This window comes from Winogradskyella immobilis, assembly GCF_021887715.1.
Lineage (GTDB): Bacteria > Bacteroidota > Bacteroidia > Flavobacteriales > Flavobacteriaceae > Winogradskyella > Winogradskyella immobilis.
Genome location: NZ_JAIQXX010000006.1, coordinates 1 through 57,671, shown reverse-complemented (window position 1 = coordinate 57,671; position 57,671 = coordinate 1). Strand labels below are relative to the sequence as shown.

Below are 57,671 nucleotides of genomic sequence, written 5' to 3'. Positions count from 1 at the left end.
TCCACCAGTTTTTCCACTTCTATCAATAGAATATGTTTTTGCTAATGTTTCAAATTGATGTTCGCCAGTTTTGTATGCTTTTATAATTAGATTGCGTTGCGCATTAATTTGTGAAAGTTCTTTTTTACTGTCAAAACGAATAATGCTAACGCGGTAATGTGGGCTTTGCGATTTGTCAAGTACTTTGTAATGTGTTTTATTACGTTCTGTTTTATAAGTTTTCTTGCCTCCAATAGCTAACCCGAATAATTCGTTAGCTAATTTTGTTTTATGTTTTTCTTTATTAAACGTAACCAGCTTGCCTTTTACACTTTTGTTAACCTTAATAAAAGCCTTTGCGTCATTATAATCTGAAATAGAATCTAACTCTTGTTCAATAGACATTTGGGCACTTAATAGAGTAGGGAAAGCAATTAAGAAAAGAAATAATAAACGCATTTTTATATAGATTTGGTACTTTATTGTGTTACAAATTTAGACAATGAAATTAAAGCTGGCAAGATTAACTATGTTCTTGTTTTGATATCTGCCAGACAGTAAATGATTTATAAAATATTTATTATATTTAAAACAAATAATTTAAAACAATATAAACATGGGAAAGTTTGAAATTAAAACGGACAAATCTGGTCAATTTAGATTTAACCTTAAAGCAGGTAATGGTCAAGTTATTTTAAGTAGCGAAGCTTATAGGACTAAAGCTTCTTGTAATAACGGAATAGCTTCTGTGAGTAAAAATTGTATGGATGACAAATGTTTTGAGCGTAAAACAGCAAAAAACGGAAGTCCTTACTTTAATCTTAAATCAACAAATGGTCAGGTTATAGGAAAAAGCGAGATGTATTCAAGTACTTCTGCTATGGAAAATGGTATAGCATCTGTAAAGAAAAATGCACCAAATGCATCTATAAATGATATAAGTTAATTGCTTACTTAAATCTATATTTTTAATCTAGCGGTTGCCATAACATCAAAATCCGAAAAATCGTTATTACGGTATTTTAAATAGCCAACTATAGCAATCATAGCAGCATTATCTGTAGTATATTCAAATTTAGGAATATAGGTCGTCCATCCAAATTTAGACTCGGCATCTTTTAATGCTTTTCTAATACCGGAGTTAGCGGAAACACCACCGCCAATGGCTATATGGGTAATGCCTGTTTCTTTAGTGGCGCGTTTAAGTTTATCCATTAAAATACCAATGATAGTATATTGAATAGAGGCACAAATATCATTAAGGTGTTCTTTAATAAAATTAGGATTTGCTTTAGTTTCTCTTTGTATAAAGTACAAGATTGCTGTTTTTAACCCTGAAAAGCTAAAATTTAAGCCTTCAACTTTTGGTTTTGTAAATTGAAAAGCTTTAGGGTTTCCTAGCTGTGCTAGTTTATCTATTTGCGGACCTGCAGGATAACCTAAGCCTAGTAGCTTGCCACTTTTATCGTAAGCTTCGCCAACGGCATCATCAATAGTTTCGCCAATTACCTCCATATCAAAGTAATTATTTACTTTAACGATTTGCGTATGCCCACCAGAAATGGTCATAGCTAAAAATGGAAAAGGAGGTTTGTTATGGCCTTCTTCATCTATGTAATGTGCTAAAATATGCCCTTGCATATGATTTACATCAATGAGAGGAATATTTAAACCAAGTGCTAATGATTTTGCAAATGAAGTTCCAACAAGTAATGATCCCATTAAACCAGGACCTCTTGTAAAGGCAATACCATTGAGTTGTTCTTTAGTTATGCCTGCTTTTTTAATAGCTTGGTCTACAACAGGTACTATATTAGATTGATGTGCTCTAGAAGCTAGTTCAGGAACCACACCACCATACTCAGCATGTATTGTTTGGTTGGCGACAACATTACTTAAAATTCTATCGTTATGTAGTACAGCGGCAGATGTGTCATCACAAGAAGATTCAATACCTAGAATATATATATTTTCTTTACCCATAGTTATGATTAGGCATAATAATTGTTAATTTTGAAAACAATAGTCTAAAACCACTATCTTAATCGTATTATATACGCAAAGATAAGCGAAATACGAATAATTATAAGTCATCAGTACTATCAAAAAACGTCTCAAAATATTAGGTAAAATTTTAGGAGTAGTCTTACTTCTGTTTATTATTCTAGTATTGATACTTTCTATTCCTTCAGTACAAACAAGACTTGGTAAATATGCTACAGAACGCTTAAATAAAGATTACAAAACAAATATTGCAATAGGAAAAGTAGGCCTTCAATTTAATGGTGACGTTGAGCTAAAAGAAATTTTAATCAAGGACTATAAATTAGATACACTCATTAGTATTAAAGAACTTAATACATCGATTATAAGCATCAACAATCTTTACAATGGAAAATTAAATTTTGGTGATGTAGATATTGAAGACTTAGTATTTAATTTAAAAACATATAAAGGAGAAAAAAACACAAACCTAGATGTCTTTGTAGCAAAGTTTGAAGATGATAACCCAAGGCAAGGCCCAAGTAGTTTTTTATTATCATCTAGTGATATAACTATAGAAAACGGTATTTTTAGATTAACAGATCAGAATATTGAAAATCAAAATATTTTAGAGTTTACTGAACTTTTTGCAAATACAACAGACTTTGTAATTAGCGGACCAGAAGTTCGTACACGGATTAATAAACTTAGATTTATAGATAGTAGAGCTATTAGAGTAAAAAATCTAATGTCTAATTTTGATTATACTCTAGATCATATGAGTTTTAATCAATTACAGATTGAAACGGAAGCTTCTGTTTTAAAAGGAGATTTACAATTTAAATACGATAGAAAAGATCTTGCAAAATTTACGGATAAGGTGCAGATAGTAGCTAGCTTTAAAGATTCTGAAGTAGAAATGAGTGAGCTTAATCTTTTTTATAATGAATTTGGTAGAAATCAACGTGCTAAATTTAATGCCGATTTTTCAGGAACTTTAAATGATTTAACCGCAAATAATTTAAATATTAGTACAAGTAGAAATACACGTATTAGAGGTAATATTAACTTTAAAAATATATTTAACGGAAAAGATAAAGCATTTGTTTTAGATGGTCGCTATAGTAATTTATCTTCTAATTATAATGATCTAGTTACATTAATGCCTAATGTGCTTGGCCGTTCTATTCCTTCAATTTTTTCAAAAGTTGGTAATTTTAAAATTACAGGAAATTCAACAATTACTACCACTGACATTAATACGGATTTAGATATTACGACAGACATTGGTTTTGCCAAATCAAGATTAACTATTACAGATATTGATGATATTGATAAAGCCGATTATATAGGAAATTTAATTCTCGAAGATTTTAATATAGGCGAATTACTTAACGATCCTTTGGTTAAAAACACATCACTTAATCTCGATGTCGATGGAAAAAGTTTTGATTTAGAGAATATTGAAACAAATGTAAAAGGAGATATCACCTATTTAGAATACAACAATTATAAGTACACTAAGATTAATGTGTCTGGAGATATTGGAAAAAATATATTTAATGGATTATTACAATCTAATGACCCTAATTTAATATTAGATTTTAATGGTTTAGCGGATATGTCTAGTGCAATTCGAAAATTCGATTTTAAAGCAGATGTTGATTATGTTAATTTAAGAGCATTAAACTTTGTAACTAGAGATACAATTTCTGAGTTTAGTGGATTGGTAGAAATGACAGTTAATGGTTCTACATTAGATAATACTTATGGTAAAATTAATGTAAAGAAGACAACCTATAAGAATCAAGATAATAGTTATGGTTTCGATGATTTTTCAATAGTATCTAGTTTTAAAAATAATGAGCGCACCATAACTATTGATTCTCCAGATATTATTGAAGGAGAAGTTGTAGGTCAATTTAAGATTAGAGATGTTTTTAAATTGGTAGAAAACTCTATTGGTAGTATTTATGCAAATTATAGTCCTTATAAGTTAGATGCTGGTCAATACTTAGATTTTAAATTTAATATTTATAATCAAATAGCTACGATCTTTTATAAAGATTTACAGCTTGGCCCTAATACAGTAGTGGATGGCAGAATTGAAAGTGATGCTAATCGCTTCGATTTAAAATTTAATTCCCCTAAAATTTCATTCAAAGATTATTATGCCGATAATATTAAAATTGAAGTAGATAACAGTAATCCTGTATATAATACTTATATGGAATTAGATAAGATTGATGCTGGCTTTTACAAGGTTTCAGATTTCTCCCTTATTAACGTTACTAAGCGTGATACTTTACTTGTTAAAACCGATTTTAAAGGAGGAGTAGATAATACCGATGATTTTAAATTAAACTTATTTTATACTATTGATGATGATAATAATTCGGTAGCAGGTTTTAATAAATCGGATATACATTTTAAAGGATTTGATTGGTTGGTTAACTCTGATAAAGACAATCAAAACAAGATGGTTTTTAATAAAGATCTTAGTAAGGTTAAGATTAATGACATACGCATTAATCAAAATAATGAAGAAATGCTTTTATCTGGTGAGTTAAGAGATTCTACATATAAAGATTTAAGGCTAAACTTTACTAATGTGCAACTAGAGAAGATTACTCCACGTATAGATAGTTTGGCTCTTGACGGACGTGTTAATGGAAAGTTGGCTTTGCTTCAAAATGAAGGTGTGTATTTACCTAAGTCAGATATAGAAATAGAAGATTTTACGCTTAATAAATTTGACCTTGGAGATTTAAAGGCTATTGTTCAGGGAGATAATTCATTAACCAAATATAATGTAGATATTAAATTACAAAACGATGATATAAAGTCTTTAGATGTTAATGGTTATGTCGATGTTAAAAAGCAAAATCCCAATATTAATATAGATGTAGCTTTTAGAGATTTTTTACTAGATCCTTTAAATCCTTTAGGCGAAGGAGTCATTAGCAATATTAGAGGTTTAGTATCGGGTGATGCTGTTGTTTCTGGTAGCTTAAATAAACCTAGTATAGATGGTGAATTGTTTTTAGATAAAGCAGGATTATCCATACCATATTTAAATGTTGATTATAGTTTTGATTTTGATTCTCAAGTAATTTTAAAAGAGCAGCAATTTGTGTTTAACAATGTCGCTATGACGGATTCAAAATACTTTTCTAGAGGTTTTCTTAATGGATTTATTGAACATAATAATTTTAGTGATTGGGAGCTTGGCCTAAAGCTTAATACAGATCGACTGTTAGTATTAAACACAGAAGAAACAGAAGAATCCTTGTATTATGGAACAGGTTTCATTTCAGGTAGAGCAGAAATATCTGGACCTACAGATCAATTATTTATAGAAGTTATCGAAGGAAAGACCGAAGAAGGAACAGTTTTTAATATTCCTTTAAATGATTTAGAAAGTTTTGGTGATAATTCTTATATAAAGTTTTTAAGCCCAGAAGACAGATTGGCAAAGGCTAATGGAGAAGTCTTGACTCAAACAACAATTTCAGGATTACAATTAAAGTTTGAATTGTTTGTAGATCAGAATGCAGAAATAGAAATTGTTATCGATAAAGAATCTGGGAGTACTATTAAAGGAAAGGGAGAAGGTAATTTAGAGTTTTTGATAGATACTAATGGAAAGTTTGATATGTGGGGAGATTTCTCTGTATTTGAAGGAGAATATAATTTTAGATATAGAGGTTTAGCAGAAAAAAAGTTTACAGTAGAGCCAGGCGGAAGTATAGTTTGGGAAGGAGACCCGCTTAATGCAGAGCTTAATATAAAGGCATTGTATAATATTTCAACAAATCCTTCAGTATTACTAGATACGCCTACAAACCGTAATATAGATGTAAACCTTGGTATTGATTTAACAGGAACATTAGATAACCTTACACCAGATTTTACTTTTGATTTTCCTAATGTAGATTCAACAATAAAATCTGAGTTAGAATACAGATTGTCTTCTAAGGAAGAACGTAACAACCAAGCATTACTCTTACTCGTAGGTGGTAGTTTTGTCAATGGAGTTTCAGATTTAAATCTTAATGGTACTATTTCTGAGCGATTAAGTGGAATTATAGGTGGTTTATTTGGGACTCAGAATGACAATTTTCAAGTTGGTGTAGATTTAGATTTAGCGACAAACAACCCTGAATTTCAAACAGACAATAGATTTGGGCTAACACTACAAACAAAACTATCTGAGAAAATACTAATTAACGGTAAAGTTGGTGTGCCATTTGGTAGTGCAACACAAACTGTTGTAGCTGGCGATTTGCAAATAGAATTGTTGTTAAATGATGAAGGTACGTTGAGAGCTACAGTGTTTAATAGAGAAAATAGTATTCGTAATTTTGGGGAAGAAATTGGTTATACTCAAGGTATTGGTCTTTCTTATAATGTAGAGTTTGATACGTTTAAAGAATTGCTTCAAATTATTTTCTCAGGAAAAAACAGAAAGGATAAGAAAAAGGAAGAAGCAAAAGACGATGAATTTACCGAAGCCGATAAAGAACTTCCTGATTTTATTACCATTAAGAAAAAAGATACAAAAAAGAAGAACTAAACTTCTTATAAACTTAATCTATTAAAATACTTATTAACGAAAACGTTTGAATTTACTTACCGGTAATTATTTTATGCCATTCATCGCTTTTTCTTTATTTACTTTAGTAAATTTACTTTTAAATAAGTGTTCCTTTTTTCATTTATAGATTTATATAAAATGATAATTCTCAAAAACGCAAGAATTTAAACCGATAAAAAATGCAACAAAAAATTAAGAAAATAGGGGTAATGACTTCTGGAGGCGATGCACCAGGAATGAATGCAGCTATAAGATCTGTTGTAAGAACATGTGCTTTTCATAATATAGAATGCTACGGTATTTATAGAGGTTATGAAGGAATGATAGAAGGCGATTTTGTAAAAATGAATGCACGTAGTGTAAAAGGAATTATCAATAAAGGAGGTACAGTTTTAAAGACAGCAAGATCTAAAGCATTTAGAACCAAAGCAGGTAGAGCCAAAGCGTTTGAAAAACTTAAATCTGAAGGCATTGATGCTTATGTAGTTATAGGTGGTGATGGTAGTTTTACAGGTGCAATGGTTTTTAATGAAGAATATAATTTTCCAGTAATAGGTATTCCTGGTACTATAGATAATGACATTTATGGAACTACACATACTTTAGGTTATGATACAACATTAAACACGGTTGTTGATGCTATAGATAAAATTAGAGATACAGCCAGTTCTCATAACCGATTGTTCTTTATAGAAGTTATGGGAAGAGATGTTGGTCATATAGCTTTAAATACAGGTGTTGGAGCTGGCGCCGAAGAAATTTTAATCCCTGAAGAAGATTTAGGATTAGATCGTCTTTTAGAGTCATTAAGGCGTAGTAAACAATCCGGCAAGTCATCAAGTATTGTTGTTGTCGCTGAAGGAGATAAAATAGGAAAGAATGTATTTGAATTGGCGGATTATGTAGAAGAAAATATGACAGAATATGAAGTAAGAGTCTCTGTTTTAGGACATATGCAACGTGGTGGATCACCATCGTGTTTCGATCGTGTTTTAGCAAGTAGAATGGGAGTCAAAGCTGTAGAAAGCTTACTTGAAGGAAAAAGTAATTATATGGTTGGTCTTAAAAATGATGTTATGGATTTAACTCCATTAAATAAAGCCATAAAAGGGCGCTCTAAAATTAACATGGAACTCATTAGAGTTTCAGATATAATGACAGTATAATAATAAACGGATAAAGAATTAATAAAAAGAATATGTCAAATTTAAAATTAGGAATCAACGGATTCGGTAGAATAGGAAGAATAGTATTTAGAGCAACAGCTAAACGCTCTGATGTAGATGTCGTTGCTATAAATGATTTGTTAGATGTAGACCATTTAGCATATTTATTAAAATACGATTCAGTACATGGAAGATTTGATGGCACTGTTGAGGTAAAAGATGGAAATCTAGTAGTTGATGGAAAAACGATTAGAGTAACTGCAAAACGCGATCCAAAAACATTAAAATGGGATGAGGCAGGCGCAGATATAGTAGCTGAGTGTACAGGTATTTTTACAACTTTAGAAACCGCACAATATCATATAGATGGAGGCGCTAAAAAAGTAGTGATTTCTGCACCAAGTAAAGATGCTCCAATGTTTGTTATGGGAGTGAATGATAATAAATTAACAGCTAATGATACTATTGTATCTAATGCCTCATGTACTACAAATTGTTTAGCACCGCTAGCTAAAGTCATCGAAGATAATTTTGGTATTGAAGAAGCTTTAATGACAACGATTCATGCTGCTACATCAACGCAATACACTGTAGATTCACCTTCACGTAAAAATTATCGTTTGGGACGTAGTGCTATAAACAATATCATTCCAACGTCAACAGGTGCAGCAAAAGCTGTTGGTAAAGTTATCCCTGAGTTAGACGGAAAACTTACAGGTATGGCATTTAGAGTGCCAACTGTAGATGTTTCGGTAGTAGATTTAACTGTAAAAACTAAAAAAAGTACATCTTTAGAAGCTATTAAATCGGCTATTAAGGAAGTTTCAAATGGTGCTATGAATGGTGTTATGGGGTATACGGAAGATGCTGTTGTTTCTCAAGATTTTGTTAGTGAAACAAGAACAAGTGTTTTTGATGCAGATGCTTCAATTGAATTAAATCCTAAATTTTTCAAATTAATATCTTGGTACGATAATGAATTTGGATATTCAAATAAGTTGGTAGATTTGGCTCAAAAAATCAACAACATCTAGTAAAAAATAACTTTATAAAATTCCTTAGCATCATCAAAGTTTTTTTGCTTATCGAATTTTAATGTGTACAGTTTATGATTCTAATTACAGACGGAGGTTCTACTAAATGCGATTGGATTGCTATTAATTCTGAAGGAGAACAAGCTCTAGATAAAATAAGAACTAAAGGTTTAAACCCTGCAATTCTCTCAGAAAAGAAGCTTAGAAAAATCATTGGGAAAAACAAAGATTTAAAAAAAGTTAAAGAAGAGATTACGCATATCTTTTTCTATGGCGCAGGTTGTGGCACAGAGAAGCCAAGATTAATCTTAACTAATGTGTTACAATCTATTTTTGTTAATGCACAAGTAGAAGTTAGAGAAGACACCTATGCAGCTGTAAGAGCTTCTATAAACACTAAAGACGAGGCTGCAGTAGTCTGTATTTTAGGTACAGGATCTAACTGTAGTTATTTCGATGGGCAAAACCTTCATCAACGTGTAGATAGTTTAGGTTATTCTATTATGGATGATGCTAGTGGTAATTATTTTGGCAGACAATTATTACGAGATTATTATTTTAATAAAATGCCAGAAACTATCCGTTTAGCATTTTCACATAAATACAATGTAGAGGCTGATTTTATTAAGTACAACTTATATAAACAGTCTAATCCAAACGCGTATTTGGCAAATTTTGCTGAATTTATGTTTTTAAATAAAGACTCAGAATACATTGTCAATGTTATAAAACAAGGGATTAGAATATTTAGTGAAAGTATGATTCTTCAATTTAAAGAAGAATTAAAGACTTGCCCTGTACATTTTGCAGGTTCTATAGCATATTTTTCTAAAGATGAAATTTTGGAAGTCGCAAATGAGTATAATTATACAGTAGGAAATTTTATAAGAAGACCAATAGAAGGTTTAGTAAAATATCACACTAATAATCTATAAAAAGACTTTTAATATCCTGTTAATAAATCTCAGCAAAGCTATTGTAAAACTTATATTTTGGTTATATCTTTGCCATATCAAAATAAAATTAAAACGTATTCATGTTCGACTTTGATCAATATCTAGGATTTTTAGCATTTTTAACCATATTAACAATTGGTTTTTGGTTAATGATTTTCTTATTAACTTTTGTTATCCCTTACTGGGTATTTGGTTCAGCAATTGAGCGTTTTAAAGAAATTATGGCAGAACGTAAAGCAAAGCGTGAAGCTACAGCACATTAAAATTACGATTATATAATATAGATATCTAAGAGCATCATTGGTGCTCTTTTTTTATGGCCAAGAATTATATTATTTTAGTGCAATTAAATACTAACAATAACCTTATGATTCGTTTTTTTATCCTTTTTCTCTTAATTACCCTTCAAATTAACGCACAACAAATACTGCCAGAACGCCAACGTGCTGAGGTTGTAGATGAAATTCTTGCAGATCGTTTTAATAATTTGTTACCACAATTAATGGACAACTCTGGCATAGATATGTGGGTTTTAATATCTAGAGAATATAACGAAGACCCTGTGCTTAAAACCATGTTACCAGCGACTTGGCTAAATGCAAGGAGAAGAACTATACTTGTGTTCTACAGAAATAAAGAAGAAAATAAAATTGAAAAACTAGCAGTAGCACGTTATAATTTTGGGGATAATATTATTTCTGCTTGGGATAAAGAAAAAGAACCTGATCAATGGAAACGTTTGATTCAAATTATTGAAGAGCGAAACCCTAAAACAATAGGATTAAATTATTCTGATGCGTTTAATATCTGTGATGGTATTGTAAAAACAGATTATGAAGCTTTTATGAAAAATCTTCCAGACAGTTTTAAACCTAAAGTTAAATCTGCTGAGAAATTAGCTATTAATTGGATAGAAACGCGTACAGAACGTGAAATGATAATCTATAATCAATTAGTAGATATCACACACAATATCATTGAAGAAGCGTTTTCAGAAAAAGTAATTACTCCAGGTGTAACAACAACAACTGATGTAGAGTGGTGGTTAAGAGATAAAGTAAAAGCATTAGGTTTAAAAACATGGTTTCATCCATCGGTAGATGTACAACGTAGTAATGATGGATTGGGTAATCACTTATATGCGTTTTCTAACAGACCGGAGAATATGGTCATTATGCCAGGAGATTTATTACATTGTGATTTTGGAATTACGTACTTACGTTTAAATACAGACTGTCAAGAACATGCTTATGTTTTAAAACCAGGTGAAACATCGCCTCCTAAATTTTTAGTAGATGCTTTAAAAGATGGTAATCGTGTACAGGATATTTTTACATCTAATTTTAAAACAGGAAAAACAGGTAACGATGTTTTAAAAGCGTCTTTAGGTCAAGGAAAATCTGAAGGTTTAAATCCCGCAATTTACACACATCCTTTAGGGCTTTACGGACATTCATCTGGGACTACTTTAGGAATGTGGGATTCTCAAGGTGGTGTACCGATTACAGGAGATTATCCATTACATGAAAACACAGTTTATGCCATAGAATTAAATACTACGGTAAATATACCCGAATGGAAACGCGATATTCGTATTATGCTAGAAGAAGCTGGTTTTTGGGGTAAAGATGGGTTTAGATATGTTAATGGTAGGCAAACAAAACTAATGACAATCCCTAGAGTTATGAAGCATCAAGGGAATTAATCTGTTTGGTGTTTGATTTGGAATGCTGATACAGTTTATATGAAGCAATACAACCAACAATAGCGAATAAAAACATAATTCCAAAAACAATTTGATGCCCAACAACTTCATTGAAAGCATCTAAAAAATAACCATTAATTAAACCCGTAAAGATATCTGGCGTATAGCCAACTACCGAAATAAAACCTACAGCTGTACCAGTTACCGCTAATGGAATCTTTGCTTCTTCAAGTGTTGCAAAATATAAAACCCTAGCGGAGTAAACACCGATTGCCATTAAGCCTATAGATAATATAAAGAGTAAGTTTATAGAATCATCCACAATACCTGTAGCAAACACTAAACTTGTTATTGCCATTAAAATAAAGCCAATAATAATCCAAAGGCTGGCTTTTGTTCTGTCTGCAAGAAAACCTATAAAGGTTCCTATTACTGGTCGCATGTATAATAAGTACGTACCAACTTTAGCTGCTTCAATTTTGTTATAATGAACAACCTGCTCAGCATATTGAGTAAACAGGTTTGTCATTTTATAACCGTAATATGCGCATAAAATAATAATCATAAGCAACCAAACTGCTTTGTATTGCATCACTAGTTTAAAATTATTAATCGTAATAAGTTTTGCGTTTTTTTCTGACTTTTCAGAATCTTCAAAATTTAATTTTAATAAAAAAAACACAATAAGACCTACTATAATTACAGCATAGGAAGTATAAGTAATTACTTCTTTAAAAGCGATTCGTCGTTCTTCAATAGAAGTCAATTCAATATCTTTTGTTATAAATAAAGAAAATATAAGTACGCCTACTGAGCCAAAAAGTGCAGCAACTAAACCACGACCTCCATCTAAAAATCCAAAAGCAAGACCTTGTTTATTTTTTCCTCCCCAAATTCTTGTGGCTTTAATCATCGGTGCCCAGAATAAAAATATAGTTGTAAACCCCCAAAAGCCATATAGTATATGTAGATAATATACATTTGGATAGCTAGATAAGTATAAACCGCCTAAACCTGTTAATATTAAGGCTATAGACATTAATACATTTGGTTTAAATCTATCGGCTAATGGTCCACCAAATAAATACGAAAATAATGCAACAATACCATAGATAGAAAAACAACTTCCTAATTCTAACTGACTAATATTAAAGGATTCTAAAAAAGTCGTTCTAAAAATACGCTGTAAAACAAACGGCAATATAAAAACAGCTTCTGCCGCTAGAATAAGTAATACTATAATGTAAGTCGGTTGTTTAGTGGTCGTTGGAGTTTTGGTCATACTTGTAATACTCCCAAATTAAATGGTTTTTCAATAGGAGCGTGGTTAGCGGCTTCTATTCCCATACTTATCCATGTCCTGGTATCTAATGGATCTATAACACCATCTGTCCAAATACGAGATGCCGCATAATATGGTGATACTTGATTATCGTATCTCGATTTAATTTTATTGAATAACTCTTCCTCTTTCTCTTTAGTAATGGTTTCGCCTTTTTTCTTTAAAGAGGCTGTTTCTATTTGCAATAATACTTTTGCTGCTGAGTTACCACTCATAACAGCCAACTCAGCACTAGGCCAAGCAGCAATAAGTCTCGGGTCGTATGCTTTACCACACATGGCATAATTACCAGCGCCATAACTATTACCTATGACAATAGTAAATTTAGGAACTACAGAATTACTAACAGCATTTACCATTTTTGCACCATCTTTTATGATGCCACCGTGTTCTGATTTGCTGCCTACCATAAAGCCAGTAACATCTTGTAGAAATACTAAAGGAATTTTCTTCTGATTGCAATTGGCAATAAAACGTGTAGCCTTATCTGCAGAATCGTTATAGATAACACCACCAAATTGCATTTCGCCTTTTTTAGTTTTTACAAGTTGACGTTGATTTGCTACAATACCAACAGCCCAACCATCAATACGTGCATATGCAGTAATAATGGTTTGTCCATAACCTTCTTTATATTCGTCAAATTCAGAGTTATCCACTAATCGTTTAATGATTTCTTTCATATCATATTGGTCAGCACGGCTTTTTGGTAGAATACCGTATATATCTTCTGGGTTGTTTTTAGGTTTTATAGCTTTAGTTCGGTTATAACCTGCCTTATCAAAATCACCAATTTTATCAATGATATTTTTAATAGTGTTTAAAGCATCTTTATCGTCTTTAGCTTTATAATCTGTAACACCAGAGATTTCACAGTGTGTAGTTGCTCCACCTAAAGTTTCGTTATCTATAGTTTCTCCAATAGCAGCTTTTACTAAATAACTTCCTGCTAAGAAAATACTTCCTGTTTTATCTACAATAAGAGCTTCATCACTCATAATAGGTAAATAAGCTCCACCAGCAACACAACTTCCCATAACTGCAGCAATTTGGGTAATGCCCATACTACTCATTACAGCATTATTTCTAAAGATGCGCCCAAAATGTTCTTTGTCAGGAAAAATTTCGTCTTGCATTGGTAAAAACACACCAGCACTATCAACAAGGTAGATAATAGGTAGCTTATTTTCTATTGCAATCTCTTGAGCTCTTAAGTTCTTTTTTCCAGTAATAGGAAACCAAGCACCAGCTTTTACAGTTGCGTCATTAGCAACAACAATACATTGCTTGCCTTTAACATAACCGATTTTAATAACAACACCACCAGAAGGGCAACCTCCATACTCTGCATACATATCTTCACCAGCAAAAGCTCCAATTTCAATAGATTTTGATTTAGAATCTAATAAATAATCAATGCGCTCTCTAGCAGTCATTTTTCCTTTAGAATGATGCTTATCAATACTTTTTTGTCCGCCTCCAAGTTTTACTTTGGCTAGGCGTTTTTTTAAATCTGACAGTAAGAGTTTATTATGATCTTCGTTTTTATTGAATTTTAAATCCATGTAGTGTGTTAATTTGATTACAAATTTACAAAATAGTCCGCTTTTAATAGATATTAACACTCTAAATGAATTGTTAAAAGCATATATCGTGGAAATATATACCTAGGAATATAATAGGTTTATGGTTACATTTATACTCTAATTTTAATAAGTATAATGAAATCAATTATAGCATTTGCAGGAAGCAATAGTAAAACATCAATAAACAAACAATTGGCAACATATACGGCTTCATTTTTAAATGATGTAGAAGTGGAAGTTTTAGATTTAAATGATTTTAATTTACCAATGTATGGTATTGATTATGAAAACGATCAAGGTATACCAGACAATGCGAATACTTTTTTAAATCATATAAAGTCTTCAGATGGCATTGTTTTATCATTAGCAGAGCATAATGGTGCATATACTGTTGCTTTTAAAAACATATTTGATTGGATGTCTCGTATAGATAAAGAAGTATTTCAAAAAAAGCCGATGTTATTAATGGCAACTTCGCCAGGTGGCAGAGGAGGAAAAACAGTTTTAGAGTTAGCAAAAAATACATTTCCTCATTTGGGCGGACATATTGTAAGCACATATAGTTTGCCATCATTTTACTCTAATTTTTTAGATAATAAAATTATTGATAAAGATTTAGCTGCTGAATTAGAAAAAGCAGTTAATAAGCTTCAAGTTGAATTATAATTAAAATTCTTATTAGATAAAATAAAAAAAGTAGAATATTAAATAATAGTTTAAAGGAATATAGACTATTGCATTTTTTACCTTTGAGTTAGTTAACGAAATATAAATTTATAAGTAAAGCATTCTATTAAGAATGCTTTTTTCCTTAAAATAACGATATTTGCGTTTACACTAACTAACAAAATACAAGATAACGATTATGGCAATGAATAAAAATACGGTTTTAGCATGGGCAACGACCATTATGATTATTGTAGGACTAGGGTTAATAGCATTGGGCGCATTTAGATATTACGAAGTAGCAGGTTACGGTTTTGCAGCTGTAGGTATTGGTTTTTTGGCAGTAGCATGGGTATTTAATGCTTTAAAAGGACGCGTTTAAAAAAGCTTTCAGTATTCAGTATCAGTTTACAGCGTAACGGAGTAAATTATAAACATTAGAAATCCACTTCTAAATTACTATCTATTAAAGATTAATCAAAAAATATATGAGTGACGATAAGCAAATAATTTTTTCAATGTCTGGTTTAACCAAGACATTTCAATCAGCAAATACACCAGTTTTAAAGAATATTTATTTAAGTTTCTTCTACGGAGCTAAAATCGGAATTTTAGGTCTTAATGGTTCGGGTAAGTCTACTTTACTTAAGATTATTGCTGGTGTTGATAAAAACTACCAAGGTGATGTTATATTTAAACCGGGTTACACCGTTGGTTATTTAGAACAAGAACCGCAGTTAGATGATAATAAAACTGTAATGGAAGTGGTACGTGAAGGTTCAGCTGAAACAGTCGCTATCCTTGACGAATATAATAGTATTAACGATCAGTTTGGTTTAGAAGAGGTTTATAGCAATCCTGATAAGATGGAGAAACTAATGAATCGTCAAGCTGAATTACAAGATCAAATCGATGCAGCTAATGCATGGGAACTAGATACTAAGCTAGAAATTGCCATGGATGCACTGCGTACTCCAGATGGAGATAAAAAGATTGGAGTGCTATCTGGTGGAGAACGTCGTCGAGTTGCATTATGTCGTTTATTATTACAAGAACCAGATGTTTTATTATTAGATGAGCCAACAAACCATTTAGATGCTGAGTCTGTACATTGGTTAGAGCATCATTTGGCACAATATAAAGGAACAGTTATAGCCGTTACTCACGATAGATATTTCTTAGACAATGTTGCAGGCTGGATTTTAGAACTCGATAGAGGTGAAGGTATTCCTTGGAAAGGAAACTATTCTTCTTGGCTAGATCAGAAGTCGAAGCGAATGGCTCAAGAAAGCAAAACAGCATCTAAGCGTCAAAAGACTTTAGAGCGTGAACTTGATTGGGTAAGACAAGGAGCTAAAGGCCGTCAAACCAAACAGAAAGCACGTTTAAAGAACTACGATAAGTTAATGAGTCAAGATCAAAAACAACTTGATGAAAAACTTGAAATATATATCCCAAATGGTCCGCGATTAGGAACAAATGTAATAGAAGCTATTGGTGTTGCTAAAGGCTATGACGATAAGTTATTATATGATGATTTAAATTTCAATCTGCCTCAAGCAGGTATTGTTGGTGTTATTGGGCCTAATGGTGCTGGTAAAACAACAATCTTTAGAATGATAATGGGAGAAGAAAATCCTGATAAAGGCGAGTTTAAAGTAGGTGAAACAGCACAGATTGCTTATGTTGACCAGAAACATTCTAATATAGATCCAGAAAAATCCATTTGGCAAAATTTTAGTGATGAGCAAGAACTTGTTATGATGGGAGGAAAGCAAGTGAATTCTAGAGCTTATTTAAGCAGGTTTAATTTCTCTGGTAGTGAGCAAAACAAGAAAGTAAAATTACTTTCTGGTGGTGAGCGTAACCGTTTGCATTTAGCAATGACACTAAAAGAAGAAGGTAATGTATTGCTTTTAGATGAGCCAACTAACGATTTAGACGTCAATACATTAAGAGCATTGGAAGAAGGTTTGGAAAACTTTGCAGGTTGCGCTGTAGTAATTAGTCACGACCGTTGGTTTTTAGATCGTATCTGTACACATATTTTAGCTTTTGAAGGTGATAGCCAAGTCTATTTCTTTGAAGGAGGTTTTAGTGAATATGAAGAAAATAAGAAAAAACGTTTAGGAGGTGATTTAATGCCAAAACGAATTAAATATAGAAAGTTGGTTAGGTAAATTATCTGGCTGTCCCAACTTAATAGTTATAAAAAAAGCCACGTATTACGTGGCTTTTTTTATAAGGTATAAGATAATTATTTGTTTTGTAATTCTTTAATTTTTGTTTTTAGCTTGTATGCTTTGTATAATGCTAGTGTTAACAGAATAGTTAGTGTCACTAAAGCTATGGCAAGAATACTGATAATTCTATCAGAACTATCCTCTAATGCTAATGGTATTAAATATATAGATAGAAAATGTAACATAACTAAATAAGATTAGTTATCACCGTACAAATGACCACTAGTAAAGTCTTTATAGGATTTATCCATGTCATTTTCAAAAGCATTAGTCTCCATAAGTCTTTTATTTTCAGCTTTGAGCTTATACATCTTAATAATAGCTATTCCAATGAAAATTATAAATACGGAAGCAGTAACTATAAGTATTATAGTCAGCTGTTCGGTGCTAACAGCCATGGTTGAATTTAGTAGGGAAAACGGCATAATATTCGTTTTTTAGATTTGGATTCTAAGGCTAAGATAGAAAAAAAAACAATATTGTAACTATTTAGTAATAAATAATTTACATTTTAGTTATTAACAAATCATCGATTAAGTGTTTGCAAACATCGTTGAAAGTATGTTTTATGTACACTAATTGCTTAAGATACTTAGTGTTATCGTTACATTTAAGCAATTAACCTATTCTGTGTTTTTTGTAACATTTTCTTCAAATTTTATACAGATAAATTGTATCGGAAAGTTTTTATACTGATAAAAATTACCGAAATTGCTTTTCCAATTTTGTTCAACCTTAAAAAATAATATAAATATGTCTGATGATTTTGATTTATTAGAAACGAATTCCAACGAAAAACCAGAAAAAGTAGATGTCAATTGGGGCAAAGCCATTGACCAAATGAAATCTAAGTTAGCACAAGAAGACGATCCGGAAAGTCGTCAAAAAATTCTTAACGCAACTTTAGATAATGTGGTTGATATGGCAGAGAAAGATAGATCAACACTATTAGATGCCATTAAGGATCTTACTGATTATCAAGATGAGGTTGGTATTATGTTTGAAGGTTTTTCCGCATTAAATGCAGAGGAGCAAAAAATCATTGACGATGCCGTTAAAGGTTTAGAACGCGCTAGAATAGAATTAGAAGATGCGCAAAATAAGCCAGATACATGGTGGAATAATCTTTGGGGACGTAAGAGTAAAATTAAGCGCGAAGAAGAAGAGTTTAAAGAAGCACAAAAAGTACGTGATTCTGCAGATAATAAGGCTAAGGCTATGTTTCAGCAACGTATCGAAACCGCAGATGTGCAAACGCTATTAAACGAACTCTCTTTTAAAAGTCAAGCAGCTGTTAAACGTTTAAAAGACAGAGAAGTTGAAATCAAAGAGGTTGAAGATAAATTACAAGACGCAATAGTAGAAGCTAGTAGAAATCATACAAAAGCATTAGAAAAGAAACAAGAAGTAGAAGACAAGCTAGAAGAAAGCTATGCTTTACTTAAGCAGGCTCGTACTGCTTTAGAAGAAGTAGCAGACAAACAATCTACAGAATATTCTGAAGCATTATCAAAAGTAACAAAACTAGAACAAAAGGTTGAAGAATTAGAAGGTCTTAAAAATGCATATACAACATTGGCAGCATCTAAAGATAGTTTTGTACACAAACATAATTTAACGATCAAAGTATTAACGTCTTTACGTAGTAACTTACAAACACATCGTGCAAAATTAAAAAGTGATACAGACGAACGTCTTAAGTATTATGATGGTTATATAGTAGCATTAAAAGCACGTACAGATCAGGAATTTGCTGCTATATTAGAACATTTAGGTGTTAAAACCGATGAGCATATTGGCGAAACACTCGCCGCTATGCATACCGCTAGTGCTAGGGCTCGTCAAGAAATGATGGATAATATTCCTGTACACGAAAAAGTAATGCAAGGTGTCTATGGCAGTTATGCTGAAGCTTTACAAGAAATCCGTAAAAAAGATGTAGATATTCAAAAAAACTTTGCAGATCGTTATGGTATAGATATGAAAGAAATTTTTGAAGAATACTATAAATCAGATGACACAGCACCAAGTAATGATGGTGGATCAGACGGATCTGGAGACTCAGCACCAGAACCAGATGCTAATAATGATGATTTATTAGGATAGAAATTAGTTAACGGTGTTCAGTTTACAGTTAGCTGTTCGGCTTACTGTAAACTGACAACTGCATACTGCAAAAGTATATGATCGTAACCCCATTAGATTCAGCACAATTAGACTCTAAAGCACAATATGAGTTTTATCATAAAATGGTTGATTTTACCATTAAAGAGCTCATTGTTAAAATGCAACAGCAGCAGTTATGCTCTGAGCAAGAATTAATTTTCTTTAAGCAATATTGTGATTTGTTGTTGTACTCTATAGAAGCCATGCGTGTTAAATACATGTACGATGATGAAGACAATATGAAAATTGATCTTACAGATTCTGGGTTTCCTAATTATTTAGAGTTTAGATATCTTTTTAACGATTTGGCTTTAAGGGAAGAATACCTTAATAAATTAACAGATATTGAGATACTTCAAGACGAATTTTTAGATACCTTAATGCGCAAGAAACAGCCGATTAAAAAATCAAAACTTTTTCAAGCGGCTTCAATTGTATACTATACTAATGTAAAGCAACAGTTTATCTTTAATAGGTTTGTTCAAGGCAAAATTATAGAAGCTCCAAAAGAATCTTCATCAGAATATATGACAAGCTGGAGTTTTTATGATGTGTCATTAAACAGACCGTTTATATGTTTTATGTACTTTAATTATGATGGGAGAAACCCTAATAATGACAGGAAAGAAATATACCAAGCGATTAAGCAATCTGCAGATCGTAAAATGAATTTAGATGCTATGGCTTATGCAATAGATCGTAAATTACCAGATTTGTTGCCAAAACATATAAAACGTATAGATTTAGGACCATTACATAATGTATTTGCAAAAGATGAAAACGAAATTACACATGCCATATTAGAGAGTATTGCTAAAAAAGAAGTGCCATTAGAAGCTTATGCATTTTCATTAAAGATTAATGAAGTTATTTCTACAAGCGAGTTTAAAGAAGGTAGTTTTTTTAATAAACAGATATTTCAAAAATGGACAGAAATTATAAAACAGAATTATGTCATGGCACCACATAGAATTATTCAAATGTTATATAATAAAGCACCAGAAGTTATAGATAAGCTAGCTAAACCGCCAATACAGATGTCAGATTTAAATAGTTAAATCTAAACCTAAAAACTAACAGCCAAAAGCTAAAAGTAAAAATGGAACACAATTCAACTTTTCCTATAAAATTATCAGAACTCGATATGCTTCGAGATGAAGCTTCTTCATATTTAAAAAGTGTACAATGGGAGCAAGGATCACGAGCAAAAAATAGAGATAAAGACGCAAAAGATGAATCAATTTTATTGTATTTATCAAGAGCCAATAGCGGTAGTTCTGTAAATATTACATCTGTTTCTAAAACAATACTAGGTTTAAAAAAACGCTTATTACCAGATTCTATAGCAATTCCTGTTTATTTAAATCAGACATTGTATGCGGTTCAAGAAGGTATAGGATTAGGACTTTGGATTAAAGACAGTTATTACGACGCTTCGGGTTTATCTACATTAAGCGAAAATAAATCAGCATTAGATACCTCAGGTAAACGAGAATACGAAAGTAAAATGCATACAGCAACAGCTTTTATGCTATTTGCTACGGCGTATAAAATTCTTAACGATATTAAACCACATGCATCTGATGATTTAAGCGTAATGAAGCAAAAATTTGCAGGCATTCCAGAAGTATCATTATTATCGCCTTTAAAAGGAATTTCTTGTAGTTTGTTTTATTACGATAAATACCTTGGACATCCAGATATTATAAAGTCAGATAAAGATGTCATTAATTTTACGGTGGTTTATTTTGAAGCTCTAATTGCTGAGATTCAATTGCGTAAAAATAGTTTAGAATATACTGAAACTATAGTAGACAGAACTTATAAATTAGAAAACTCAGAATTTGCAGTTTCTGGCTGGGAAAACACCTTTGAAGGTACAGCAAAAAGTGTAGAATTTAATAAAATTAAGTTTGAACAGATTGTAGGTAACCGTGATGCTAAACATTTTGCACGTCGTTTAACGGAACGTTTATTGAGCTATGATTTTGAAGTAAAAAAGAACCCGTTTCAAGAATTAGGTGGATTTATGCCTGTGTTTATGGGTTATGGTATTCCTGGAACAGGAAAAAGTATGTTGATTGCAGCCATTGCAACCCGACTCAAAGAACATGCAGATCATTTAGATATTCCGTTTCTATTTCACCCAATGCCAGACACTTTAATTAGTACATTTCAAGGAGGTTCAGCAGAGAAAATGGTAGAATGGATGAAACCCTTGCAAGATCCTACAAAACTGATTTTTGCACCAATTGATGATGCAGAAAATAATTTACAAGAGCGAACAGCACAAGGAGTTTCAGCAGGTGTAAAAGAGGTTATAGGCGTGTTTTTACGATATACAGAAGGAGCATATGCTGTTAATTACGGAAATAGCTCTATAGGTCTATTTACAAATCTTCCTGAAATGTTAGACAAAGCTGTGATATCTCGTGTACAAGGCCGTTTTAAAATTGATGGTGCACGTTCTGAGCACGATTTCCTAGATCAAGATTACATATGGTGGAGAAAACTTCAAGAAACTATGCCAAACTTCGTAAATATGAAAAACCCGGAAGGTTATGACTATTTAGCAGATCAAGGTTTAGCAAAGAGCATGGGCGAGATTTTAAATACTGTAGAAAAGCCAACTGAAGAGCGCGTGCATGATACTTTTGATAAAGTAGAAAAACTACATCAAGAAACAGATCATATGTTCTATGCAGCGTTATTTAAAGAGATTCAAAAGATCTTTCCATTCTTTTCATCAAGAGATGTGCGTAATATTCAATCTGCGATATCATTACGCTTAACAGATTTTGATTTAGAAGAAAGTTGGTTCGATAATCCTGAAAAGTATTTCAAAAAAGATTACGAGACAAAGTTCAATATGCTTCAAGAATTAATGAAATCTAATATGAAAGGGTTAAATTTCTCAGATATTAGGCGTCAAGAAGTGATTCGGTATTTAGACAATGTCGCTACTATAGCAGATACTGATTTTAAACGTAAAGTAGACGCTAGAGTAAACCAAATGAATATCGAAACTGAAGCTAGAGAACAGTTTGGTAAGAAGGATTAAGCTTTGAAAAGATTTTGGTACATATTTAAATCATATTATGTGACATATATTTTTGTTTATGTTATTATAATGTTCATTATGTATTTTATTGACAATGCAAATTCAAATATTAATAGATTTAAATTCTTGTTAGTTTTTGTCTTTGTTTTTATGTTATTAATGTCGAGTATTGAATTTATAAAACATGAATATTATAAAAAATGGCTTATAAAGCGATTATTAGATAAAACACCTTTAATTGAATTTTTAAGTCATAATTTCCTTAAGCACGAGAATTTTATAGTGGGTGAATTAAGGGGTTATACTGTAGTCGTTGGAATAGATTGGCAAAAACATCAAGACCGCTATGGGTACTATTATCAAGTATTGTTCGATCCATTTATAAATGGGAGAATGTTAAATCTTAAAGAATGCAAAAGTTTTCAAGAAGAAATAATTAAAAATAAGTTGAATTTTAATCTTAATAGTATAGATAAATTTTATGGTAAGAGAAAAGTGTTTCTAAGAAAAGAGCATAAAGATATTTTATCTGATATCTATGATACGATAGAATGGTTGATGCTTAGGAATTTTAAACCAATTAGTTTTATTGAATGGATTGATTCATTCTCTAAGGCAAGCAGGCATTCTGAAACATTTTACACAAAATAAATACTAAAGTTATTTTCTTTAGAAAGTACTTAGAATGAGTTTTTATGAACAAACTAAAAAAAGCAAATTTATATAGAAGTGAACTCATACCTGTTAGTGGAAAACTAGTAGAGCGTTATAATAAATGCCTTGTAACATTAGGTTTTGCCGAGACTAAACTAGAGTCATTTTCTATAGATGGGATAGGCTGGAGTCCTGAAGTTGCAGAAGAAAAGAATGATATTCAATACCTAAATCACGGAGATGCAAATCCGCATGGTATTATTATTTCTCCTTTACAAAAAGGAAAACCTGTGTATTTGCCATTCCATTCATTTGATAGAGAAATGATGAAACATGTGTTTAGAACACATGGAGCTAAGATTAATGATATTACTAGAGATTCTGCAATATGTATTGATTTTGATCAAGATATAGATGTTTTTTATGAACCACTAGATGTTTTAAAATACAAAGACCTTAGTATCTCTTTTCGTCTTATTGATGATCTAGACCGTATACAAAAAGAGCAATTAGAGTTGGTTACTAAGTTTAAAACCAATCATAATTTTATTGATGAAGCTTTACAAGCACAAATATTAAAATCAGCTAAAACTTATGGTGATTTAAGAGGTAGAGATTTAAAGTTACATTCCATTCGTTTTTCAACAGATTCTTTTTATACTCGTGCTTTTGATGGAGTATATGTTTTACGAGATTTTATAAAGCCTATAGTAGTTTTTGAGAGTAAAGAGGCTTATAAAGAAGCTATAAAAGACACCATTCATGATGTTTTAATTTATCATGTAGCGCAACCTGAACTGATGGACAAGTTAAAAGACCATCTTATCATACAATGTAATCTAGAAGAAATGATAAAGACTTCACGTTACGATCGTGTAAAGAAGAATGAGCTGTCTAAGTTTTTAACCGATGCAGAGCATCCTATTAGAGACATATTAAGTGATAAAGTATTATTTAAGAGCTATCTAAATAAAATTGATATCAAATCTCGTAAACAAGTGATGGGAGTAGAAATTTATTTAGAAAAACTAGAACGCAGTAATGCATATAAAGTTAATGATATCGTTGAGCAATCTATGTATTTTGCCATGCACGAGCCTCATTCGTCACTATCTTTAGATCATAGAGATTTAATAAGTAAATTGTTAATTAATGTGGCGCCCAATGACGTATTACTTTTATATTGGTATGATAAAGAACAGTTTTATAAAAATTATGAAACATGGGATGATTCCTTTCGAGACTGGGTTATAGAAACGATAAGTAACAATATTTAATAGGAGTTTTGAAGTAAGAAGCCTGAAGAAGGAAGTTAAGAAGTAACAAATTGTTGAAAATATAGACTTATAATATGAAATTCAAATTTGAGAATTTAATTATTTGGCAAAAAGGAATGGATCTAGGAGAGGAAATGAGCAGCCTCGCAGATCGTTTTCCTGATAAAGAGCTTTATAATTTGTCTTCTCAAATACGAAGAGCTTCAGATTCAATAGCTTTAAATATATCTGAAGGCAGTATTCTTCAATCTGCGGCAGAGTATAGACGGTTTTTAGGATATGCAATCCGTTCAATTGCAGAAGTTGTAACTTGTTTGCATAAAGCAAAGCGAAGGTCTTATATTGAAGAAGATATATTTAACTTTCATTACAAAAATTGTTTTGATTTAATGAATATGACAATCGCATTTAGAAAGAAAATTAATTAAAGCATGTAAAAGCTTCTAGCTTCAAACTACAGGCTTCAAACTTATAACAAATGGGAATAGAATTAGTAATTTTTATAGGATCGATATTATTTGGTATTTTTCTGTATTGGCGAGAATCTAACGGCAATGGTTTATACCGATTTATTAATAAAGTAATGAATAGCAAAGCTTTGCAAATGGCGGCTGATAATCCTAAAGGGTTTATCTATAAGCAAACACTTATACCACGAATTATATTTGTAGGTGTTTTATTTCTTATGACAGCTTTAGTTTTAGAATTCTTAACACCAATTTCAATCTTTGCGAGCTATAATGGCATTTCAGCATTGTCATCTGCTGCAGTTGGTACTTTAGTAGGTACTTATTTAGCAAATTTCGTTATTAAATCAACTGAAGTTATAGAAGAGAAAAGTGATTCTATAGGAGATATAGTAGGTGATGCTGTTGAAAAAGGAAAAGAGTTTATTGAAGATCTAAAAACAAAAGGTTCTAAGGGAGATTCTGAGACTTTAAATGAAACTGATACATCTCAAAACGAAATAGAAATAGAACCTGAAGTAGAAAAGAAAAGTGCTCGTGAGCGTTTAAAAGATAAAGGCTTAATGTAAAATATATTGATATCCTGAATTGTCACACTGAGCGCAGTCGAAGTGTTATTTTCAGGATCTTTTAAATAATTTAATTTTCAGAATACAATACATCACATGATAAAACGATATTGGCAAAAAGGCAGAAAACAAAAGATAGTAACCACACTAGTTGGTTTAGGCTTACTTATTGCTTTATTTGTACTAAGAGACGACTATCAGCCTTTTTTACTATTTCTACGTAAGTATTTATTCATTATAATTATCATTGCTTTAGTGCTTGTTTTTGGGTTAATTAAATTCCGAAAAACACCAAGTACGGGTAAACGATTAGGCATTTTGGCACTTTTAGCTGTTTTCTTTGGTATTCTATATGCATTTGGTTGGCATTATAGAATGTACGATTATATGAAAACCTATAACGTTTACAATAACCTAAACCGTGTAGAGATTTCAGAATTGCCACTAACTCAAAATGAACGTATTCAGCCCTTACGTAATATTTTCTCTATGGCTAATGAAAGTGTAGGAGAGACTAAAGATGTTTCTCTACCACATTTAGTACGTGTAGATAATGAAAATAAATGGACAATGGCCATTCAGCCAAGTGAAAAGTATATTATGCAACGTATTAGCGATAATACAGAAGAAGTATTCTCCGTAAGTAGTACAACACTATTTCCTCGTTTTTCTAATGAAAATCGTATACCTGTAACGTTTTCTATTGGTGAATCTTTAAAATTTAGCAGAAACACATATAACGCCGTAGTACAACGTTTTAATCCTTGGATGCTATTTAATTATGAACCTAGCGATACGTTTTACATGAAAAACGATGACGGTAATTGGGTTGAAGTAGTGAGTCTAATAAAATGGAAAGGCTTCTTTTTTCCTTACCCAACCTTTGGTGGCGTAATGATTGTAGAAAGTGGTGCTCACGATTTTAATGATTACCTAGAACGTATTACCATTGGTAAAGGTACTTTTATCAGTCCGGGTGAAATTAAAAACTACCCGTTTTTAACCAAACAGAATACATTATCTGAGAAAGTATCTCAATTGCAAGCAGAATCTTTAAAGTTTTTGGGTGGATTTACCAATCCGCTGCCATGGAATATGGAAACCGCAGTTAAAATACCAGAAATGCCAAAAGACCAAAACCAACAGCCTTATGTTACCGATTTTGATTTTGCAGGCTCAAACACTAATGCTTATAGTGGTTTATACCATTGGTTTGGCTTAGAACCTGTGGGAGATGATCGTACGAGTTTAAGTTATAGTGTGTTTATTCCGGCAGATGGTTCAGATCAATTGTATTATTTTGATCATGCTAGTAAAAAACAAGGTTATGCAGGTGTTTCTGCAATGCCATTAAAAGTAAAAGAATCTCGAAAAGAATACGATTGGAATGCAAGTACTCCAGTAGAATTTAGACCTTATATAAAAGAAATTGCAGGTCGTAAACGGTTATTTTTTTTAGGAACAATCTCATCGATCAGCGATACAGACGCGCAACAGTTTGATGGTTCTGCTACACCAGATATTGTTCTAATCGATAGTGAATACCGAGATGTGATTTGGATCGACGTAAAACACCCGAACGGTTGGGATAAAACAGTATATGACCAGCTTAATGAAGCTTGGAGAGCAAGCGAAAAGATAGGTGAATATTACCAAGAAGAACTAGAAGATAAAGATATTATAGAACAAACTATAGATTCTTTAAAAACCTTACCTAAGGTAGATAAAACCACTAAGCGTATCGAACAGTTACAGCGTGAAATAGATTCTTTAAAGGCTTCTGGGAATAATTAAATGATTATTAATAATATAAAGTTATTAGGGTTAAAACTTTATGAGAAACAACGTATTTCAGAGATCCCGATAGAACTAAGTTTCGATCCAATTATATCCGATGAAATTAGTCTTTTCTTTATAGGTAAAAATCCACGATTAAAATACCAACAGTTTAATTTTTCGGATAATTTTAATTGGAGTTGGTATGCATTAATTTCTATACGATTAGCAATTTTCAACCTTGTAAATAATGATGTTATAGAAATTATAAGATGCAAATATGAAAAAACATATCTATTTAATTTATTTAGAGTTTTTGAAACAAACTATTATTTCAAAATTCTGGATTTAAATGTTGACAAGGATATTTTTTCTGTAACACTCTTTAATTCTATAAATAAAGGAAAAGGAAGAAGCAAAGAGTTGTTTTATATAATAAATACTTTTATTACTAGGTTTTTGGGAGGTGGAGAATATTCAAATCCGTACAAGAGTTTTTTAATTAAATCATTAAAGATTAATTCTAAAAAATACGAATGGTTGGAAATTTCAGAAAAGAAAAAATATTTTGGGGTATATAAAGATTACAATGTAAAATTTAATGAAATATATATACCTAGAATAAAGATGCAACATGATAATCTTTTTGAAATAGAGCTAAAACTATATAAGACTAATGGGAATTATAGATTGTTTTGCGATTATTTAAGAAAAGTTATAACGGATGATTTTGAGAATAGAAAGCCAAGTGATAATAATGATTTTGATTAATAGAGAGTAACATTTAGATGAAAAAATAGACTCATAATATAAAGCCTTTAATTATGAGTTATTCAGATATCACATTACACAAATACAAGGCTAAAAAGCGCAAAAGAAAACCTTTTTCTAAACGAAGAAATTCACCTAAAGAGAAGACTAGATTACGTTTTATAACCAATTTCTCTTCTATATCATTAGATAGCTCTAATATTATTGCTTTTGTAGTAATTGCTTTAGTTGTGTTTTTTATGGCCATGTCCTATTCAGGTGTTAAACTTCATAGTCAAGAAATGGAAACTTTCCGTTTATCTTCTGTAGAACGAGAAAACAAAATTGCTTTTACATTTTTAATGAAATCGGGGAAAGAACGCCTTGAACGATTTTTGATAAAAGATGCTTATTCAGAATTTAAATTGGCATATAAACTATTTCCAGAAGATGAAGAATTAAAAAAATATTTATTTGAAACCTTAAGTATCCTCTGTAAAAAAGAGAATGCGTATTGTTTGGAGTTAGACCAATTACAACTCTAACACCATTTTAATATTACTACGCACATAAGGACTGTTAGGTTCAACAGGTATTTCTATAAACCCGTATTTGCGATAGATGTAAATCGCGTTTTCTAAGATGGTATTAGAATACAACATAAGCCCATCTAAACCAATAGATTTTCCATAATCAATGCAATATTGCATTAATTGCTGCCCGATTTTTAAACCGCGAGAAGCTGGTGAAACAGCCATTTTGGTAAGCTCAAGTAGTTTAGGATTATCCGTTGGCATCAGCGCTACGGTACCAAGAATAGTCTCGCCTTGCTTTGCAAAGAAAATATGTCCGCCTTTATTAATAATATAAGTTTCTGGTTGGCTTAAAACAGCTTCGTCATAGGCTTCAACATAAAAAAAGGTTTTTAGCCATTCTATGTTTAAATTATAAAAAGCAGAAGCATATTCAGGTTGATAATGTATAATTTTAACACTCAATATCGTTGTGTATTATTTTATTGGAGCCGAAGTCTAAACAGTCTTTTAGAATACGTAATAGCTACGTAAATATAAAAATTTAGAGCCTACTAAAGAAATATAATGACATAGGTAAATAGAGTAGAATTTATTTAAGCAATTGATATTAATAAATACATTAGTTTAATGTATTTTTGATAAAAAAATAGACATGCACAAAATATTTACAACAATAGTACTAGTCGTTTCTGTATTATTTATGGCTCCAGCTCAAGAGAGAAGCCATATAAGACCAAAAGCTAGAAAAACTCCTGCTAATGTTTCGCAAAAAGAAAAACAAACGATTGATTTATATAATAATGTAGTTCCAACTGTAGTTACTATTTTAACTAAATCCGCTAAATTTTCAGAAAGAGGCGCAACTGAAAATGAAGGTTTAGGATCTGGTGTTATTATTTCTAATGAGAGTCATATTTTAACTGCAGCGCATGTTGTTGAAGGATCTTCAGAAATTTATGTAAAAGCTGCCGATGGTATTAAAAGACGTGCAACTATACTTTTAAGTGATAAGCAAGCAGACATTGCATTATTAAAACTGAATGTGCCAGACAGTGATTTACCACACGCAACTTTAGGAGATTCAGATAGGTTAGCGGTAGGCCAACAAATTTATGCCATAGGAAGTCCTTATGGTCTTGAGAATTCATTTTCTACAGGAATAATTTCTGCATTTAGAGATTTTGATGATTTATATGATGGAACAGTTGGTTTAGAATTTATTCAAACTGACGCGGCTATTAATTCTGGAAATAGCGGTGGCCCAATCTTTAATTCAGAAGGTAAAGTAATTGGTATCGCATCTAGTATACTAACGGTTTCTGGAGGTTTTCAAGGAATAGGCATGGTCGTTTCAATCAATACAGCAAAAGATATTTTATCTTATGAAGATAGACCTTGGATAGGTGTAAATGGGACATTACTTACTAAAGCAGAATTTAAAAAATTATTTAATTTAAATATTAAAAGTGGTGTTTTAGTTCAAACTATAGCTAAGAATAGTCCGGCTGAAAAAGCAGGAATACGAGGTGGTGACATCTATGCAAAAATTAATAATAAAGAAGTGCTTTTAGGTGGTGATATTATTTTGCAAATTGGAAACCAACTCGCTTGCCACGTAGAATGTTTAACTGAAGCAAGAAATAAATTTAACAATAAGGCAAAATTAGAAGTTCATTATTTACGCGAAGGAGAAGAGCATATCGTAGTATTAGACATTTCTGAAACTCGAAAAAACTTTCTAACGTTAGATTAGGTTTATAAGGAATTCGCTCTTATAAAATCTGTAATTAAATACATAATTAGTTTTCCTATTTTAGACGCTGTCTTTTTTGTTGGGGAAGCTTCGCAAATATGTAAATATTTAGCATGACTTTCTTTACCAAAATAGTTTATAAATTGCCGAGCTTGTTTGGTGCTAAACCCACTTGGAGTTTTTGCACTGCTTGGTATATTTTCAATAGCATCGCAATCAATTTCAATACCGAAACCACTATTAGTTACATGCTTTAAAGCATTATTTAAAGCTGATTTAAACTTTATTTCTTTTCTCACTTCTAGAGCTTCATATGTGCAATAATCAAGTTGTTCTTTATCATTTAAATGCTTAAATATAGTTGATGATGTATAGTTTTCATGCAAGCCAAAAACAAAATAGTTTTTTAAAAATCCTTCGGAGATAGCATAACTAAATCCATTACCGCTATGTCTGCCTTCTTCAGTTCTTAAATCGGTATGTGCATCAAAATTAATAGCATTAATACTAGAGTTTAATGCCAATGCAGTGCCTTTTAAATTTCCGTATGCATTGTTATGGCCACCACCAATAATTATTGGTTTTTTTCCTGCTTTAATAATTGAGTAAACCAAATGAGAGACATCAGCATCTATAGTTTCTACAAATTTACGAGCTCGATTGATATTTTGTTTTTTCGTTTTATCTAGAGCAGTAATAGTTTCTCTTTGTTCAGAATAATCTAAATGTCCAAGAATGAGCACTCGATTTGCATGTGTAAAAGCATTACTTTGAATATTTAACAAAACTTTTATTGTAGCTTCCCAAGCTTTGTAAGTTCCTGTTTTTCCATAGTTTGCATAAACTCCAATATCTTCAGAAACACCAAAAATGACATAGTCGACATCTAAATTCACAATGTCGTCGTATATGTTAGTGAGGTTGTTAATCAGCTGAACATGTTCACCAAATTTTGATTCCCCTTTACGGACTGTTAATTGTGTATCGCGGTCATTATCAGTAAAAAGAATTAGATTTTGCATTTGGTTAAATATTAAAATTACAATTTATTTTAACTATTTTCGCCCTCAATTTAGAATAAAAAAGAAGAATTAATAGATAAAAACAAATAATTATGGAAGGATCAGGTAGTAAAAATATAGGATTAAAAGTTGCACTAGGGATTATGTTGGCTTTATTTTTAGGTACAGCATTTTATACATCGACATTATATACTGAAAAGAAGGAAACAGAAGCGACACTTATTAGTGAAAAACAACAGGTGATGGCAGATTTAAACACTATGGCAAGACAATATGACGAAGCTATTGGTGAAAATGAGATCGCTAATAAGGATTTAGTAGCTGCAAGAGATCGTATACAAGGACTTATGGACTCTTTAAAAGTTTCTCAGACTAGTGTAAACAGTCTTTGGAGATACAAGAAAAAGTTTTTGGCATTACAAGAGGAAATGGATGGTCTTTTAAAAGAGAATGATCGCCTTAAAATTGAAAACGATTTCTTAGCAACGTCTTTAGATAGTACTCAAGTGCAATTAGCAGAACGTACAGTTTTTACAGATTCACTTTTAGTACAAAATACAGAATTGGCTAATGTTGTTGAAGATGCAGCCGTATTACAGACGGTTGGTCTTAAAGGGTTTGGTGTTATAGAAAGACGAAGTGGTAAACAAATACCTACTGAGCGTGCATCTCGTAGCGATAAATTAAAAATATGTTTTACGGTTGCTAAAAACGCACTTGCCGATGCAGGAGATAAAGAACTATATGTACAAGTAATAGATCCACAAAGCAATGTGTTAGGCTCTAACAATCAAGTACAATTTGAAGATCAAGTACTAAACTATAGTTTAATAAGTCGTTTTAATTACGAAAACAGAAACCTTAACATTTGTGAGTTTGTAGCACCAGATCAAGATACAAAATTTGTAAAAGGACGTTATATTGTAAACGTATTTAATGATAAAGAATTAATTTCTAACTCTGAATTTACTTTGAGATAGAAGTTGATGATTGATTGATAGCTGAAAAATCCGAAGGTGCTAGCCTTCGGATTTTTTTATTTTAATGGATTAAGTAATTGTCCATTAATTATAACTTGACCTACAGGATTATCCCCAAACTCATACGGAATAGAGGAGTAGTCATCCATAGGTTTAGTAATTATAAGATTCGCTTTTTTACCTCGTGTAATACTTCCATACATACTACTAATACCCATAGCATAAGCACCATTAATTGTTGCTGCATTTATAGCTTCTTCTGGCGTCATCTTTAATTTTATGCAGGCTGTACTTACAACAAAATTCATGTTGCCACTTGGGGTAGAACCCGGATTATAATCTGTAGCTATGGCTAATGGTAAACCTGCATCAATAATTTGACGCGCAGGTGTATATGGAATTCCTAAAAAATATGAGCAAGCAGGCAAAGCAACAGGCATTGTATTACTGTTTTTAAGTGCTACAATATCATCATTGTTAAGCTCTTCAAGATGATCTACAGACAAAGCATTATGTTTTACTCCAAGAGCAACACCTCCTAAAATATTAAACTGGTTGACATGAATTTTAGGAATTAAGTAATGTTTTTTTGCAGCTTTTAAAATGGCATCCGTATCTTCAATACTAAAGTAACCATCTTCACAAAAAACATCAATGTATTTTGCAATTCGTAATGCCGAAGCTTTTGGAATTAATTCCTTTATAATTTTATTTACATAACCTTGTTTATCGTTTTTATATTCTTCAGGAATGGCATGTGCAGCCAATAAGGTGGGTTTTATTTTGGCTAAACTGGTTTGCTTTAAACGCTTAATAACGTTTAACATTTTTAGCTCTGCATCAACGGTTAATCCATAACCCGTTTTTATTTCTACAGCACCAGTTCCCATAGCAATAATGGCATTAAGACGTTTTAGAGACTGTTCATACAAATCATTTTCTGTAGTATTTTGAAGTGTTTTTGCAGAGTTTAAAATACCTCCTCCACGATTGGCAATTTCAGTATAGCTCAATCCATTAATACGATCTACAAATTCTGAAACTCGATTGCCAGCATATACAATATGTGTATGAGAATCGCACCAAGATGGCAATACGATTTTCCCACTAGCATCAATTACCGTTTCAGCATCTATAGTTTTATAGTCTGCCATAGTACCAAATTCTACAATGGTATCGTCTTCAATATATATATAAGCATTTTCAATTAAAGGGAGCTTTTTCATATCAGCACCTTTAACAATCTTTATGTTATCTTGATGTACTTGTAGGAGTTGTTTTATGTTCTTTATAAGAATAGACACACGATTGGTTTTTGTAAAGATTGTATTTTTTTTGAATAAAAAAAAACGCTACTTGTTATAAGCAACGTTTTAATATATCATTTTATGCTTGTGTTTACTTTAAACTACCAACCATATCTTCGGGTTTAACCCATTCGTCATAATCTTCCGCAGAGACATAGCCTAAGTTTATTGCTTCTTCTTTTAATGTCGTACCATTTTTATGCGCTGTATTTGCAATTTCAGCAGCTTTATAATAACCTATTTTAGTATTCAATGCTGTAACTAGCATTAATGAATTGTTTAAAAGCTCTTTAATAACCGTATGGTTTGGTTCTATGCCTGAAGCACAGTTAACATCAAAACTCACACAAGCATCACCAATTAATTGAGCAGATTGTAAAAGATTTGCAGCCATCATAGGCTTAAATACATTAAGCTCGTAATGTCCTTGTGTACCACCAACGGTTACAGCAACATCATTACCCATAACCTGTGCGCAGACCATAGTCATTGCTTCACATTGTGTTGGGTTAACTTTACCAGGCATAATAGAACTTCCGGGTTCGTTTGCAGGAATAATAATTTCACCAATTCCAGAACGTGGTCCAGAAGCCATCATACGGACATCATTAGCAATTTTATTTAAGGATACAGCTAATTGTTTTAATGCTCCATGCGTTTCTACAATAGCGTCGTGTGCAGCTAAAGCTTCAAATTTATTTTGAGCCGTTATAAATGGTAACCCTGTAAATTCAGCAATGTATTTTGCAACAAGCACATCGTATCCTTTTGGAGTGTTTAAGCCCGTTCCAACAGCAGTTCCACCTAAAGCCAATTCACTTAAGTGTGCTAAAGTGTTTTTTAGCGCTTTTAAACCATGGGTTAACTGTGCTGTATAGCCCGAAAATTCTTGACCTAGCGTTAATGGAGTTGCATCCATAAGATGTGTACGCCCTATTTTTACTACTTTACTAAAAGCTTCAGATTTTTTTTGAAATGTATCTCTAAGTTGTTCAACTCCAGGAATAGTAGTTTCTATCACTTTTTTGTACGCAGCAATATGCATACCTGTAGGAAATGTGTCATTTGAAGATTGCGATTTATTTACATCATCATTTGGCTGAATTGTTTTTTCACCTTCGCCGATTTGTTTACCAGCAATTTGATGTGCACGATTAGCAACCACTTCATTGACGTTCATGTTACTTTGTGTGCCAGAACCTGTTTGCCATATTACTAACGGAAATTGATCATTGTGTTGACCCTCTAAAATTTCATCACAAACTTGAGCAATAAGATTGCGTTTTTCTTCAGATAATACACCAAGTTCACAATTGGTATATGCGGCTGCTTTTTTTAAATAAGCAAATCCATAAACCACTTCTAAAGGCATAGAAGCCGAAGGACCAATTTTAAAATTGTTACGAGAGCGTTCTGTTTGCGCACCCCAAAGTTTATCAGCGGGTACTTTAACCTCGCCCATAGTATCTTTTTCTATTCTGTATGACATGACTTATTAATTGTTGTTCTTAATTACAAATTTACAATTTATTGAAGTTCTATTTAATTATTTTTAAAGTCATTTTTGGTATATTTAGTTAATTAAAGTTAATAATGGCGAGATTATCTATATCTGAAAGAGAAAAACAATATTGGTCTCAACGTTATATTGAAAATAGAACGTGCTGGGATTTAGGTGAGTCATCACGTCCATTAGTGGATTATATTGATCAATTAGAAGATAAATCTATTAAGATCTTAATTCCAGGTGCTGGTAATGCGTTTGAAGCCGAGTACTTATTTAACAATGGTTTTAAAAATGTATTTGTTTTAGATATAGCTCCAGAACCATTGATTTTATTTTCTCAAAGAAATCCCAATTTTCCAAAAACCCAATTGATTGAAGGAGATTTCTTTGAACACGTTAATCTTTATGATTTAATTATAGAACAAACCTTTTTTTGTTCCTTTCCTCCAAAAATTGAGACCCGAAAACGTTACGCAAAAAAAATGAATACATTACTTCAGTCTAACGGCAAGTTGGTAGGACTTTGGTTTAACATTCCTTTAAAAGGAGATCTAGAAAAACGACCATTTGGTGGAGATAAAAAAGAATATTTAAGTTACTTATCTCCTTGGTTTAATGTAAAAACTTTTGAAAATGCTTATAACTCAGTTGAGTCAAGGTTAGGGAAGGAGTTGTTTGGTGTTTTTGAGAAAAAACACAGATAATAGATAACTTTTGATTCTGTTTTTTGAGTTGACAAATTTGTGTTCAATTATTGTAGATTTCTAAAAAAACACAACCTTTTTTTATGAATTCCACATTGATTTTCAGAGTAATAAAAATTAATTTGCTTTAAAATTAATCAACTAAAACTTTGAGTTATAATGGGGAAGAAGATCAACTTTATAGTACTTGCACTTATTGTTATTTTTTGTGGATTTACAGCATCAAACTACCAAGAATTATCTAGCCAAATAGACAAAGGAGACACAGCATGGATGCTTGTGGCGAGTGCTTTTGTACTGTTAATGACACCAGGGCTTTCATTTTTCTATGGAGGAATGATAAATAAAAAGAATGTCATTTCTACAATGCTGCAAAGTTTTGTTGCATTAGGTGTTATTAGTGTACTTTGGGTTCTTGTAGGTTTTAGTTTAGCTTTTGGTGATAGTATAGGAGGCATTATAGGAAACCCGTTAACCTATTTTAATTTTAAAAATGTTGGGGTAGAGCCTAATCCAGAATTTTCATCTTCAATTCCATTTTTATTATATGCATTGTTTCAATTAAAGTTTGCTATTATAACACCAGCATTGATTACAGGAAGTTTTGCTGGACGTATTCGTTTTAGAAGCTATATTTTATTTATGGTACTTTTTAGCTTGCTAATTTATAGTCCATTAGCCCACATGACATGGCATCCTGATGGTTTGTTTAGAAACTGGGGAGTGCTAGATTTTGCAGGCGGGACTGTTGTACATATGTCTGCTGGATTTGCCGCTTTGGCTGGTGCTATTTATTTAGGAAAACGAAAAGTAACGGAAGAAATTCATGCTAATGTACCTTATGTTATTTTAGGAACAGGTTTATTATGGTTTGGTTGGTTTGGTTTTAATGCAGGATCAGCATTAGGAGCTAATGGTGATGCTGTAATTGCGTTTGCAAATACAAACGTAGCTTCAGCAACAGCCATGATAGCATGGTTATTTTATGAACGTTTAATGGGGCGGAAAATGTCGGCAATTGGCGCTTGCATTGGTGCTGTTGTAGGATTAGTAGCAATAACACCAGCAGCTGGATTTGTAAATATTGGACAATCTATGGTTATTGGTTTTGTAGCTTCTATTATTTCTAACTGGATGATTAACCTTAAAAATAAATCAGGTATTGATGATACACTAGATGTTTTTCCTAGTCATGGTATAGGAGGAGTAGTTGGTATGTTATTAACAGCTGTATTTGCTATTGATGTTGGTTTAGCCTATGGAGAGACGACAACATTCTACTACCATATTATTGCTTTATTTATAACTGCTGCATTTACTTTTTGTGGAAGTTATGTACTCTTCAAAATAGTGGATTTATTACTTAAAATGCGTGTTAGAGATGACCAAGAAGAGCGTGGTTTAGACATTAGTCAACATGGAGAGCAAATAGAGTAATTATTATAAAGGTATTGTTTTATATATAAAAACTACAAAAACAACTATTTGTAGAACAGTTATATACTATCAAAAATTATCAGATACAATAATTTCAGAAAACTCTCCTATACCAGTACCACCATAGCTATTTCTTATAGATTGGTTATAAACACCAGCTCTAAAATAATTACTACGACAATCAGCATTTTCATATACACGAACAGGATTTTCCATGTCATCTAAGAAAATACTAATAGTACTGTTTTGAGCTGTTACTTTTACATGTAGCCAATCCCCAAGAATATAATCGTCTTTAATAACTCTATCGTCATAATTTAAAGCTCTAAAATCAACATCAAATCCGTCTTCTAATTCTCCTTCTACCATATCACCCATAACAAAGATTCTCCCACGATCTCCAATTGTAGCATTACTTTCATCACTTTGTACTTGTATTCTTATTAAATCGTCCCATATAGGTTGTTGAAAATCATGAATTTGAGCAAAAGCAAATTTTTTAGAATTCGGAGTCTGTATTACTCTTACTCTAAATTCCATAGTTTTTAACACTGAATTTGTAGCATCCCATCCTGCTTCTCCAGAACCGTCAGAAGGCATTTCTCTCAATTCTGTTCTGGTATTAGTTGTATTAGCACTTGTTGTAGGAATGTCTTCTGTAGCAGGACATTCAAACCTAGCGTAATTTTCTTCCGTCAAAAAGAAATATTTATCATCATAGACCCTAAAACTAGGATCGCTACTATAATCATTTCTTGAAGCATCTAAAAAAACTTCATCAGCTACTAAAACACCATCTCTGGTATTTCCGCTAAAATTTCTAGGTAAGGTAATTTTCCAATTAGCTAAACCAATATCAAATGGAAAATCAAAACTTTGATCATCAGTATCATCTTCACCATTATCATCTCCATCAGTATCATCATTAGTAGTATCTTCTTCATCTTCTTGATTTACCATGTCATCTTCAGGTAAATCATCTGAGTCGCTTTGACAAGAAAAACAAACTATAAATAGCATTAATGATACTATTTTTAAAAGTGAAAAAATAGTATTTAGCTTTAATTGTTTTGTCTGAATCACCATAATGTAAATTACTTATTTAATATTTTAAAATTGGTTAACCAATTTGGTTAACCAAAAATAAAAAAAGTATTTGAATGATGAAATTTTTTGAAGATAAAATTTGTTTACTTATAGTAATCACTATTAAAAACTGCTTATGTTATGAGATTTAGAGAACTCAATAAAAAAGAGTAATATTTTTAATTACATGTAGTTTAATAATTGTAATATCAATAATTTAGTTTTTTAAATTATTAATTCCATTTAATGTATATGAAAAGCATTAGTTTATCCTTTCTATTTTGTCTTTACCTTTCTATTGTTTACGGACAAAAAAATCAAATTACAATTGGTAAAGTAGATATCTTAACTTCAAAGGTTTTAAAAGAAGAACGACAAATTTGGATTCATGTTCCAGAAGGAAACTATGACGGTTCTTTAGGTGATAAAAAATATCCTGTTGTTTATTTATTAGATGGTAATGCACATTTTTATTCTGTTGTTGGTATGATAACTCAGTTGAGTTCTATAAATGGCAATACTATTGTTCCTAAAATGATTGTAGTTGGTATTCCTAATACAAATAGAATGCGAGATTTAACACCAACAAAGATGAAATCAAGACCAGCATCTGGCGGTGGAAACGATTTTATAAAATTTATAGAAAACGAATTGATCCCATACATAGATTCTAATTACCCAACGGAATCTTATAAAACATTTATAGGGCATTCATTGGGAGGATTAACAGTTATGAATACATGGTTAGAAAGGCCCGAGTTGTTTAATTCTTATGTAGCAATTGATCCTTCTATGTGGTTTAATAATAGACGATTATTAAGCAAAATAAAGCTTACAAACCTAGATAAAACGTATAAACGTAAATCACTTTTTTTAGCAATTGCAAATACAATGAATAAAGGCATGGATACGTTAAGTGTACAAAAAGATACTACAGCGAAAACTAATCATATCCGTTCTATTTTGGAGCTTAATTCTTATCTTAAAAAGAATGCTCAAAAGCAATTGTTATATAAAGCAAAGTATTATAAGAACGATAGTCATGGTTCAGTTCCTCTAATAGCAGAATATGACGCTTTGCATCATATTTTTGAGTTTAGAGATTAAATGAAAAAAATAAAAAGGTTATTAATTTTTCAATTTATAAAAACAGTACTATTTATATAGAGGTTAACCAACGATATTCCCATCGACCATAGTTAGTTTTCGGTCTGCCATTGCAGCTAATTCTTGGTTATGGGTTACAATTACAAAGGTTTGTTTAAACTCATCTCTAAGTTTAAAAAAGAGTTGATGAAGTTGCTCAGCAGATTCACTATCTAAATTACCAGAAGGCTCATCTGCAAAAATAATTTTTGGTTTATTTATTAAAGCTCTAGCTACAGCAACGCGTTGTTGCTCACCACCAGACATGGCGCTAGGTTTATGATCTATACGATCTGATAGCCCTAAATATTCTAATAATTTTTTGGCGTGTGTTTCTGCTTCAAGTTTTGGCGTGTTTTTTATAAAAGCCGGAATACAAACATTTTCTAATGCTGTAAATTCGGGTAATAACTGATGAAACTGAAAAATAAAACCAATATTTGTATTTCTAAATTCAGCCAATGCTTTATCATTTAAACTTTTTATAGATTGTCCGTTAATGATAAGCTCAGAATCTGTTTTATAATCGGGTTTATCTAAAGTACCTAAAATTTGAAGTAATGTTGTTTTTCCGGCACCAGAAGCACCAACGATAGAAATAATTTCGCTTTCTTCTATATTAATATCGACACCCTTTAAAACTTGAAGCTCTTTGTAGCCTTTATGAATTTGTTTTGCTGAAATTATTGCACCCATAGAATGTGAAAATAATACTTAATGTGAAGCTATACAATTAGGAACTGGTATTATTTTTTTTGAAAATAGATTTAATACCATTAAAATCTATAAAATACTGAACACGTAATGAAAATATGTGTTGTATAGGTTCGTCAAATAATGTATCTAAACTCCCTGTAAATGTATCTTCAGAACGCTCGTTAATATTTAAAAGTTGATTACGGTATAAAGCCGTTAAAAAACTACCAGGAGCAAATTGCCATGAATAACTTAAATCAAAATTCCATGTGCTAAAATTTACATTAGGGTCAGAACTAATGTTGTCTAACGTAAAACCAGTATCAGTAGTAACGCGTCCTGTTTCACCTATAAGTGTAAAGAGTTCATTATCATAATTAACAGTATCCCAATTATGTCTAAAATTTATAGCGAGTGTGTTATTAGAGTTAAATGAATAATTAGCGCTAATAGTATTGGTAATACGTCTTCGTTTGCGATTACCTAGTAATGGTTCGTCATCTTCAAAAGTAGCGAAACCACGTTCTCCTCTTCGTCTATCGAATTCAGAATTAAAAATAAGTAAAATATGATCATTGAATCTAAAACGTGGACTGAAGCGTATATTGTAACTAAAAAAATCACGGCCATCTTCAAAAATACTAGCAATGGAACCACTAAAATCAAAGGCAAATGGTTTATTATAGTTTGAGGAATAAAATCCACCTAGACGCACAAAATTTTCAAAAATAAAAGGACGTCCATCTCTAGATTCAAAGAAATTAAATTGTTTTCCTGGGCGTGATCTTAAATTAAACCCAAAACCATTTAAACTTTTATGTTGAGCAAAAAAATCTAAACGTGCAGCAATACCAGTAAATGTATTAGGGCTTGCTAATTGCTCATAATCAACAGATCCAGTAATTCTATAAGAATTTAAATTGCCTTTTGGTTCAAATGTTTGATAAGAAGCGTCTATTCCAAAATTATTAAAATTGTTTCTTAGGTTGAGCCCTAGATCATTGATATCATATTTTGTGTCGGCAAAATTATGTTCAGCACTATAACGAAAATTGCCATGAGTTTTTCCTATTAAAAAAGAACTGCTAAACCCAGTTTCTGCCTCTGAAGTTTGAAAATTGACATGACTTAGCTTTAGTTCTGTATTAACCTGGTATGTATTTCGTTTGTTTTGAAAATTACTCACTAACGCTGTAGCATTACCATCTCTAAAACCTCCTTCTCTAAGAACATTGGTGTTAATTAAACTTATAGAAGAATTACCGTTAAATTGTTGATCTACGACTAAAACATTGTAGTTTGCAAATGGTTCTACAATTTCTTGACGTTGTTCACCAGTAATATCATCAGTAATTGTAGCTGAAGTTTCTTCGGTAATGGCATTAAGCAATCCAATACCAAGACCTTTTTTTGTTCTTCCAGAAACCTTAACTACGTTTAAAACTTTTACCTCGTTAGGTAAATCTACGGATTCATCATCTGTTAAGTTTAATTCTCCAGAAGGTTGATTACCGATACGACGAGAAAAAAACAAACCACCTTTTGAAAATAAATCGACGCCTTCAGTGAAAAATTGACGTTGTTCTGCAAATGTCTGTTCAAAAGGGCCAAGGTTTAGGGCTAGATTATCAAAACCAGCCTGACTAAAATCGGGTACAAGAGTAGCGTCTAATGTTAAATTGTCTGTAATCCCATACTTAAGATCTAATCCAAAGTTTAAATCTGTTTCTGATTCACCATCAAAAGTACTTGCTATACCTGTAGAGAATGGATATAAATTTAAACGAATAGGTGGCTTAATATTATTTAGTCCGTAAAGCTCCCCGTGATATAAACCGATATTACCTTGAGTAACATCTATAGGATTCCAAGTAAATTGTGCTCTTGTTCTTCTAAAATGACGATGAAGTTGCAAACCCCAAATAGGTTCTTCTTGAGCTGTAAAACGCAATGCTCGATATGGGATTTTTAGTTCTACAATCCAGCCATCATCTACAATTTTAACAGCACTATCCCAAACAGCATTCCAAGTAAAATCTTCACCAATAGTTGGGTTTACCAAAGCATCGGCTTGCGTGCCAGAACTTGTTACCGCAAAATTAGTGTCATTTTGGGCATCATTATTTGGGTTAAGTACTACCATGAAAAAATCGGACTGACCAAAATCATCTCTTCTGGTAAATTGTCTTAAAATTAAATCTGGATTGTCATAGAGATACGCCGATATGTATATGGCTTCGTCATCGTAAGTAATTTTTACTTCGGTACGTTGCTCATTAGGGTTTTTGTTTCCGATTTCTGGTTGAAACTGAATAAAATCTGTAGCTATTTCAGCATTTTCCCAAACAGAATCATCTAAAACACCATCAATTATAGGTGCTACATCTGCACGTTTTATATGTAATGCTTTCTTTGCTTGCGCATGTATACCATTTACGGCAAGCATTGTTAATATAAAGAAAACAAAACGTTTGATCATTATCAATTTTTGATTGTCGCACAAAACTACACTCATCAAATAAGTTAACTTCATAATTAAACGTTAAAAGTAGTTAAGAAGCGACCTTTTTTGGAGAGTTCTTTTTATATAGATGTATTGAATTTTTTTGAAATTATGTCAGCTATTTTTTAATAAAATGATTTGGAACACTTATTGCTTTAATCATAACAAATATTAGTATGAAAAAGTATCCTAAATTACTATTAAGCCTTATTTTAGATGCTATTGGTTATGCATCTTTTGTTATCCCAGTTATTGGTGAGTTTTCAGATGTTATTTGGGCACCATTATCTGGTTATTTAATGACACGGTTGTATAAAGGTAAATCTGGTAAAGTAGCAGGTGTTATTACATTTATAGAAGAAGCATTGCCTTTTACAGATATTGCACCGACTTTTACTTTAATGTGGCTATACACCTATGTGTTTAAAACTAAAACAAAATAAAAAAACACTCCGAAGAGTGTTTTTAAAATTAAAGTATTAGGACAAAAAATGGTTATTGTATAATTATTGGGTAATCAACTTCAACATCAGTATCTCCACCAGCATTAGTAATATCTCCTTCAGATACACCAGCTGCATTTTTATCTAATAAATGACGTAAGGTTACTCTTAATGTTCCATTACTAGCATCACCTGTAGTTAATGTTAAATTAATTCCTAATGGATTTCCATCACCATCAAAATCTGTATACATAGTAGTGATGTTGGCTCCACTAATAGCTTGGAAAAAGAATTGATGTTCATCATCTTCTTCAGCAACTTCTTCAGTAATATCTTCTGCTGGGTCTTCAAGTTCATTTAAAGCTTGTACAACACCAGTATAAGTTGTGTTTGCAGCTAAAGTACCTCCAGTAATTACAGCTGCGCCAGGACCATCACCGTCTAAATCTCTGCTGGTAAGTACTATATCAGGACCACCTCCATTAGGTGTTAAAGTTACAGTTAAAGTTGTAATAACTTCTTCGTCGTTAATAACAGGCGGTGTTCCGTCATCATCATCAGAACAAGAGGCTAAAATAAGTAAAGCAATAAGTAAAAGTGGTTTGAACGTTTTCATAATAATTAGTTGTTTTTAAAAATATTAGTAATTTAATTTGATTCTAAGTTTGAAATTTCTTCCTAATTCATCCGCAAAAAACCGGAATCTATTAAGATATTGTCTATAGTTTGTGTTGAATATATTATCCACAGCAAAACCAAGTTCTAGTTTTGTGAGTTTACTCAGGTTAAACTGAATTGATGAATTAAAATGCAGTAAATGATATCCTGGTGGAGGAGTACTAACATCAACTAACTCATCGACAAACTCATTGTTTACAACCGTACGAGCAATAAAGTTATTATCAGGAAAGCGTGTTTGTTCAAAAACAGCTTCACTTTTTAATTGCAGACTAAGGTTATTTAATTTTTTATTGTTGTAAGAAATAGTGTTAAACCAATTTGCAGGTGGTATATTTATAATAGGTCTTTCTGCTTCAGTATCATCACCTCTTAAATATGAAAAACTAGTTTTAAATTGAAAGTAGTCGTTATAATCATATGTTGCATCTACATCAAAACCAACAAGGCGAGCATCGTTTTGTATATATTCAAACTCTTGAAATGCACCACGACTCGTTGTTATAACACCATCTTCTGATGGTTGTAAAACAATATAATCGTTTATTAAGTTGATATACGGAGTGACATTGAAGTTTAAACGACCATTAAATAGTGACCCTTTTAATGTTAAGGCAATCTTATTAGAAGTTTCTTCTTCAATACGTAAATCACCCAATTCAAAAGCAACAGAAGCTTGGTTTAAGCCTTCACTAAATAACTCTGAAGGATTTGGTGGTCTACTTGCTAAACCATAATTTAATTGCAAGTCTAGAGTTTCATTGATATTATAGGCCAATCCTAAGGTGGCAGAAAATGTTGTGTAATCAAAAACAGGATTAACAAGGATTTGACTACCAACTTGCTCTACAATAATATCTGCAAAATCTATATTATAACCGCGATCGTCAAAAAAAGTACCTCTATAAAACTTTTGCGCATCGATACGTGTATAATCTACTCGGGCACCAATATCGATTAGTAAGTCATCAGTAACATCATGTGCTATGCCACCAAATACACCTAAACCATATTTTTCATAATCAGGAATAACACGCCTAACACCTGTTGTTGGATCTGCAAAATTCTCTTGATATATAGCGCTAACTCCAGTACTTATTTTGGCATTATCGAGATTGTTGACTTCTAGTAAAAGATCTAAATTATGTGTTGTTAGTTCTAAATCTACAACAGGGATATCATCGTCTATAAAACTTCTATTGTCAAATTCTTGACGATCATTAAATTGAAACGAATATTGAAAACCTAATTTCCCTAAACGTTTTAATCTAAGGTAAGAGTTCAGTTTAATTAAATGATGTTTTACTTCTTGTCTTGGCAAACCAATATCAAACGAAAAATCTTCAATAATCTCTGGGACAGGTGAGTTTATCGCTCTAATTAAATCTGTAACATTACCAAGGTCTGCTGCCTGTAATATGCCTATTTCTGTATCGTAATAACTATAATAAAGTTCTGCTCCATATAGAAATTTATTTATACCAAAATTAAAGGAAGCTGCTTTTTGTTCAGTCCCTGTATTTGTTAAAAAATAATCAGGAGCTCTAAAGTCTCCAAAACGCTTATATGTACCTTGAACTCTTAAGCCAATACCATTGTTAAACCCTTTATCAACAGAAGAGGATACACTACCGCCACGACCATTAGAGCTTCCTGAAAGAATTGTTTTTCCAAAAACAGTATCTTTTGTAGCTAAAGCTTTAGGTTTTGCTAAAACAACACCACCAATGGCATCTCCACCATATTGTAATGCTCCAGATCCTTTTATAACTGTTAGCCTATCTGCAGTATTAAGATCTACATTAGGAGCATGTTCAATACCCCATTCTTGATCTTGTAAACGCACGTTATTTGTTATTATTAATATACGACTACTATTTAACCCTTGAATAATTGGTTTTACAATAGTACTCCCTGTATTTAAAGAAGATACTCCACTTATCTCTTTTAAAGCATCACCTATAGATGCATCAGAAAATTGCTCAATGTCAGCCGTTTTTAACGTTTGTACACTAGTGGCTTTAGAAATACCTTGTTCTCGTTTTTCTCCAGTAATTACAATCTCGTTTAGATTTTCTAAATGGTGCTCTAAACTTATTTTACGTGTTGTATTTCCTTTAATTTCTAGAGGAATCGTTTTAGAATTGCATTCTGTATGCGATACATATAATTCTACTTTGCCGATACATAATCCTTTAATCAGGTATTTACCTTTAGAATCTGATGTTGTAGATTTTAAGATATTTCCGTCTTTAATGACTACAATAGAAGCATCAACAAGAGGTTTACCATCATGAAAATCGATGATGTTACCCTTTAGAGTAAAGTTGCACTGTTGCGAATACGTTGTTGAAGTTCCTATAAATAATAGGATTAATATAATAGATCTCATTTTAATGTAAAAATTAAAAATAGCTACATATCAAGATTGTTACTGATATATAATTAATTTTTTAAGCTTTGATTTACACTAAAAATGGGGGAGGCCGATTAAAAAAGTTTCCAGGAGGTGTTTTTTCTGAGAAAACAGGAGTTTTATAGAATACTTGGTATTCTACTTCTTGATAATCATTAGTATTCTCAGAAATTTGTAATACAGGTGTAAAAAGAGCTACCTGTTCAGAAGCACTGTAAAATTCACAAAACTGACATTTTTCAGTAGTGTCTTCGTCCATTATGTGAGACACACTATGCGTATTAACTACTTTTATTAAAATAAAGGTAATTAAAAACGTTAATGACATTATTTTGTACAATGAATTTTTCATGTGTTGCAAAATAATAAAAAAAATATGCTAAAGACTGTTAATAAAAACAAAAAACCATTAATTTATAAATTTGCCTAGTCCAAATCGTCGTAACATTTTCTTCTCAAACTCCCAGAAAAACTTAAATTGACCAAATAGCCAACCAAAACAAACTAATAGTATTTGATAGAAAATAAGGCCAATAAAAATGTATAAAATCCAATAACCAATAGCACCGAGGTTTTCTTTAGTAATTCCAATCATTTTAATTATTGGCCGTCCTACATACACAGAAGACGATCCTGTAATTGCAAAAACAATAAATACACGTATCATTTCCCATCGGTATTTTAAAATCCATTTCTTCTTTAATTTTTTAAAAATGAAAAGAATGAACTTTAAAAGAACAAAAAACACAATTAATGTAACAAAAAGTGTAAAAATGAATTGTACATCTTTTAAGAGAACTAGAGCAAGTTTATATGAAGAATAACCTAAGCCTATTAGACCTAATAATGGAAATACCAATTGCCAATTTTCTTGAATTTCCCAATTCGCTTTAAATTTTCTCATAGTTTTTACCTCGCTTGATTTTGCGTTGCAAATTTAATCTAAATTCTAGGAATGAAAGCACTTAACCGCTGTTTATAGGTTAGCTGAAAAAAAATAAAGTAATTGTATAATTTGTAATTGATTTCGTAACCGTAGTCTTCATATCGATTATAATCAATAGTCATTTGATATAGGTTAGGGTCAAAGCGTTGCGGTTGTCTAACTCTATTGTTCCATTCTGTAACAAAAAGATTATTACGAGTTTCCATAAACGATTGCGAATAGTAACCTTCTGGTCTCGCTATAGAAGCTAACCAACCTGTAAAACCTGCATCTATGATTATTATTTCATAAGTATTTTCATCACTACCAATAACGACAGTATCGTTTGCGGTTAAGCTCTCTTGTCTTTCATCAGTTGATTTTGTGTATGTATCGGGTGTTTTACAATTTGTAAATGCAATAGTTGCTATTAATAGAATAATAAATGCTCTCATTGGCGTTTTCAATTTGAATAAAGTTACAAAATATAACAGTACTAGGACATAACTTTAATTCTATTTAATGAAAAAAGCTAGTAAAGAAATACTAGCTTTTATATTATTTAAAAAATAAGTCTGTTTATTTACCAAAAAGGCCACCAAGTAAACCTCCAAGTCCACCTTTTTTACCACTACCTCCAAGCACCATACCAGCAACATCATCAATAACACTACCATCACCATCAGAGTCTAAAACTTGTTCTAAGAAAGTTTGTTCTTTAGTAACGGCACCAGTTTGGCTTGCGCCACCTAAAAGTCCACCTAAAAGTCCGCCTAACCCGTTTTGAGAGCTTACGTTACTTTGTTTTGCTTGCTTGCCTAATACACCCATAAGAATTGGTGCTGCAACCTGAAGAATATTACCTACAGAACCTGCATCTAAACCAGCTTTTTGACCAATAACTTGTTGTACGCCTTGTTGTTTTTGTCCTAAGACATGTCCTAGAATTTTAGAACCATCAGTTTTTAAACCTTGATCACCGCTTCCAAATAAACCACCTAAGTTGTCTAAGATACTTCCATCGTGTTTTCCGTTTAAAGCTCCTAACAAACCTTGAGCACCTTCAGAAGTAGAAGCATTACGCTCCATAGCCTTCATCAATACTGGTAAACCCATAGTTAGTACACTACTTGTTTTGCTTTGATCGGTTCCTGTAGAACCTGATACTCCGTTAATAATAGTTTTTCCTAAATCACTATTTAATAAATCTAAAATTCCTGCCATTTTGTTGTATAATTTTCTAATTAATAAAATTCTGCTTTTCAAGGTACAAAAAAGTCCCAATATATTATTAGGACTCATTATTATTGATTTGGTCACATTTAACCTAAAAATTATTTCAGAATCGATATAATTTGTTCTGCTAGCTCTGTTCCAATACGATCTTGTGCTTCATTGGTAGCGGCACCAGTATGTGGTGTTAATGATAATGCAGGATTCATTAGTAATTGAATTTCTGGTTGCGGTTCATTCTCAAAAACATCTAATGCGGCTCTTGCTACTTTACCGCTTTCTATTGCTTTAACTAATGCAACCTCATTAAGCACTCCGCCACGTGCAGCATTAGCAATGATAACACCATCTTTCATTTGCTTAAATTCTGCTTCATCAATTACATAATCTTTTTGTGCAGGAACATGAAGTGTTAAAAAGTCGGATTGATTTAAAACGGCTTCTTTAGATTCTGTTTTAATTTCAAAATTCACTTTTTGATTATCAAAAAACTCTAATTCTACATGAGCTGACTCCATAAAAGGATCGTAAGCTACGACTCTCATGCCAGCTCCTAAAGCTATTTTAGCGGTAGCTTGCCCAATGCGGCCAAACCCTAAAACGCCCAAAGTTTTTCCTTTTAGCTCAGTCCCTTTTGCATAAGCTTTCTTTAAACTTTTAAAATTGCTATCTCCTTCTAATGGCATGTCTCTATTAGAATTGTGTAAAAAACGTGCCAATCCGTATAAATGCGCAAATACCAATTCGGCTACTGAATGCGAAGATGCCGCTGGTGTATTAATAACATTTAAACCTTTACTACGTGCATAATCAACATCTATATTATCCATGCCAACACCACCGCGACCAATAATTTTTAGGCTAGGGCAGTTGTCTATAATATTTTCACGCACTTTAGTTGCGCTTCTTACTAGAAGCACATCTATAGAATTGTCGTTGATGTAATTTTCTAATTGCTCTTGAGCAACAGTTGTTGTAGATACTTCAAATCCGGCAGCTTCTAGTGCGTCTATACCACTTTGAGAAACTCCATCGTTTGCTAATACTTTCATTGAAAAACTTGTTTTTCATTTCCGCACAAGCGGAAATCTGTTTTACGCTTTACTTTCTAGTTCACTCATGACTTCAACCAATGCTTTTACGCTATCTAATGATAAAGCATTGTACATTGAAGCTCTATAACCACCAACACTTCTGTGGCCATTTAATCCATTAATACCAGCTTCTTTCCACATGGCATCAAATGTTTCTTTTAAATTTTCATTTTCTAAAGTAAACGTGGCATTCATATTAGAACGGTCTTCCTTAACGGCATACCCTTTAAATAAAGGGTTTAAGTCAATTTCCGAATACATTAAACGTGCTTTCTTTTCATTTTCTTCCTCAATAGCTTTAATACCACCAAGATCTTTTAACCATTGTAATGTAAGCATAGATACGTATACAGGAAATACAGGAGGCGTATTAAACATACTGCCTTTACTAATGTGTATTTTATAATCCATCATAGATGGAATTTTACGAGACACTTTACCTAGAATATCTTCTTTAATTACAACTAGAGTTGTACCAGCAGGTCCCATATTTTTTTGAGCTCCAGCATAAATTAAATCAAACTGAGAAAAATCTAACTGGCGCGAAAAAATATCGCTACTCATATCGCACACCATAGGAATTGGTGATTTAGGAAACTGCTTCATTTGCGTTCCAAAAATGGTATTGTTAGAAGTGCAGTGAAAATAATCGTAATCGTCAGGGATATCAAATCCTTTTGGAATATAATTGTAGTTCGCTGTTTTAGAAGATCCAACTTCGTAGATATCATCATAAATTTTAGCCTCTTTAATAGATTTGTCTGCCCATGTTCCGGTATTTAAATAACCAGCTCTTTTTTCTAATAGGTTTAAAGCTACCATTAAAAACTGTGTGCTTGCGCCACCTTGTAGAAATAAAGCTTTATAACCTTTACCTTGTAAACCTAACAACTCTAATGCTAAAGAACGTGCTTGTTCCATAACATCAACAAAAGGTTTACTGCGATGAGATATTTCTAATAAGGACAAGCCGTTATCAAAATTTAATACCGCTTCAGAAGCTTTTTGCATTACCGATTGTGGTAATATGCATGGTCCAGCACTAAAATTATGTTTTTTGATCATTTTATTTTGAATTTATTTCAGAACCACATCATGTGAGGTTCTAATTTTTTAAAACTTAAATCGTTACAAAGGTGTTAATTATATCTCTATTTTGTGTTACAAATTCTATAATTTTTCAGCTATATTTTTAACAAGAATTCAATAGTGTCTACATTATCGGCATAATCCCACAACTGAGGATTTTGTGTGTTTCCAAAAGCAACTTCATTACTGTTAAAGCCATCTGCGACAATACATTGAATCTCATCTGTTTTTGTGGCGATACGATTATTTAGGTCTTCATTAGAATTGTATGTTTCGTAGAATAGAGTAGCTATAGGAGACGCAAAGCTTTCATCTTCTTTTAGCATTAAAAACCCATTTTCTAACATATCGAATTCACTCATTAAATACACCGCTTTGTTATAATCGTAGTTATTGGCATATTTGGCTTCATTAATTATGGGGTGCCATTTATAAATGGCTTTAAAAAACGCATCAAAATCATAACCTTTTGGCACAAACAATTTTGAAACATTTCTACAACCCAATCCATAATATCTAAAAACATCTTCAGAAAGCGCTTCTAGCTGTGCATCAGTTTCTTTGCCAGTAAGTATCGCAACAGAATTTCTGTTTTTTCTAATAATAGACGGTTTGTCTTTAAAATAATATTCAAAATAACGGGCTGTATTATTACTTCCTGTTGCAATAACCGCATCAAAGTGTTCTAGCTTCTCTTCAGTAAATTGTATTTTTCCTTTAAATTCAGGCTCAATAAGTTCTATGTATTTTGCCAAAAATGGAAGTAAATGTTTGTCATTAGAAGATTGTTTAACCAATACATTATGCCCAGAAATGAGTACGGATAAAAAATCATGAAAACCAACTAAAGGAATGTTTCCTGCCATGATTATGACTACGGTTTTACCATCAATTTTATTATTAAAGTGATACTTATTTAACCACTGCTCAATATTACTATTTTTCAATGCATTAGACCAAGATTCTAAAGCGAAAAAAATGTTATTTTCTGTAAACCAAGAATTGTGTTCTTTGGCAATTTTTATTTGATGTTTAAAGCCATCAAAACAAATCTCATTTCCTTCGATATGGTCTTTTTTTTCAATGCCAGAAGTGGTAAACTGACTAAGGAAATCACCTAACTTAACAAAAACGTTAATTCTTTGTTTTATATCCATTCTGCACTTGGTTATCTAATGCTTTTTACATTATTTTTGCAGTGGCAAATTTACGGAAAGCAAATGAGCAAGAAAAGGTTTTGATTTTGATTATTTTATAAGCAATAAAAATACCTTTTGTAAAAGTAAATTTTAGATTAAAAGATAAAATTCTATGGCAATTATAATAACAGACGAATGTATTAACTGTGGAGCTTGTGAGCCAGAGTGCCCAAATACAGCAATCTATGAAGGTGCTGACGATTGGCGTTATAAAGATGGCACTAGCTTAACGGGTACTATTATTTTACCAAACGGTAAAGAAGTGGATGCGGAAGAAGCGCAAGAGCCTATTAGTGACGAACTTTATTATATAGCACCAGACAAGTGTACAGAATGCATGGGCTTCCATGAAGAGCCGCAATGTGCTGCAGTTTGCCCTGTGGATTGTTGTGTGCCAGATGAAGATGTTGTAGAAACTGAAGAAGAGTTGTTAGGTAAGCAGCGTTTTATGCATCCAGACGATTAATACTACTTTAAATATAAAACACAAAACCGAAGGACATCACTTCGGTTTTTTTATGCTTTTTAAAGTTTACTGTTTTGGGACCATTATTAATAAAGACTGTTTGTTGCAAAAATAAATACGCTTACGTATTGACTTCTAGGTTTAGAAGCTATAACTTCGCTTAACGCCTGTTATAATGAGCTTGGCGTAAAGGTGACGTAAACATGGCGTTACCATTAATAGCAAACTCAAAATACATTTGCTGAAACAAAAATTACATTTAATATGGAAACAAAAAAATTGGCAAATAAATTAAAAGAATTAAGGGCTTTAAGAGGAATGTCTCAAGAGTATTTAGCGGAAGAATCGCAGGTTGGTTTACGAACCATACAAAGAATTGAAAATAATGAATCTAAACCTACTGGTGAAACCATTAAAAGAATTGCAAATGCGCTAGACGTGCAATTAAGTGAATTATCTGAATCCGAAACGATTTCAGAAACAGCAGATATTAAAGCCACTATTATTTTTTTAAAAAAACAGCTTAGTAAAGCAAATAAGAAATCTGAAATTAAAACCTTTGAAAGGTTTATTAACACCTTAACAGAGCTTAAAGAGAAGGAATTAAGCCCAGAACAATTAGAAGCCATTGAAAGTTATTTGGAATATCTAGAACTTGAAAAAATACCTTCATTTAGTAATGAATTATTAAAGAAAAAACTAAACCAGTTAAAAAAATATTTAAAAAACAAACTACGGTTTTTGCCTAGTAATTATTACAGGTTTTGGGCTATCAATTTTGGAGTTTCATTTGCTGTTGCTTTTTCTGTAAATGGCAATATAGATAACCGTCTCAGAATTGGGGTAATTTCAGCTGCTGTAGTATTTGCTATTGCAATTATAATGGACTTACGAGCAAAAAAACAAAACCGTTCTTTAAGCTCTTTACGTTTCTAAAAAACGAATTAGTTGACTTTGTAGCTATTTAACAAGTCATTAAAACCACCTTTTATTAAATTAAAAAGAATGAACTCACATAATTGAAAAATACGTAACGTTACGTATTGACTTCTAGGTTTTTAAACTGTAATTTTATTTACAGTTTGGTATAGGCATTAAAACGAATTTATATCACTAAGTTATTGCTAGTACGAAATGATTAAATTAAGAGAAAATAAATATTGTATTAGTGTAGACTCAAGGCTTGTTTATAAAGAAAAACTTAATAACGCCACATTACTTTTCTCAAGTTACATATCAAATCCATATAGGATTCATAGAAGTAACTTCAAAGGACATAACGATGTTCTCAACTGGCTCATCATTTTTATGGACATATAGATAGTTTTACCTATTGATTTTTGTGTGAATTAAAATTAACTTCGCTTACTAGTACTAAATTTGTCTCTGAATCGATTGTAGTAAATCGTTTCAAACGATTCATGCCATTTAATTGTTTAAAAAGGAATTTGATGCTAAATGCGTAAGAATGACATGTTAAAGACGCTATCAAATATGATTAAACAAATGTAATTTTACTTCAAATTAAAAAGTATATAATAATGACCAATTTCAGCCTGGCACAAAATGTAAAAGATTTAAGGGATAGAAAAGGAATATCACAAGAAAATTTGGCGGAAGAATCTGGTTTAAGTATAAGAACAATTCAGAGGATTGAAAATAATGAAACTGTTCCAAGAGGAGATACTTTAAAAAGATTATCTGCAGCATTGGATACTTCACCCGAAGAAATAGTAGGTCGGAAGATACAAGAAGACCAAAATTATTTGATTTTAATGAGCCTTTCGGGGCTTGGATTTTTGTTTTACCCCTTACTTGGAATAATTATTCCACTGATAATGTGGGTATTAAAAAAAGATAAATTAAAAAGTGTTAACAAGCTTGGAAAAGCTATTCTGAATTTTCAAATATCGTATGGTTTGTTATTGCTTCTATATTATTTATTAATACTAGCAGGAGTGTTTTCAATGTTTATACCTCTTTCAGTATTTTATGTATTCAATATTGCAGTAACTATTTATAATACAATTAGAATTTACAATAAAAAATCATTTAAATATAAACCTGCATTTCGATTTCTAAGATAAAAAGGTAACATAGTTAGTCGATCAATGAATAACACGTCAAAATAAAAAGTCATGAAATTAAAAACACTATTTACAACACTCACAATAATCATTACATTTTTTAATGGATTATGTCAAAATGATAATTTCGAGATTACGGGAAAGATTACAAATGATTATTCTGGATACATATATCTGAATTATGGAAATAAAACAGATAGCACATTAGTTATGAGCAAATCGTTTTCTTTCATTGGTAAAGTTAGTTATCCTATTGAATCTTTTCTTCACACAAAGAATGGGGTTACATCTGAAAGTGTTTTATATCTAGAGAATAGCAAAATGAGTGTTAATGTGTCTATTAACAAAAAGACCGTAGCTATCAATTCGATAAAGGGAAATAAAACGGCTCTTATATTATCTGATTTACAGAGTTATTTTCAACAAATTGAATCTGATTCAGATTTCAATGTAAAACTCTATGAAAAATTAGACACCATTATTACTCAAAATCCAAAAAGTCAATTCAGTGGAACAATATTATCAGAAATAGCAGCTGATCCTATATTTAGTTATCAACAGGTCTATAACCTGTTTAATAAGCTTGACATATCAACTCAAAGGAGTGAAGAAATTAAATCTATAAAAGCATCTTTATTAAAGTTGAAAAATATAAAAGTTGGAACAATTCTGAAAGATTTTCAACTCACAGATAGTAAAGGAAAGTATATAAATACGAAGGATTTAAAAAAGGCTATTTTGCTTATTGAGTTTTGGGCTACATATTGTGCTCCCTGTAGAGAAGATAACCCAAAATTGGTGGAAATTTATACTGATTATAAAGAAAAAGGATTTGAAATTTATGGGGTTTCATTTGATTTGAAAAAGGAATCTTGGATTAAAGCAATTAAGGATGACAATCTTTATTGGACCAACACTTTTGCAGAAAAAGGTTCTCAAAGTGAAGCTATAAAATCATTAGGGATTCAACAGTTACCTTCTAACTTTTTAGTTGATACTAATGGGAAAATATTAAGTATAGATATAAAACCAGCAGATTTAAGACAATATTTAGAGCGGTATTTAAACAGTAAATAAATTATGAATACCAAAAAACGATAATTTTAAATCAATAGCCGATGGGTTATATAAGGTCAGTAACTGTACTGTCAATTAAATACAATCCAAAACTTTTAATTTAATTATTCTATTAATTACCTACATTTGCACTCGCAAATTTGTAATAAAAAAGAGGTTCCCGCTTTTACGGGAATCAAAAAACTTGTTTTTGATGAAAGCTGGAATTGTAGGATTACCAAACGTAGGAAAATCAACGTTATTTAATTGTTTATCTAATGCCAAAGCGCAAAGTGCAAACTTTCCGTTTTGTACTATAGAACCTAATATTGGTGTGGTAAACGTGCCAGATCCAAGATTGTCTAAGCTAGAAGAATTGGTAGTGCCAGAAAAGGTAGTGCCTGCCACAGTAGAAATTGTTGATATTGCTGGTTTAGTAAAAGGTGCAAGCAAAGGAGAAGGTCTAGGAAATCAGTTTTTAGCAAATATTAGAGAAACCGATGCCATTCTACACGTATTGCGTTGTTTTGATAATGATAATATTGTACATGTTGATGGTTCTGTAGATCCTATTAGAGATAAAGAAACCATTGATATGGAACTTCAGCTTAAAGACCTAGAAACGACTGAAAAAAAGCTAGATAAAGTAAAGCGTGCTGCAAAAACAGGAAATAAAGAAGCGCAAAAAGAAGAAGCTATCCTTATTAAGATAAAAGAAAACTTAGAAGCAGGTATTTCTGTACGTGCTTTAGAATTTTCTGAGGATGACTATGCTGAGTTTGTAAAACCATCACAGTTTATAACAGACAAACCAGTAATGTATGTTTGTAATGTAGACGAAGGTGCAGCCACAACAGGTAATGCTTATGTAGATAAAGTTAGAGATGCTGTTAAAGATGAAAAAGCAGAAGTATTAGTCTTAGCTGTTGGTACAGAAGCAGATATTAATGAGCTTGAAGATTACGAAGAACGTCAGCTCTTTTTGGAAGATATTGGTCTAGACGAACCAGGTTCTGCGAAATTAATCCGTTCGGCTTATAAGCTTTTAAACCAACAAACGTATTTTACAGCAGGAGTTAAAGAGGTAAGAGCTTGGACCGTAACTATTGGTTCATCAGCGCCACAAGCAGCAGGAGTCATTCATACTGATTTTGAAAAAGGGTTCATCCGTGCAGAAGTTATTGCTTATAATGATTATGTGTCTTACGGAAGTGAAACTAAAGTAAAAGAAGCAGGTAAAATGCGTGTAGAAGGCAAGAACTATATCGTTAAAGATGGAGATGTAATGCATTTCTTGTTTAATGTGTAACTCGCTACGCTCGTAGATGCTAGACTTTAGATTGCTTCGCTTTTAGATAATAGAAGATGATTCCTAACAAACTTCCTTTTGTCATAGCGAATCGGAACGGTGTGACAATCTTTTTAAAAAGTGTTGTTTTTAAGAACTACGTTTTTCTACGACTAAATGAATATTGTAATATATTATTCAAAATAGTAAGCTTATGCCATTTGTAGAACTCAAAACCTATATAAAAGCAGATATTAAATCGTGTTTTGATTTATCGCGCAGTATTGATTTCCATCAAGAGTCTTTAGAACATTCTAGCGAAAAAGCCATTGCAGGAAAAACATCGGGTTTAATTGAGTTGGATGAATGGGTAACTTGGGAGGCTAAACATTTAGGTGTTAAGCAGCAATTAACATCTAAAATCACAAAGTTTAATTCGCCATACTACTTTATCGATGAAATGGTTTCAGGACCTTTTAAGTCTATTTTTCACGAACATATTTTTGAAGAGAAAGAAGGTGAAACTTTAATGATTGACCGTTTTGGCTTTGAATCTCCATTCGGAATCATTGGCAAATTTGTTAATTGGTTATTTCTTACCAAATACATGAAAACGCTTTTAGAAATGAGAAATATTGCACTTAAACAGAAGCTAGAGTTCAGGGGTTAGATCACTGTGTTGTTAGATAATTGAAACAAAATACATTTTGAGACTTCTCCTATATTAAGGGCTATGCAAGATGGAATAAATTAAAATACACAAAGATTAAATTAACTATAAAATAATTTTTAACAACACTTGTCAAAACATAAAATTGTTAAATTTTAAAGTTTATTTCGCAAGTTATTACGGTTTTTCCGTAATTTTTTTAAAAAATAAAAAATTCAGATTTTTCTTATGTTTTTTTGTTGATTCTATTTTTTTTTTTTTTTAGTTTTATCGTGTTAATAGTTAAAATAAGTGAATTTAACGAGCACTTTTTGAGACTATTAGCATTGGTTAGCCATCAAACCTGTACAGGTTTATTTTTTTTACATCGTTA

54 protein-coding genes (1 of these 54 running past the window's edge) are annotated in these 57,671 nt (G+C 31.7%); 32 read left to right on the top strand and 22 right to left on the bottom strand.

Annotation, left to right across the window (positions count from 1 at the left end):
• Positions 1-438: the 5' portion of a peptidyl-prolyl cis-trans isomerase gene (locus tag K8Z87_RS06290; RefSeq protein WP_227476638.1), read on the bottom strand. Its footprint begins 183 nt before the window's first position; the window shows 438 of its 621 coding nt (coding positions 1-438); its start codon is at positions 436-438; the stop codon falls past the left edge of the window.
• A gap of 157 nt (positions 439-595) precedes the next feature.
• Between K8Z87_RS06290 and K8Z87_RS06285 the strand changes: the two genes are divergently transcribed.
• A complete protein-coding gene (locus K8Z87_RS06285) occupies positions 596-925 on the top strand; it encodes a YegP family protein (protein WP_227476637.1) in 330 nt (109 codons plus the stop codon).
• A 14-nt stretch (positions 926-939) separates the two neighbouring features.
• Here the strand turns inward: K8Z87_RS06285 and tsaD are convergent, their stop codons facing one another.
• Complete coding sequence (tsaD, locus tag K8Z87_RS06280) at positions 940-1,962, bottom strand: tRNA (adenosine(37)-N6)-threonylcarbamoyltransferase complex transferase subunit TsaD (RefSeq protein WP_227476636.1); 1,023 nt, start codon at positions 1,960-1,962, stop codon at positions 940-942.
• 187 nt (positions 1,963-2,149) lie between these two features.
• Here tsaD and K8Z87_RS06275 point away from each other — a divergent pair, with 187 nt between their 5' ends.
• The 6 genes from K8Z87_RS06275 (at position 2,150) to K8Z87_RS06250 (ending at position 11,420) form a co-directional block, all read left to right on the top strand.
• Positions 2,150-6,538, top strand: a complete 4,389-nt coding sequence (locus tag K8Z87_RS06275; RefSeq protein WP_227476635.1) for a translocation/assembly module TamB domain-containing protein — start codon at positions 2,150-2,152, stop codon at positions 6,536-6,538.
• A 200-nt stretch (positions 6,539-6,738) separates the two neighbouring features.
• Positions 6,739-7,725, top strand: a complete 987-nt coding sequence (gene pfkA / locus K8Z87_RS06270) for a 6-phosphofructokinase (RefSeq protein ID WP_227476634.1) — start codon at positions 6,739-6,741, stop codon at positions 7,723-7,725.
• 32 nt (positions 7,726-7,757) lie between these two features.
• Positions 7,758-8,759, top strand: coding sequence for a type I glyceraldehyde-3-phosphate dehydrogenase (gap, locus tag K8Z87_RS06265; protein WP_227476633.1), 1,002 nt, complete (start codon positions 7,758-7,760; stop codon positions 8,757-8,759).
• A gap of 74 nt (positions 8,760-8,833) precedes the next feature.
• Positions 8,834-9,694, top strand: a complete 861-nt coding sequence (locus tag K8Z87_RS06260) for an N-acetylglucosamine kinase (protein ID WP_227476632.1) — start codon at positions 8,834-8,836, stop codon at positions 9,692-9,694.
• Between the two features lie 101 nt (positions 9,695-9,795).
• A complete protein-coding gene (locus K8Z87_RS06255; protein ID WP_227476631.1) occupies positions 9,796-9,978 on the top strand; it encodes a hypothetical protein in 183 nt (60 codons plus the stop codon).
• Between the two features lie 104 nt (positions 9,979-10,082).
• Complete coding sequence (locus tag K8Z87_RS06250) at positions 10,083-11,420, top strand: M24 family metallopeptidase (protein ID WP_227476630.1); 1,338 nt, start codon at positions 10,083-10,085, stop codon at positions 11,418-11,420.
• On the opposite strand, the gene K8Z87_RS06245 is transcribed toward K8Z87_RS06250, so the two are convergent.
• Positions 11,398-12,702 carry an MFS transporter gene (locus tag K8Z87_RS06245; RefSeq protein ID WP_227476629.1) on the bottom strand — a complete coding sequence of 435 codons (1,305 nt, stop codon included), beginning with the start codon at positions 12,700-12,702 and terminating at the stop codon, positions 11,398-11,400. The genes K8Z87_RS06250 and K8Z87_RS06245 overlap by 23 nt on opposite strands.
• A complete protein-coding gene (locus tag K8Z87_RS06240; RefSeq protein WP_227476628.1) occupies positions 12,699-14,327 on the bottom strand; it encodes an acyl-CoA carboxylase subunit beta in 1,629 nt (542 codons plus the stop codon). Before K8Z87_RS06240 ends, K8Z87_RS06245 begins: the two co-directional genes overlap by 4 nt.
• 156 nt (positions 14,328-14,483) lie before the next feature.
• Here K8Z87_RS06240 and K8Z87_RS06235 point away from each other — a divergent pair, with 156 nt between their 5' ends.
• From K8Z87_RS06235 to ettA, 3 genes are all read left to right on the top strand, one after another.
• The gene (locus K8Z87_RS06235) at positions 14,484-15,014 is read left to right on the top strand and encodes an NADPH-dependent FMN reductase (RefSeq protein ID WP_227476627.1); all 531 of its coding nucleotides are present in this window, start codon (positions 14,484-14,486) and stop codon (positions 15,012-15,014) included.
• Between the two features lie 205 nt (positions 15,015-15,219).
• Positions 15,220-15,396 carry a CAL67264 family membrane protein gene (locus K8Z87_RS06230; protein ID WP_227476732.1) on the top strand — a complete coding sequence of 59 codons (177 nt, stop codon included), beginning with the start codon at positions 15,220-15,222 and terminating at the stop codon, positions 15,394-15,396.
• 106 nt (positions 15,397-15,502) lie between these two features.
• Entirely contained in the window at positions 15,503-17,194 is a 1,692-nt protein-coding gene (gene ettA / locus K8Z87_RS06225; protein WP_227476626.1) for an energy-dependent translational throttle protein EttA, read from the top strand.
• A 77-nt stretch (positions 17,195-17,271) separates the two neighbouring features.
• On the opposite strand, the gene K8Z87_RS06220 is transcribed toward ettA, so the two are convergent.
• Both K8Z87_RS06220 and K8Z87_RS06215 read right to left on the bottom strand, forming a co-directional pair.
• Positions 17,272-17,442, bottom strand: a complete 171-nt coding sequence (locus tag K8Z87_RS06220) for a hypothetical protein (RefSeq protein ID WP_227476625.1) — start codon at positions 17,440-17,442, stop codon at positions 17,272-17,274.
• A 12-nt stretch (positions 17,443-17,454) separates the two neighbouring features.
• Positions 17,455-17,655 (bottom strand): hypothetical protein, encoded by a 201-nt coding sequence (locus K8Z87_RS06215; protein ID WP_227476624.1) that lies wholly within the window; start codon positions 17,653-17,655, stop codon positions 17,455-17,457.
• Between the two features lie 355 nt (positions 17,656-18,010).
• Between K8Z87_RS06215 and K8Z87_RS06210 the strand changes: the two genes are divergently transcribed.
• From K8Z87_RS06210 to K8Z87_RS06165, 10 genes are all read left to right on the top strand, one after another.
• Positions 18,011-19,363 (top strand): coiled-coil domain-containing protein, encoded by a 1,353-nt coding sequence (locus K8Z87_RS06210; RefSeq protein WP_227476623.1) that lies wholly within the window; start codon positions 18,011-18,013, stop codon positions 19,361-19,363.
• 77 nt (positions 19,364-19,440) lie between these two features.
• On the top strand, positions 19,441-20,481 hold the full coding sequence (locus K8Z87_RS06205) for a hypothetical protein (RefSeq protein WP_227476622.1): 1,041 nt from the start codon (positions 19,441-19,443) through the stop codon (positions 20,479-20,481).
• 41 nt (positions 20,482-20,522) lie between these two features.
• A complete protein-coding gene (locus K8Z87_RS06200) occupies positions 20,523-22,484 on the top strand; it encodes an AAA family ATPase (protein ID WP_227476621.1) in 1,962 nt (653 codons plus the stop codon).
• A 159-nt stretch (positions 22,485-22,643) separates the two neighbouring features.
• The gene (locus tag K8Z87_RS06195; RefSeq protein WP_227476620.1) at positions 22,644-23,135 is read left to right on the top strand and encodes a hypothetical protein; all 492 of its coding nucleotides are present in this window, start codon (positions 22,644-22,646) and stop codon (positions 23,133-23,135) included.
• Positions 23,136-23,179: 44 nt separating this feature from the next.
• Positions 23,180-24,415: a DUF6638 family protein gene (locus K8Z87_RS06190; RefSeq protein WP_227476619.1), complete on the top strand. Its 1,236-nt coding sequence runs from the start codon at positions 23,180-23,182 to the stop codon at positions 24,413-24,415.
• Positions 24,416-24,489: 74 nt separating this feature from the next.
• Positions 24,490-24,843: a four helix bundle protein gene (locus K8Z87_RS06185; RefSeq protein ID WP_227476618.1), complete on the top strand. Its 354-nt coding sequence runs from the start codon at positions 24,490-24,492 to the stop codon at positions 24,841-24,843.
• Positions 24,844-24,893: 50 nt separating this feature from the next.
• Complete coding sequence (locus K8Z87_RS06180) at positions 24,894-25,451, top strand: hypothetical protein (protein WP_227476617.1); 558 nt, start codon at positions 24,894-24,896, stop codon at positions 25,449-25,451.
• 96 nt (positions 25,452-25,547) lie between these two features.
• The gene (locus K8Z87_RS06175; protein ID WP_227476616.1) at positions 25,548-27,245 is read left to right on the top strand and encodes a hypothetical protein; all 1,698 of its coding nucleotides are present in this window, start codon (positions 25,548-25,550) and stop codon (positions 27,243-27,245) included.
• Positions 27,246-27,998 (top strand): hypothetical protein, encoded by a 753-nt coding sequence (locus K8Z87_RS06170; RefSeq protein WP_227476615.1) that lies wholly within the window; start codon positions 27,246-27,248, stop codon positions 27,996-27,998. It abuts the gene before it with no gap.
• A gap of 53 nt (positions 27,999-28,051) precedes the next feature.
• Entirely contained in the window at positions 28,052-28,522 is a 471-nt protein-coding gene (locus K8Z87_RS06165) for a hypothetical protein (protein WP_227476614.1), read from the top strand.
• On the opposite strand, the gene K8Z87_RS06160 is transcribed toward K8Z87_RS06165, so the two are convergent.
• Complete coding sequence (locus tag K8Z87_RS06160; RefSeq protein WP_227476613.1) at positions 28,511-28,975, bottom strand: GNAT family N-acetyltransferase; 465 nt, start codon at positions 28,973-28,975, stop codon at positions 28,511-28,513. The genes K8Z87_RS06165 and K8Z87_RS06160 overlap by 12 nt on opposite strands.
• A 190-nt stretch (positions 28,976-29,165) precedes the next feature.
• Between K8Z87_RS06160 and K8Z87_RS06155 the strand changes: the two genes are divergently transcribed.
• Positions 29,166-30,266, top strand: coding sequence for a S1C family serine protease (locus K8Z87_RS06155; RefSeq protein ID WP_227476612.1), 1,101 nt, complete (start codon positions 29,166-29,168; stop codon positions 30,264-30,266).
• Positions 30,267-30,268: 2 nt separating this feature from the next.
• Here the strand turns inward: K8Z87_RS06155 and K8Z87_RS06150 are convergent, their stop codons facing one another.
• A complete protein-coding gene (locus K8Z87_RS06150) occupies positions 30,269-31,288 on the bottom strand; it encodes a formimidoylglutamase (RefSeq protein ID WP_227476611.1) in 1,020 nt (339 codons plus the stop codon).
• Positions 31,289-31,380: 92 nt separating this feature from the next.
• On the opposite strand from K8Z87_RS06150, the gene K8Z87_RS06145 reads away from it, so the two are divergent.
• On the top strand, positions 31,381-32,268 hold the full coding sequence (locus K8Z87_RS06145; protein WP_227476610.1) for a chromosome partitioning protein ParA: 888 nt from the start codon (positions 31,381-31,383) through the stop codon (positions 32,266-32,268).
• Between the two features lie 56 nt (positions 32,269-32,324).
• Here the strand turns inward: K8Z87_RS06145 and hutI are convergent, their stop codons facing one another.
• Complete coding sequence (hutI, locus tag K8Z87_RS06140; RefSeq protein ID WP_227476609.1) at positions 32,325-33,572, bottom strand: imidazolonepropionase; 1,248 nt, start codon at positions 33,570-33,572, stop codon at positions 32,325-32,327.
• A gap of 94 nt (positions 33,573-33,666) precedes the next feature.
• Positions 33,667-35,064 (bottom strand): class II fumarate hydratase, encoded by a 1,398-nt coding sequence (gene fumC, locus K8Z87_RS06135; protein WP_227476608.1) that lies wholly within the window; start codon positions 35,062-35,064, stop codon positions 33,667-33,669.
• 104 nt (positions 35,065-35,168) lie between these two features.
• On the opposite strand from fumC, the gene K8Z87_RS06130 reads away from it, so the two are divergent.
• Both K8Z87_RS06130 and K8Z87_RS06125 read left to right on the top strand, forming a co-directional pair.
• The gene (locus K8Z87_RS06130) at positions 35,169-35,786 is read left to right on the top strand and encodes a TPMT family class I SAM-dependent methyltransferase (RefSeq protein WP_227476607.1); all 618 of its coding nucleotides are present in this window, start codon (positions 35,169-35,171) and stop codon (positions 35,784-35,786) included.
• 159 nt (positions 35,787-35,945) lie between these two features.
• A complete protein-coding gene (locus K8Z87_RS06125; RefSeq protein ID WP_227476606.1) occupies positions 35,946-37,223 on the top strand; it encodes an ammonium transporter in 1,278 nt (425 codons plus the stop codon).
• 69 nt (positions 37,224-37,292) lie between these two features.
• On the opposite strand, the gene K8Z87_RS06120 is transcribed toward K8Z87_RS06125, so the two are convergent.
• Positions 37,293-38,243 (bottom strand): polysaccharide lyase family 7 protein, encoded by a 951-nt coding sequence (locus tag K8Z87_RS06120; RefSeq protein ID WP_227476605.1) that lies wholly within the window; start codon positions 38,241-38,243, stop codon positions 37,293-37,295.
• Between the two features lie 318 nt (positions 38,244-38,561).
• Here K8Z87_RS06120 and K8Z87_RS06115 point away from each other — a divergent pair, with 318 nt between their 5' ends.
• Entirely contained in the window at positions 38,562-39,416 is an 855-nt protein-coding gene (locus K8Z87_RS06115; protein WP_227476604.1) for an alpha/beta hydrolase, read from the top strand.
• 63 nt (positions 39,417-39,479) lie between these two features.
• Here the strand turns inward: K8Z87_RS06115 and K8Z87_RS06110 are convergent, their stop codons facing one another.
• Together K8Z87_RS06110 and K8Z87_RS06105 are read right to left on the bottom strand one after the other, a co-directional pair.
• Positions 39,480-40,142 (bottom strand): ABC transporter ATP-binding protein, encoded by a 663-nt coding sequence (locus K8Z87_RS06110; RefSeq protein WP_227476731.1) that lies wholly within the window; start codon positions 40,140-40,142, stop codon positions 39,480-39,482.
• A 46-nt stretch (positions 40,143-40,188) separates the two neighbouring features.
• Positions 40,189-42,630, bottom strand: coding sequence for a DUF5916 domain-containing protein (locus tag K8Z87_RS06105; RefSeq protein WP_227476603.1), 2,442 nt, complete (start codon positions 42,628-42,630; stop codon positions 40,189-40,191).
• A gap of 200 nt (positions 42,631-42,830) precedes the next feature.
• Between K8Z87_RS06105 and K8Z87_RS06100 the strand changes: the two genes are divergently transcribed.
• The gene (locus tag K8Z87_RS06100) at positions 42,831-43,097 is read left to right on the top strand and encodes a hypothetical protein (RefSeq protein WP_227476602.1); all 267 of its coding nucleotides are present in this window, start codon (positions 42,831-42,833) and stop codon (positions 43,095-43,097) included.
• Positions 43,098-43,149: 52 nt separating this feature from the next.
• Here K8Z87_RS06100 and K8Z87_RS06095 read toward each other — a convergent pair whose 3' ends face one another.
• The 9 genes from K8Z87_RS06095 to K8Z87_RS06055 all read right to left on the bottom strand — a co-directional run bounded on the left by K8Z87_RS06095 (position 43,150) and on the right by K8Z87_RS06055 (position 51,689).
• Positions 43,150-43,713, bottom strand: a complete 564-nt coding sequence (locus K8Z87_RS06095; protein ID WP_227476601.1) for a type 1 periplasmic binding fold superfamily protein — start codon at positions 43,711-43,713, stop codon at positions 43,150-43,152.
• A 24-nt stretch (positions 43,714-43,737) separates the two neighbouring features.
• Positions 43,738-46,167: a TonB-dependent receptor gene (locus K8Z87_RS06090; RefSeq protein ID WP_227476600.1), complete on the bottom strand. Its 2,430-nt coding sequence runs from the start codon at positions 46,165-46,167 to the stop codon at positions 43,738-43,740.
• A gap of 73 nt (positions 46,168-46,240) precedes the next feature.
• Positions 46,241-46,543 (bottom strand): hypothetical protein, encoded by a 303-nt coding sequence (locus tag K8Z87_RS06085; RefSeq protein ID WP_227476599.1) that lies wholly within the window; start codon positions 46,541-46,543, stop codon positions 46,241-46,243.
• Between the two features lie 57 nt (positions 46,544-46,600).
• Positions 46,601-47,095, bottom strand: coding sequence for a DUF6787 family protein (locus K8Z87_RS06080; RefSeq protein WP_227476598.1), 495 nt, complete (start codon positions 47,093-47,095; stop codon positions 46,601-46,603).
• A 38-nt stretch (positions 47,096-47,133) separates the two neighbouring features.
• Positions 47,134-47,571, bottom strand: a complete 438-nt coding sequence (locus K8Z87_RS06075) for a DUF6146 family protein (protein ID WP_227476597.1) — start codon at positions 47,569-47,571, stop codon at positions 47,134-47,136.
• A gap of 124 nt (positions 47,572-47,695) precedes the next feature.
• The gene (locus K8Z87_RS06070; protein WP_227476596.1) at positions 47,696-48,340 is read right to left on the bottom strand and encodes a DUF937 domain-containing protein; all 645 of its coding nucleotides are present in this window, start codon (positions 48,338-48,340) and stop codon (positions 47,696-47,698) included.
• A gap of 110 nt (positions 48,341-48,450) precedes the next feature.
• The gene (locus tag K8Z87_RS06065) at positions 48,451-49,401 is read right to left on the bottom strand and encodes a D-2-hydroxyacid dehydrogenase (RefSeq protein WP_227476595.1); all 951 of its coding nucleotides are present in this window, start codon (positions 49,399-49,401) and stop codon (positions 48,451-48,453) included.
• Positions 49,402-49,443: 42 nt separating this feature from the next.
• Positions 49,444-50,505, bottom strand: a complete 1,062-nt coding sequence (serC, locus tag K8Z87_RS06060) for a 3-phosphoserine/phosphohydroxythreonine transaminase (protein WP_227476730.1) — start codon at positions 50,503-50,505, stop codon at positions 49,444-49,446.
• Between the two features lie 122 nt (positions 50,506-50,627).
• Positions 50,628-51,689 (bottom strand): acyl-CoA reductase, encoded by a 1,062-nt coding sequence (locus tag K8Z87_RS06055; RefSeq protein ID WP_227476594.1) that lies wholly within the window; start codon positions 51,687-51,689, stop codon positions 50,628-50,630.
• A gap of 154 nt (positions 51,690-51,843) precedes the next feature.
• Here K8Z87_RS06055 and K8Z87_RS06050 point away from each other — a divergent pair, with 154 nt between their 5' ends.
• The 6 genes from K8Z87_RS06050 (at position 51,844) to K8Z87_RS06025 (ending at position 57,298) form a co-directional block, all read left to right on the top strand.
• Entirely contained in the window at positions 51,844-52,197 is a 354-nt protein-coding gene (locus K8Z87_RS06050) for a 4Fe-4S dicluster domain-containing protein (RefSeq protein WP_227476593.1), read from the top strand.
• A 264-nt stretch (positions 52,198-52,461) separates the two neighbouring features.
• Positions 52,462-53,133 (top strand): helix-turn-helix domain-containing protein, encoded by a 672-nt coding sequence (locus K8Z87_RS06045; RefSeq protein WP_227476592.1) that lies wholly within the window; start codon positions 52,462-52,464, stop codon positions 53,131-53,133.
• 605 nt (positions 53,134-53,738) lie between these two features.
• Entirely contained in the window at positions 53,739-54,284 is a 546-nt protein-coding gene (locus K8Z87_RS06040; protein ID WP_227476591.1) for a helix-turn-helix domain-containing protein, read from the top strand.
• A gap of 51 nt (positions 54,285-54,335) precedes the next feature.
• The gene (locus tag K8Z87_RS06035) at positions 54,336-55,361 is read left to right on the top strand and encodes a TlpA disulfide reductase family protein (protein ID WP_227476590.1); all 1,026 of its coding nucleotides are present in this window, start codon (positions 54,336-54,338) and stop codon (positions 55,359-55,361) included.
• Positions 55,362-55,554: 193 nt separating this feature from the next.
• Entirely contained in the window at positions 55,555-56,649 is a 1,095-nt protein-coding gene (gene ychF / locus K8Z87_RS06030; protein WP_227476589.1) for a redox-regulated ATPase YchF, read from the top strand.
• A 193-nt stretch (positions 56,650-56,842) separates the two neighbouring features.
• Positions 56,843-57,298 carry an SRPBCC family protein gene (locus K8Z87_RS06025; protein ID WP_227476588.1) on the top strand — a complete coding sequence of 152 codons (456 nt, stop codon included), beginning with the start codon at positions 56,843-56,845 and terminating at the stop codon, positions 57,296-57,298.
• Positions 57,299-57,671 lie beyond the last annotated feature (373 nt).

Coding starts and splice junctions, on each gene's coding strand:
- ettA (WP_227476626.1), top strand. CDS start 15,503: ATGAGTGACGATAAGCAAATAATTTTTTCAATGTCTGGTTTAACCAAG.
- K8Z87_RS06040 (WP_227476591.1), top strand. CDS start 53,739: ATGACCAATTTCAGCCTGGCACAAAATGTAAAAGATTTAAGGGATAGA.
- K8Z87_RS06165 (WP_227476614.1), top strand. CDS start 28,052: ATGAGTTATTCAGATATCACATTACACAAATACAAGGCTAAAAAGCGC.
- K8Z87_RS06080 (WP_227476598.1), bottom strand. CDS start 47,095: ATGAGAAAATTTAAAGCGAATTGGGAAATTCAAGAAAATTGGCAATTG.
- K8Z87_RS06195 (WP_227476620.1), top strand. CDS start 22,644: ATGTCGAGTATTGAATTTATAAAACATGAATATTATAAAAAATGGCTT.
- K8Z87_RS06220 (WP_227476625.1), bottom strand. CDS start 17,442: ATGTTACATTTTCTATCTATATATTTAATACCATTAGCATTAGAGGAT.
- K8Z87_RS06120 (WP_227476605.1), bottom strand. CDS start 38,243: ATGCTATTTATAGTTTGTTTTTCTTGTCAAAGCGACTCAGATGATTTA.
- K8Z87_RS06150 (WP_227476611.1), bottom strand. CDS start 31,288: ATGCAAAATCTAATTCTTTTTACTGATAATGACCGCGATACACAATTA.
- K8Z87_RS06105 (WP_227476603.1), bottom strand. CDS start 42,630: ATGATCAAACGTTTTGTTTTCTTTATATTAACAATGCTTGCCGTAAAT.
- K8Z87_RS06170 (WP_227476615.1), top strand. CDS start 27,246: ATGATTATTAATAATATAAAGTTATTAGGGTTAAAACTTTATGAGAAA.
- K8Z87_RS06050 (WP_227476593.1), top strand. CDS start 51,844: ATGGCAATTATAATAACAGACGAATGTATTAACTGTGGAGCTTGTGAG.
- tsaD (WP_227476636.1), bottom strand. CDS start 1,962: ATGGGTAAAGAAAATATATATATTCTAGGTATTGAATCTTCTTGTGAT.
- K8Z87_RS06235 (WP_227476627.1), top strand. CDS start 14,484: ATGAAATCAATTATAGCATTTGCAGGAAGCAATAGTAAAACATCAATA.
- K8Z87_RS06130 (WP_227476607.1), top strand. CDS start 35,169: ATGGCGAGATTATCTATATCTGAAAGAGAAAAACAATATTGGTCTCAA.
- K8Z87_RS06100 (WP_227476602.1), top strand. CDS start 42,831: ATGAAAAAGTATCCTAAATTACTATTAAGCCTTATTTTAGATGCTATT.
- K8Z87_RS06085 (WP_227476599.1), bottom strand. CDS start 46,543: ATGAAAAATTCATTGTACAAAATAATGTCATTAACGTTTTTAATTACC.
- fumC (WP_227476608.1), bottom strand. CDS start 35,064: ATGTCATACAGAATAGAAAAAGATACTATGGGCGAGGTTAAAGTACCC.
- K8Z87_RS06215 (WP_227476624.1), bottom strand. CDS start 17,655: ATGGCTGTTAGCACCGAACAGCTGACTATAATACTTATAGTTACTGCT.
- K8Z87_RS06285 (WP_227476637.1), top strand. CDS start 596: ATGGGAAAGTTTGAAATTAAAACGGACAAATCTGGTCAATTTAGATTT.
- K8Z87_RS06210 (WP_227476623.1), top strand. CDS start 18,011: ATGTCTGATGATTTTGATTTATTAGAAACGAATTCCAACGAAAAACCA.
- gap (WP_227476633.1), top strand. CDS start 7,758: ATGTCAAATTTAAAATTAGGAATCAACGGATTCGGTAGAATAGGAAGA.
- K8Z87_RS06175 (WP_227476616.1), top strand. CDS start 25,548: ATGATAAAACGATATTGGCAAAAAGGCAGAAAACAAAAGATAGTAACC.
- K8Z87_RS06090 (WP_227476600.1), bottom strand. CDS start 46,167: ATGAGATCTATTATATTAATCCTATTATTTATAGGAACTTCAACAACG.
- K8Z87_RS06115 (WP_227476604.1), top strand. CDS start 38,562: ATGAAAAGCATTAGTTTATCCTTTCTATTTTGTCTTTACCTTTCTATT.
- K8Z87_RS06065 (WP_227476595.1), bottom strand. CDS start 49,401: ATGAAAGTATTAGCAAACGATGGAGTTTCTCAAAGTGGTATAGACGCA.
- K8Z87_RS06035 (WP_227476590.1), top strand. CDS start 54,336: ATGAAATTAAAAACACTATTTACAACACTCACAATAATCATTACATTT.
- K8Z87_RS06125 (WP_227476606.1), top strand. CDS start 35,946: ATGGGGAAGAAGATCAACTTTATAGTACTTGCACTTATTGTTATTTTT.
- K8Z87_RS06260 (WP_227476632.1), top strand. CDS start 8,834: ATGATTCTAATTACAGACGGAGGTTCTACTAAATGCGATTGGATTGCT.
- K8Z87_RS06230 (WP_227476732.1), top strand. CDS start 15,220: ATGAATAAAAATACGGTTTTAGCATGGGCAACGACCATTATGATTATT.
- K8Z87_RS06245 (WP_227476629.1), bottom strand. CDS start 12,702: ATGACCAAAACTCCAACGACCACTAAACAACCGACTTACATTATAGTA.
- K8Z87_RS06255 (WP_227476631.1), top strand. CDS start 9,796: ATGTTCGACTTTGATCAATATCTAGGATTTTTAGCATTTTTAACCATA.
- K8Z87_RS06250 (WP_227476630.1), top strand. CDS start 10,083: ATGATTCGTTTTTTTATCCTTTTTCTCTTAATTACCCTTCAAATTAAC.
- K8Z87_RS06145 (WP_227476610.1), top strand. CDS start 31,381: ATGGAAGGATCAGGTAGTAAAAATATAGGATTAAAAGTTGCACTAGGG.
- K8Z87_RS06180 (WP_227476617.1), top strand. CDS start 24,894: ATGGGAATAGAATTAGTAATTTTTATAGGATCGATATTATTTGGTATT.
- K8Z87_RS06185 (WP_227476618.1), top strand. CDS start 24,490: ATGAAATTCAAATTTGAGAATTTAATTATTTGGCAAAAAGGAATGGAT.
- K8Z87_RS06095 (WP_227476601.1), bottom strand. CDS start 43,713: ATGAAAACGTTCAAACCACTTTTACTTATTGCTTTACTTATTTTAGCC.
- K8Z87_RS06205 (WP_227476622.1), top strand. CDS start 19,441: ATGATCGTAACCCCATTAGATTCAGCACAATTAGACTCTAAAGCACAA.
- K8Z87_RS06075 (WP_227476597.1), bottom strand. CDS start 47,571: ATGAGAGCATTTATTATTCTATTAATAGCAACTATTGCATTTACAAAT.
- ychF (WP_227476589.1), top strand. CDS start 55,555: ATGAAAGCTGGAATTGTAGGATTACCAAACGTAGGAAAATCAACGTTA.
- K8Z87_RS06070 (WP_227476596.1), bottom strand. CDS start 48,340: ATGGCAGGAATTTTAGATTTATTAAATAGTGATTTAGGAAAAACTATT.
- K8Z87_RS06240 (WP_227476628.1), bottom strand. CDS start 14,327: ATGGATTTAAAATTCAATAAAAACGAAGATCATAATAAACTCTTACTG.
- pfkA (WP_227476634.1), top strand. CDS start 6,739: ATGCAACAAAAAATTAAGAAAATAGGGGTAATGACTTCTGGAGGCGAT.
- K8Z87_RS06025 (WP_227476588.1), top strand. CDS start 56,843: ATGCCATTTGTAGAACTCAAAACCTATATAAAAGCAGATATTAAATCG.
- K8Z87_RS06045 (WP_227476592.1), top strand. CDS start 52,462: ATGGAAACAAAAAAATTGGCAAATAAATTAAAAGAATTAAGGGCTTTA.
- K8Z87_RS06055 (WP_227476594.1), bottom strand. CDS start 51,689: ATGGATATAAAACAAAGAATTAACGTTTTTGTTAAGTTAGGTGATTTC.
- K8Z87_RS06155 (WP_227476612.1), top strand. CDS start 29,166: ATGCACAAAATATTTACAACAATAGTACTAGTCGTTTCTGTATTATTT.
- K8Z87_RS06200 (WP_227476621.1), top strand. CDS start 20,523: ATGGAACACAATTCAACTTTTCCTATAAAATTATCAGAACTCGATATG.
- K8Z87_RS06190 (WP_227476619.1), top strand. CDS start 23,180: ATGAACAAACTAAAAAAAGCAAATTTATATAGAAGTGAACTCATACCT.